46 protein-coding genes (2 of these 46 cut by a window edge) are annotated in these 57,671 nt (G+C 66.6%); 29 read left to right on the forward strand and 17 right to left on the reverse strand.

Annotated features, from left to right (window positions below; genetic code table 11):
* Together ABIC78_RS10605 and glgX are read left to right on the forward strand one after the other, a co-directional pair.
* Window positions 1–1,157, forward strand: partial view of an alpha-D-glucose phosphate-specific phosphoglucomutase gene (locus ABIC78_RS10605; RefSeq protein ID WP_354489555.1) — the 3' portion only. The gene continues 475 nt to the left of window position 1, outside the view; 1,157 of the gene's 1,632 nt are visible here — the last part of the coding sequence; its start codon lies beyond the left edge, outside the window; it ends in the stop codon at window positions 1,155–1,157.
* Window positions 1,157–2,941 (forward strand): glycogen debranching protein GlgX, encoded by a 1,785-nt coding sequence (gene glgX, locus ABIC78_RS10610; RefSeq protein WP_354489805.1) that lies wholly within the window; start codon window positions 1,157–1,159, stop codon window positions 2,939–2,941. The genes ABIC78_RS10605 and glgX overlap by 1 nt, the downstream gene beginning before the upstream one ends.
* 155 nt (window positions 2,942–3,096) lie before the next feature.
* On the opposite strand, the gene ABIC78_RS10615 is transcribed toward glgX, so the two are convergent.
* Window positions 3,097–3,777 carry an RBBP9/YdeN family alpha/beta hydrolase gene (locus tag ABIC78_RS10615; protein ID WP_354489557.1) on the reverse strand — a complete coding sequence of 227 codons (681 nt, stop codon included), beginning with the start codon at window positions 3,775–3,777 and terminating at the stop codon, window positions 3,097–3,099.
* A gap of 234 nt (window positions 3,778–4,011) precedes the next feature.
* Between ABIC78_RS10615 and ABIC78_RS10620 the strand changes: the two genes are divergently transcribed.
* From ABIC78_RS10620 to ABIC78_RS10640, 5 genes are all read left to right on the forward strand, one after another.
* Window positions 4,012–4,791 (forward strand): DUF2334 domain-containing protein, encoded by a 780-nt coding sequence (locus ABIC78_RS10620; protein ID WP_354489559.1) that lies wholly within the window; start codon window positions 4,012–4,014, stop codon window positions 4,789–4,791.
* Window positions 4,792–4,811: 20 nt separating this feature from the next.
* On the forward strand, window positions 4,812–5,924 hold the full coding sequence (locus tag ABIC78_RS10625; RefSeq protein ID WP_354489561.1) for a glycosyltransferase: 1,113 nt from the start codon (window positions 4,812–4,814) through the stop codon (window positions 5,922–5,924).
* Between the two features lie 111 nt (window positions 5,925–6,035).
* Window positions 6,036–6,935 carry a hypothetical protein gene (locus tag ABIC78_RS10630; protein ID WP_062781859.1) on the forward strand — a complete coding sequence of 300 codons (900 nt, stop codon included), beginning with the start codon at window positions 6,036–6,038 and terminating at the stop codon, window positions 6,933–6,935.
* On the forward strand, window positions 6,932–7,480 hold the full coding sequence (locus ABIC78_RS10635) for a DUF2141 domain-containing protein (protein ID WP_022677370.1): 549 nt from the start codon (window positions 6,932–6,934) through the stop codon (window positions 7,478–7,480). Before ABIC78_RS10630 ends, ABIC78_RS10635 begins: the two co-directional genes overlap by 4 nt.
* Entirely contained in the window at window positions 7,480–8,652 is a 1,173-nt protein-coding gene (locus ABIC78_RS10640; RefSeq protein ID WP_168351367.1) for a glycosyltransferase, read from the forward strand. The genes ABIC78_RS10635 and ABIC78_RS10640 overlap by 1 nt, the downstream gene beginning before the upstream one ends.
* A 199-nt stretch (window positions 8,653–8,851) precedes the next feature.
* On the opposite strand, the gene ABIC78_RS10645 is transcribed toward ABIC78_RS10640, so the two are convergent.
* The 3 genes from ABIC78_RS10645 to ABIC78_RS10655 all read right to left on the reverse strand — a co-directional run bounded on the left by ABIC78_RS10645 (window position 8,852) and on the right by ABIC78_RS10655 (window position 14,892).
* The gene (locus tag ABIC78_RS10645) at window positions 8,852–11,266 is read right to left on the reverse strand and encodes a TonB-dependent receptor (protein WP_022677368.1); all 2,415 of its coding nucleotides are present in this window, start codon (window positions 11,264–11,266) and stop codon (window positions 8,852–8,854) included.
* 268 nt (window positions 11,267–11,534) lie between these two features.
* Window positions 11,535–13,838 carry a TonB-dependent receptor gene (locus ABIC78_RS10650; protein ID WP_022677367.1) on the reverse strand — a complete coding sequence of 768 codons (2,304 nt, stop codon included), beginning with the start codon at window positions 13,836–13,838 and terminating at the stop codon, window positions 11,535–11,537.
* Between the two features lie 109 nt (window positions 13,839–13,947).
* Window positions 13,948–14,892 (reverse strand): LysR family transcriptional regulator, encoded by a 945-nt coding sequence (locus ABIC78_RS10655; RefSeq protein ID WP_107715686.1) that lies wholly within the window; start codon window positions 14,890–14,892, stop codon window positions 13,948–13,950.
* Window positions 14,893–15,022: 130 nt separating this feature from the next.
* Between ABIC78_RS10655 and ABIC78_RS10660 the strand changes: the two genes are divergently transcribed.
* The 11 genes from ABIC78_RS10660 to ABIC78_RS10710 all read left to right on the forward strand — a co-directional run bounded on the left by ABIC78_RS10660 (window position 15,023) and on the right by ABIC78_RS10710 (window position 31,255).
* Window positions 15,023–15,616, forward strand: a complete 594-nt coding sequence (locus ABIC78_RS10660) for a nitroreductase family protein (protein ID WP_354489565.1) — start codon at window positions 15,023–15,025, stop codon at window positions 15,614–15,616.
* Between the two features lie 158 nt (window positions 15,617–15,774).
* Window positions 15,775–16,452: a murein L,D-transpeptidase catalytic domain-containing protein gene (locus ABIC78_RS10665; protein ID WP_171796284.1), complete on the forward strand. Its 678-nt coding sequence runs from the start codon at window positions 15,775–15,777 to the stop codon at window positions 16,450–16,452.
* A gap of 280 nt (window positions 16,453–16,732) precedes the next feature.
* Complete coding sequence (locus ABIC78_RS10670) at window positions 16,733–17,980, forward strand: efflux RND transporter periplasmic adaptor subunit (RefSeq protein ID WP_354489568.1); 1,248 nt, start codon at window positions 16,733–16,735, stop codon at window positions 17,978–17,980.
* A gap of 6 nt (window positions 17,981–17,986) precedes the next feature.
* A complete protein-coding gene (locus ABIC78_RS10675; RefSeq protein ID WP_354489570.1) occupies window positions 17,987–21,142 on the forward strand; it encodes an efflux RND transporter permease subunit in 3,156 nt (1,051 codons plus the stop codon).
* Entirely contained in the window at window positions 21,139–22,542 is a 1,404-nt protein-coding gene (locus ABIC78_RS10680; RefSeq protein ID WP_354489572.1) for an efflux transporter outer membrane subunit, read from the forward strand. Before ABIC78_RS10675 ends, ABIC78_RS10680 begins: the two co-directional genes overlap by 4 nt.
* Before the next feature lie 152 nt (window positions 22,543–22,694).
* The gene (locus ABIC78_RS10685; protein WP_354489574.1) at window positions 22,695–24,128 is read left to right on the forward strand and encodes a polysaccharide pyruvyl transferase family protein; all 1,434 of its coding nucleotides are present in this window, start codon (window positions 22,695–22,697) and stop codon (window positions 24,126–24,128) included.
* The gene (locus ABIC78_RS10690) at window positions 24,128–25,549 is read left to right on the forward strand and encodes a glycosyltransferase family 4 protein (protein WP_354489576.1); all 1,422 of its coding nucleotides are present in this window, start codon (window positions 24,128–24,130) and stop codon (window positions 25,547–25,549) included. The genes ABIC78_RS10685 and ABIC78_RS10690 overlap by 1 nt, the downstream gene beginning before the upstream one ends.
* Window positions 25,550–26,180: 631 nt before the next feature.
* Window positions 26,181–27,539 (forward strand): outer membrane beta-barrel protein, encoded by a 1,359-nt coding sequence (locus ABIC78_RS10695; RefSeq protein ID WP_354489578.1) that lies wholly within the window; start codon window positions 26,181–26,183, stop codon window positions 27,537–27,539.
* A gap of 15 nt (window positions 27,540–27,554) precedes the next feature.
* Entirely contained in the window at window positions 27,555–28,898 is a 1,344-nt protein-coding gene (locus ABIC78_RS10700; RefSeq protein ID WP_354489580.1) for a cell wall hydrolase, read from the forward strand.
* A gap of 93 nt (window positions 28,899–28,991) precedes the next feature.
* Window positions 28,992–30,608: a SulP family inorganic anion transporter gene (locus ABIC78_RS10705; protein WP_354489582.1), complete on the forward strand. Its 1,617-nt coding sequence runs from the start codon at window positions 28,992–28,994 to the stop codon at window positions 30,606–30,608.
* 17 nt (window positions 30,609–30,625) lie between these two features.
* A complete protein-coding gene (locus tag ABIC78_RS10710; RefSeq protein WP_168351375.1) occupies window positions 30,626–31,255 on the forward strand; it encodes a ParB-like protein in 630 nt (209 codons plus the stop codon).
* Window positions 31,256–31,273: 18 nt separating this feature from the next.
* Here the strand turns inward: ABIC78_RS10710 and ABIC78_RS10715 are convergent, their stop codons facing one another.
* The 3 genes from ABIC78_RS10715 to ABIC78_RS10725 form a co-directional block, all read right to left on the reverse strand.
* On the reverse strand, window positions 31,274–32,140 hold the full coding sequence (locus ABIC78_RS10715; RefSeq protein WP_354489584.1) for an SMP-30/gluconolactonase/LRE family protein: 867 nt from the start codon (window positions 32,138–32,140) through the stop codon (window positions 31,274–31,276).
* A gap of 100 nt (window positions 32,141–32,240) precedes the next feature.
* Entirely contained in the window at window positions 32,241–34,037 is a 1,797-nt protein-coding gene (locus ABIC78_RS10720) for an IlvD/Edd family dehydratase (protein ID WP_354489586.1), read from the reverse strand.
* A gap of 9 nt (window positions 34,038–34,046) precedes the next feature.
* Entirely contained in the window at window positions 34,047–35,183 is a 1,137-nt protein-coding gene (locus ABIC78_RS10725; protein WP_412103042.1) for an aldose epimerase family protein, read from the reverse strand.
* 192 nt (window positions 35,184–35,375) lie between these two features.
* On the opposite strand from ABIC78_RS10725, the gene ABIC78_RS10730 reads away from it, so the two are divergent.
* A complete protein-coding gene (locus ABIC78_RS10730; protein WP_354489588.1) occupies window positions 35,376–36,671 on the forward strand; it encodes a sugar MFS transporter in 1,296 nt (431 codons plus the stop codon).
* Window positions 36,672–36,805: 134 nt separating this feature from the next.
* Here ABIC78_RS10730 and ABIC78_RS10735 read toward each other — a convergent pair whose 3' ends face one another.
* A complete protein-coding gene (locus ABIC78_RS10735) occupies window positions 36,806–37,582 on the reverse strand; it encodes a FadR/GntR family transcriptional regulator (protein WP_354489590.1) in 777 nt (258 codons plus the stop codon).
* Window positions 37,583–37,740: 158 nt separating this feature from the next.
* On the opposite strand from ABIC78_RS10735, the gene ABIC78_RS10740 reads away from it, so the two are divergent.
* From ABIC78_RS10740 to ABIC78_RS10755, 4 genes are read left to right on the forward strand one after another with little or no spacing between them, the layout of a single operon-like run.
* Entirely contained in the window at window positions 37,741–39,267 is a 1,527-nt protein-coding gene (locus ABIC78_RS10740) for an aldehyde dehydrogenase (NADP(+)) (RefSeq protein WP_354489592.1), read from the forward strand.
* 29 nt (window positions 39,268–39,296) lie between these two features.
* Complete coding sequence (gene araD1, locus ABIC78_RS10745) at window positions 39,297–40,295, forward strand: AraD1 family protein (protein WP_354489594.1); 999 nt, start codon at window positions 39,297–39,299, stop codon at window positions 40,293–40,295.
* Between the two features lie 3 nt (window positions 40,296–40,298).
* Window positions 40,299–41,225, forward strand: coding sequence for a Gfo/Idh/MocA family protein (locus ABIC78_RS10750; RefSeq protein ID WP_354489596.1), 927 nt, complete (start codon window positions 40,299–40,301; stop codon window positions 41,223–41,225).
* 35 nt (window positions 41,226–41,260) lie between these two features.
* Window positions 41,261–42,826 (forward strand): alpha-N-arabinofuranosidase, encoded by a 1,566-nt coding sequence (locus ABIC78_RS10755; RefSeq protein ID WP_354489598.1) that lies wholly within the window; start codon window positions 41,261–41,263, stop codon window positions 42,824–42,826.
* A gap of 108 nt (window positions 42,827–42,934) precedes the next feature.
* On the opposite strand, the gene ABIC78_RS10760 is transcribed toward ABIC78_RS10755, so the two are convergent.
* The gene (locus tag ABIC78_RS10760; RefSeq protein WP_158271859.1) at window positions 42,935–45,169 is read right to left on the reverse strand and encodes a TonB-dependent receptor; all 2,235 of its coding nucleotides are present in this window, start codon (window positions 45,167–45,169) and stop codon (window positions 42,935–42,937) included.
* Between the two features lie 438 nt (window positions 45,170–45,607).
* Here ABIC78_RS10760 and ABIC78_RS10765 point away from each other — a divergent pair, with 438 nt between their 5' ends.
* The 6 genes from ABIC78_RS10765 to ABIC78_RS10790 all read left to right on the forward strand — a co-directional run bounded on the left by ABIC78_RS10765 (window position 45,608) and on the right by ABIC78_RS10790 (window position 51,694).
* Window positions 45,608–46,621 carry a sugar phosphate isomerase/epimerase family protein gene (locus tag ABIC78_RS10765; RefSeq protein ID WP_107715702.1) on the forward strand — a complete coding sequence of 338 codons (1,014 nt, stop codon included), beginning with the start codon at window positions 45,608–45,610 and terminating at the stop codon, window positions 46,619–46,621.
* Window positions 46,621–47,010: a C-glycoside deglycosidase beta subunit domain-containing protein gene (locus ABIC78_RS10770; protein WP_022677871.1), complete on the forward strand. Its 390-nt coding sequence runs from the start codon at window positions 46,621–46,623 to the stop codon at window positions 47,008–47,010. Before ABIC78_RS10765 ends, ABIC78_RS10770 begins: the two co-directional genes overlap by 1 nt.
* A gap of 15 nt (window positions 47,011–47,025) precedes the next feature.
* Window positions 47,026–47,526, forward strand: a complete 501-nt coding sequence (locus ABIC78_RS10775) for a nuclear transport factor 2 family protein (protein ID WP_354489602.1) — start codon at window positions 47,026–47,028, stop codon at window positions 47,524–47,526.
* A 171-nt stretch (window positions 47,527–47,697) separates the two neighbouring features.
* Window positions 47,698–48,801 carry an LLM class flavin-dependent oxidoreductase gene (locus ABIC78_RS10780; RefSeq protein ID WP_354489605.1) on the forward strand — a complete coding sequence of 368 codons (1,104 nt, stop codon included), beginning with the start codon at window positions 47,698–47,700 and terminating at the stop codon, window positions 48,799–48,801.
* Window positions 48,802–48,806: 5 nt separating this feature from the next.
* A complete protein-coding gene (locus tag ABIC78_RS10785; RefSeq protein WP_354489607.1) occupies window positions 48,807–49,364 on the forward strand; it encodes an NADPH-dependent FMN reductase in 558 nt (185 codons plus the stop codon).
* A complete protein-coding gene (locus tag ABIC78_RS10790; protein ID WP_354489609.1) occupies window positions 49,361–51,694 on the forward strand; it encodes a glycoside hydrolase family 3 C-terminal domain-containing protein in 2,334 nt (777 codons plus the stop codon). The genes ABIC78_RS10785 and ABIC78_RS10790 overlap by 4 nt, the downstream gene beginning before the upstream one ends.
* Window positions 51,695–51,857: 163 nt before the next feature.
* Here ABIC78_RS10790 and ABIC78_RS10795 read toward each other — a convergent pair whose 3' ends face one another.
* The 8 genes from ABIC78_RS10795 to ABIC78_RS10830 form a co-directional block, all read right to left on the reverse strand.
* The gene (locus ABIC78_RS10795) at window positions 51,858–52,409 is read right to left on the reverse strand and encodes a F0F1 ATP synthase subunit B family protein (RefSeq protein WP_309804096.1); all 552 of its coding nucleotides are present in this window, start codon (window positions 52,407–52,409) and stop codon (window positions 51,858–51,860) included.
* A complete protein-coding gene (locus tag ABIC78_RS10800) occupies window positions 52,402–52,896 on the reverse strand; it encodes a F0F1 ATP synthase subunit B family protein (RefSeq protein ID WP_022677865.1) in 495 nt (164 codons plus the stop codon). Before ABIC78_RS10800 ends, ABIC78_RS10795 begins: the two co-directional genes overlap by 8 nt.
* An 86-nt stretch (window positions 52,897–52,982) precedes the next feature.
* The gene (locus ABIC78_RS10805) at window positions 52,983–53,210 is read right to left on the reverse strand and encodes a F0F1 ATP synthase subunit C (RefSeq protein ID WP_022677864.1); all 228 of its coding nucleotides are present in this window, start codon (window positions 53,208–53,210) and stop codon (window positions 52,983–52,985) included.
* Window positions 53,211–53,269: 59 nt separating this feature from the next.
* A complete protein-coding gene (locus ABIC78_RS10810; RefSeq protein ID WP_022677863.1) occupies window positions 53,270–54,052 on the reverse strand; it encodes a F0F1 ATP synthase subunit A in 783 nt (260 codons plus the stop codon).
* Between the two features lie 91 nt (window positions 54,053–54,143).
* Window positions 54,144–54,461 (reverse strand): AtpZ/AtpI family protein, encoded by a 318-nt coding sequence (locus ABIC78_RS10815; RefSeq protein ID WP_022677862.1) that lies wholly within the window; start codon window positions 54,459–54,461, stop codon window positions 54,144–54,146.
* A gap of 209 nt (window positions 54,462–54,670) precedes the next feature.
* Window positions 54,671–55,063: a YdbL family probable chaperone protein gene (locus tag ABIC78_RS10820; protein WP_022677861.1), complete on the reverse strand. Its 393-nt coding sequence runs from the start codon at window positions 55,061–55,063 to the stop codon at window positions 54,671–54,673.
* 1 nt (window position 55,064) lies between these two features.
* Window positions 55,065–55,253: a YnbE family lipoprotein gene (locus ABIC78_RS10825; protein ID WP_309804093.1), complete on the reverse strand. Its 189-nt coding sequence runs from the start codon at window positions 55,251–55,253 to the stop codon at window positions 55,065–55,067.
* An 86-nt stretch (window positions 55,254–55,339) separates the two neighbouring features.
* Window positions 55,340–57,671 carry the 3' portion of an intermembrane phospholipid transport YdbH family protein gene (locus ABIC78_RS10830; RefSeq protein WP_354489613.1) on the reverse strand. It continues 881 nt past the right edge of the window, so the window shows 2,332 of its 3,213 coding nt (coding positions 882–3,213); the start codon falls outside the window, past its right edge; the stop codon is at window positions 55,340–55,342.

Raw genomic sequence — 57,671 nt, forward strand, 5'->3', positions numbered from 1 at the left:
CTGACATCGACCTTGATACCTGCGGCAGCGTGGACGTGGGCGGGTGCCAGGTTTCAGTGATCGATCCGGTGGCAGACTATGCCGACCTGATGGAAACGCTGTTCGATTTTGCCGCGATCCGCGCTGCCGTGGCCGATGGCCTGACCATGGCGTTCGATGCCATGCATGCCGTGACCGGCCCCTATGCCACGGAAATCCTGGAAAAGCGGCTGGGCTTTGCGCCCGGCACGGTGCGCCACGGCGTGCCGCTGGAGGATTTCGGCGGGCATCACCCTGATCCCAACATGGTCCATGCCAAGGGGCTGTTCGATACCATGTTCGGCCCCGATGCGCCCGATTTCGGCGCGGCATCGGATGGCGATGGCGATCGCAACCTGATCGTCGGCAAGGGCCGTTTCATCACCCCGTCCGACAGCCTGGCCATGCTGGCCGCCAATGCCCACCTCGCGCCTGGCTATGCCCGGGGCCTGGCCGGGATCGCCCGCTCGATGCCGACCAGCGCGGCGGCCGATCGCGTGGCCGAGGCGCTGGGCATCCCCTATTACGAGACGCCTACCGGCTGGAAGTTCTTCGGCAACCTACTCGACGCGGGCATGGCGACGATCTGCGGCGAGGAAAGCGCCGGCACCGGATCGGACCATGTGCGCGAGAAGGACGGCCTGTGGGCCGTGCTGCTGTGGCTCAATATCCTCGCCGTGCGCAAGATCAGCGTGGACGAACTGGCGCGCGAACACTGGGCAAAGTTTGGCCGCAACTATTACGCGCGGCACGATTATGAAGGGCTGCCCACCGAGCAGGCCGATGCCCTGATGGCCGCGCTGAACGGCAAGCTCGCCAGCCTGCCGGGGCAGAGCTTTGGCCCGCTGACTGTCGCCACGGCAGACAGCTTTTCCTATCTCGATCCCGTCGATGGCAGCACCAGCGCCAACCAGGGCCTGCGCGTGCTGTTCGAAGGCGGATCGCGCATCGTCTTCCGCCTGTCTGGCACCGGCACCGAAGGGGCAACGCTGCGCGTCTATCTCGAACGCTATGAGCCGGCAGACGGCTATCTCGACCGTGACACCGGCGAGATGCTGGCCGACCTGATTGCCGCGGCCGATGCCGTGGCCGGCATCGTGGCCCACACCGGCCGCACCGCACCCGACGTGATCACCTGATCGTGGCCCATGGCGCGCATACCGGCCCCGGTGGCACCACCTGGCAGGTACGCGCGCCGCTGGCCGATGCGGTGTGGCTGTGCCTGTTTGATGCACGCGACGCCGAAACGCGCCACGCCATGGTGCGCGAGGGCGACGATTGGGCGCTGCCCCTGCCGGGCGACCACGCCGGCGCGCGCTATGGCTATCGCGCGGATGGGGCGTGGGCGCCTGAACGCGGGCTGTGGTTCGATCCGGCCAAGCTGCTGGTCGATCCCCATGCCGTCGAACTGGACCAGCGCTTTGTCTATGATCCTGCGCTTTCCGCGCTGGGTATTGATACGGCTGCACTGGTGCCCAAGGCCATCGTGCCGGGCGATCTGCCTACCGTGCCCCCTGCCCCGCCGCTGTTTGCGCCGGGCGGGCTGGTTTATGAACTGAACGTGCGCGCCTTTACCATGCTGCATCCCGAAGTGCCCCAGCATCTGCGCGGCACAGTGGCAGCGCTGGCCCATCCCGCCGTGCTGGCGCATCTGACCAAGCTGGGCGTCAATGCAGTGGAACTGATGCCGATCGTGGCATGGATCGGCGAGCGCCATCTGCCCCCGCTCGGCTTGCGCAATGCCTGGGGTTATAATCCGGTGGCGTTCATGGCGCTCGATCCGGGGCTGTGCCCGGGCGGGATCGCCGAACTGCGCCAGACCGTCGCCGCCCTGCGCGGGGCGGGGATCGGCACGATCCTTGACCTGGTGTTCAACCACACCGGCGAAAGCGATGTGGCCGGGCCGATCGTCAGCCTGCGCGGGCTGGACAACGCCGCCTATGGCCATGCTACGGATGGTAGCCTGATCAACGACACTGGCTGTGGCAACACGCTCGATTTCGCGCAGCCTCACGTCCGCCAGTTGACGATCGATGCGCTGCGCCATTTCGTGGCCCATGCCGGGGTCGATGGCTTCCGCTTCGATCTGGCGCCGGTTATGGCGCGCGGGCCAGGCTTTGCCGCCGATGCCCCGATCTTTGCCGAGATCGCGGCCGATCCGCTGTTGGCAGACCGCGTGTTGATTGCCGAACCGTGGGATATTGGGCCGGGCGGCTATCAACTCGGCCAGTTTCCGGCCAACTGGCTGGAATGGAACGACCGCTTTCGCGATGACATGCGACGGTTCTGGCGCGGCGATGGAGCATTGGGCGCACTCGCCACGCGCCTGGCCGGCTCGGCCGACATATTCGGGCCGTGTGACAGCTCACCGTGCCGCAGCGTCAATTTCCTGGCGGCGCACGATGGCTTTACCCTGGCCGATTGCGTGGCCTTTGCCCACAAGCACAACGAGGCCAATGGCGAAGACAACCGCGACGGGCACGACGAGAACTATTCATGGAACAACGGCGCCGAAGGACCGAGCGACGATCCTGCCGTGCTGGCGCGACGCCAGGCAGCCCAGCGCGCGCTGCTGGGCACGCTGTTTGCGTCAACCGGCACGATCATGCTGACCGCCGGTGACGAGTTTGGCCGCAGCCAGCAGGGCAACAACAATGCCTATTCGCAGGACAATCCGCTGTCATGGATCGACTGGCAGGCACGCGATCGGGATCTTGAGGATTTCGTGGCGCGGCTTTCTGCCGCTCGAACGGGTGACCTGGCGCGTTTTCCCGAGAATGGCCAATGGCTGGCGCTCGACGGCGCCGCGATGGACGGCGGGCGATGGGAAGATCCGGCGACGCCAGGGGTGCAATGGCGTGCGCCCGATCATGCGCGGCCCGGTTTTCGGGTGAGCCGGAACGATGGGGTAGCGCTGGGCTGAGGGGCCCTTCGACAAGCTCAGGGCGAACGGATCATAGAAATTTGTCCTCCCCATCCTCTTTAGAGGAGGGGGTCGGGGGGTGGTGGACACCTTGCACAAGGCTTCGCACCACCCCCAACCCCTCCTCTGAAGAGGAGGGGAGATTCAACGCCTTGTCACGCCCCCAGGCGGCGCAGGGCCGGATCGACGAAGCGGCGCGGCGTGGGCACATAAGTGGCCTGACCGTCATCGAGCGACAGCGCGCGGGGCAGCAGCCGGTTGAGCAGCAGGCGGCCGAACGCCCACTCACCCAGGCCCGATTGCGCATTGATGTGCCCGGCAGCACCGGCATCGGCAAAGCGCGCGCCCCAGCGTTGGGCCAGGCGGCGCGTGGCCCCGGGCGTGGCATAGCGATCATCGCGGCTGCCCACCACGATCGCCGGGAACGGCAGTTCGGTTTCGGGCACCGGGGCAAAGCGCGTCAGGCGGCGGTCTTTCACCCCGTCTTCCACATCGGGCGGCGCCACCAGCAGGGCGCCGATCACCGGCATATGGCGTGGGCCATTGGCCAGGCGTTCATATTCCGCCCACCAGGCCACCGCCAGGCAGCCCAGGCTATGCGCCACCAGCACGACGGGGCGCCCGGCCCCTTCGTTGGCACGCTGGATCGCCAGGGCCAGCTTGTTGACCCAGGTGTTGCGATGCGGATCGTTCCACAGCCCGAGGTCAACCCGGTGGCAATCGGGAAGTGTCTGTTCCCAAATGGTTTGCCAGTGGTCAGGGCCGGAATTGTCCAGCCCCGGCACGGTCAGGATGATCGGATCGGCAGTGCGGCTAAAGGCATGTTCATGGGCCATACAAGTTCTCCCACCAAGGAAGCGGCCGGTCGACTCGGTTTACGTCCCGACATGAACAAGAGATAACTCAATCTTCGAGATAGACAATCATCTGGCGATGAAGCGACAGCGGTTTGCGCCCGGTGGCAAATGGCGGGAAGCCGGTTGCATTTTCCCGCCGTTTGCGACAGGCCCATGGGCCGGTGCAAGGGGGGCCTTGGCGCCGCCACGAAAGGGATCACGAGCGTTTCCGGCATGACAGCACCAGCGATTCCCGATGCGCCGCGCAAGCGCCTGCTGGCCTCGATCCACGATGTCAGCCCGCGTTTCGAAGCGCAGGTCGATGCCCTGGCAGAGCGCCTGTCCGGCCATCTCGGCATGGGCAAGTTTGCCATGCTGGTGATCCCGGATCACTGGCGCGGTGCGCCGCTGGCGGGCAATGCCGCGTTCCAGGCGCGGCTGCGGCAATGGGCTGACATGGGCATCGAGATGTTCCTGCACGGCTGGTGCCACAAGGACGAAACCCCCGCGGAGCAAGGCCTGGCCGGCTTCAAGGGCAAGCACATGACCGCCGGCGAGGGCGAATTCCTCAACCTGCCCCATGCCGAGGCGCTGGCCCGCATGGCGCAGGGCAAGGCGCTGGTCGAAGATATCCTGGGGCGCCCGGTCACCGGCTTCATCGCCCCGGCCTGGCTCTATGGCCCCGGCGCGCACCAGGCCATGGCCGACCTGGGCTTTGCCCTGGCCGAAGACCACATGAAAGTGTGGCGCCCGCAAAGCGGCGAAGTGCTGGCCAAGGGGCCGGTGATCACCTGGGCCAGCCGCAGCAAGGCGCGCATCCGCTCTTCGCTGTGGTTTTCCGCCCTGGCGCGCCAGGCGCTGCCGCTGACGCGGACGGTGCGCGTGGCGGTGCATCCCGGCGATACCACGGTGCCTGCCCTGCTGCGCTCGATCGATGCCACGCTGGCACGCTTTGCCAAGAGCCACGTGCCGGCGCGCTATGCCAGCCTGAGCGGCCCGACGAGCCTGTTTTGACCGCGACCACGCATCGACCTTTGCGCGTTCTGACCTTCCTGCACAGCTTCGAGCCGGGCGGGGTGGAGCGCGTGGCGCTGCGCCTGCACCGCGCCTGGCTGGCGCAGGGCGTCGATGCGCGCCTGGTGCTGGGCCGCGTGGCTGGCGCCATGCGCGCCGAGTGGCCGGGGCTGGAGGCCGATGTGTTCGATAGCCATGGCGTGCCCACCGCAGCGTGGGAAACGCTGTGGATGATGCTGCGCCTGCCGGGCGCGATCCGCCGCCACCGCCCCGACGTGCTGTTTTGCGCGGGCAATTCCTATACCGTGGTGGCCGTGACCATGCGGCTGCTGCTGGGCAAGCGCTGCCCGCCGATCCTGGCCAAGATCAGCAACGATCTGGCGCGGGCCGATCTGCCCGCCCCGGCGCGGCCGTTCTATCGCCTGTGGCTCAAGATCCAGGGCCGCATGCTCGATCGGCTGGTGGGCATGGCCGCGCCGATGCGGGCCGAACTGGAAACGCTGATGCGCGTGCCGCCCGAACGCGTCGCGATCATCGATGACCCCGCGCTGGACGAGGCGCAGATCGCCCACCTCGAAGCCCTGCCCCGCCCGCCGCGCGATGCGGCCGGCGGGCGCCGCTTCCTGGCGATCGGCCGGCTGGCAGCGCAAAAGAACTTTCCGCTGCTGCTGCGCGCCTTTGCCCGGATTGCGCGGGGCGATGACCGGTTGACCATCCTGGGCGAAGGATCGGCACGCAAGAGCCTGGAAGCCCTCGCGCGCAGCCTGGGCATTGCCGATCGGGTCGATCTGCCCGGCCATGTCAATCCGGTGTCCGCCGCGCTGCTTGGCGCCGATGCGCTGGTCATGTCATCCGATTATGAAGGTGTGCCCGCCGTGGTGCCCGAGGCGCTGGCCGCCGGGCTGCCGGTGGTCGCCACGACATGCAGCGTGAGCATGGGCGATCTGCTCGGCCAGGGCCGCTTTGGCCTGCTCGTGCCGGTGCGCGACGCGCCGGCGCTGGCCGCGGCGATGGATCGCATCACCAGCCTGCCGTTCGATTCGGCCGCCGCCCGCGCCCAGGCGCGCCGTTTTACTGTGGAAATTGCCGCCCAAAGCTATGTCGTTGAAATGCAGCGACTGGCCCATGGCTGATCACCCGCTGCCCGGCACGGGCGAACCCGTCGCGCACGCCAACCCGCAGAAAGCGGATAGCGCGGCGACCATGTTCGCTGTAACGCCGCGCCCGGGCCTGAACGAGAAACGATGACGACACCCGCGATTCCCGAGACCGCTCCTCAAGCCAGCGGCCTGCGCAAATGGAGCGCCTATCTGGGCCCCGCCGTTTCGGTGGCGATCCTGTGCGCCGTGCTGTGGCAGCTGCGCCAGCTCAACTGGCTGATGGTCGTATCGATCATCCCGCGCTCCCCGCTGATCTGGCTGGTGCTGGCCGCCAGCTATTTCGCCGGGCCGGTGGCCGACTGGGTGATCTTCCGCAAGCTGTGGGGCATCCCGTTTTCGGGCCTGGCGCCCCTGCTCAAGAAGCTGGTCGGCAACGAACTGCTGCTGGGCTATGTCGGGGAAGTCTATTTCTACGACTGGGCGCGCCGCCATGTGAAGATGGAGGGCTCGCCCTTTGGCGCGGTGAAGGACGTGGCGATCCTTTCGGCGCTGGCCGGCAACATCATCACGATCCTGATGATGGGCATTACCTGGTATGTCAGCGGGCGGGTCGATTTCGGCCAGAACACCTGGCTGATCGTTTCGGCCATCGCCTTTGCCCTGGCGACGTCACTGGTCATCACGTTCCTGCGCAAGGGCATTTTCAGCCTTTCGGGCCGCGCGCTGTGGTTCGTCTTCATGGTCCACTGCCTGCGCATCGCCGCCGGCATGGGCTTTACCGCCTTGTCCTGGCACCTGATCCTGCCCGAGGTGTCGATCGGCACCTGGATCCTCTTTTCCACGATCCGCCTGCTGGTGGCACGCCTCCCCTTCATCCCCAACAAGGATATCGCGTTTGCCGGCATCACGCCGCTGATCGTGGGCAAGGGAGTTCAGACTGATGTCATGATCGCGATGATATCGATGCTGATCGTTGCCACACACGTGATCCTGTTCATCGGTCTGATGCTGCTGGATCTCGTGCAGAAGGAGAAGAACGCGTGAAGAAGCTGGCCCTGCTGGCACCTGTCGCAGTCATTCCCGCCGCCCTGCTGCTGGGGGGCGCCGGCCCGCTGCCGCCGTCCACCCCCGATCTCGGCAAGGCCGAAGGGCAGTGCCGCCCCGGCGAGCATGGCCCCTCGTTCATGGTCGATATCCTGGGCCTCAAGGACCACACCGGCAAGCTCAAGCTGGAAGTCTATCCGGCCAACGACAGCGATTTCCTGGCCGACGACAACGTGCTGGTCGGCGCGGGCAAGACGTTTCGCCGCGTGGAGGTGAACACCCCGGCCGAACCCACGCCACGCCTGTGCGTGCGCCTGCCCGGCCCTGGCCAATACACCGTTTCGGTGCTGCATGACCGCGACGGCAACCGCAAGTTCAACTGGCAGCGCGATGGTATCGGCTTTTCCGGCAACCCCCGCCTGGGCTGGTCCAAGCCAAAGGCTGCCAGCGCCACCGTTTCGGCTGGAAACGGGCCGACCACGTTGCGGATCGTGATGAACTACCGTAACGGTCTGATGTCGGTGGGACCACTCAAGGGCGCGTGATGAAGCTTGTCGATGTTAGCGCATTCTACGCCCCCAAGGGCGGCGGGGTGCGCACCTATGTCGATCGCAAGCTCAAGGCAGCGGCGGCGCTGGGGCATGACATTACCGTCATCGCCCCCGGCCAGCGCGACCATGTCGAGGAGCGCGGCCCCAATGGCCGCATCCGCTGGCTGAAGAGCCAGCTGTTCCCGCTCGATTTCAACTATCGCTGGTTTTCCGACATCCCCGCGCTCTATGCCGCGCTGGACGAGGAAAAGCCCGATTTCGTCGAAGCATCGTCGCCCTGGCGCAGCGCCAGCGTGATTGCCGATTGGCCCGGCCACGCGCCGCGTGCGCTGATCATGCATGCCGATCCGCTCTCGGCCTATGCCTATCGCTGGTTCGATCCGGTGGCTACGCGGCCCACGATCGACAAGGCTTTCGAGCGCTATTGGCGGCACCTGCGCCGCCTTGACGAGCGCTATGACATGATCGTCAGCGCCAGCGCCAGCCTGTCTGACCGGCTCACTGCCGGTGGCCTGGCGCGGGTGGTGACCAACCCGATGGGCGTCGATCCCGGCATTTTCTCGCCGGAATTCCGCGATCTGGCGCTGCGCAAGGGCATGCTCGAGCTGTGCGAACTGCCAGAGGACGCCACGCTGCTGCTGGGCGTCGGGCGCTTTGCCCCGGAAAAGCGCTGGCCCATGCTGGTTGACGCCGTCACCGCCGCGGGAAACCGCCGCCCCGTGGGCATGGTGCTGGCCGGCCAGGGACGCGAGCGCAAGGCGATCGAGCGGCGCATTGGCGGCAACCCGCATATCCGCGTGCTGGCCCCGATCACCAAGCGCCACGAACTGGCCCGCGTGATGGCCAGCACCGATGCCCTGCTGCATGGCTGCGAGGCCGAGACATTCTGCATGGTCGCCGCCGAAGCCCGGGCCAGCGGCCTGCCGCTGATCGCGCCCGACCAGGGTGGCGCCAGCGACCAGGCGCGCGCGTCGAACGGGTGGATCTATGAATCCGCCAACGCCGCTGCCGCGACCGAAGCCGTGGCGCAATATGCGCTTGCGCGCGAAAGCGGGCTGGATGGCCCCCGCGCCGACCTGCCGCCGCCGCGCACGATGGACGATCATTTCCGCGAGTTGTTCGCCAGCTATGAAGCGGTGCTGGCAGGCGCGCGCCAGGCGGCTTGATCTGGCGCTTGCGCTTGGTTTGCGCAAGGTTTCCACCACCCCCAACCCCCTCCTCTGAAGAGGAGGGGGCTTTTGTTTTGGCGCTTTAACTCCCCCTCCTCTTCAGAGGAGGGGGTCGGGGGGTGGTGGAAACCTTGCACCGTAACGAAAAGGGGCGGCAGGTTTCCCCGCCGCCCCTTTGTTTCGTGCGCTGGCGCGATCAGAAGTTGATCGTGGCATCCAAGCCATAGGTGCGCGGCGCGTTGAAGTTGCCGTAGTCACCCAGCACGCCGCCGATCTTGCCCGTGGTGCCAACCGCGAAGGCAGGCAGCGAGTTCGACGGATCGCGGCGATAGACATAGGCGGTGTTGAACAGGTTGCGACCCCACAGACCCACCGTCAGCTTCTGGCCAGTGCTCGACACCGGAATGTCGGCCAGGGCCAGGCGGCCGTTGAATACCACCGAAGCGTCGTTCTTGGTGGCATACTGGTCAAACGTCTGGGTGGCCTGCGAATAGTTGCCATCCAAGTGCAGGCGCACTTCGGCGCCGTTGGTGCCGATCGGGTGGGCATAGTCGATCGAGCCCGACGCCGCGTTGCGCGGGGTGAACACCACATAGACGTTCTGGGTGATGCCGGTGAACGGGTTCGTCACCTGCGGCAGCTTGGTGTAGGTATAGGCGTAGGAGGCGTTCAGCGTCAGGCCTTCCACCGGCTTGACCGTCAGATCGGCTTCGATGCCGCGGATCTTGGTCACACCGGGGACATTGACCGTTTCCAGCACGTTAACGTTGGACGAACCCGACACGTAGATCGCGTTGAAGTCCACCTGGCTGTTCTTGCGGTCCATGATGTAGCCGGCGATGTTGAACCGGGCGCGGTGATCCCAGAAGTCGCTCTTGAGGCCGACTTCATAGGACTTCACGTTTTCCGGATCGAACCCGCGATACGTGGGCGAGCGCGAGGATGCACCGCCAGCGCGATAGCCGGTGGCATACTTGGCATAGACATGCAGGCCATCGTTCACGTCATAGGCGATGGTCGCCATCGGATTGAACTTGTTCCAGGTCTTGTCCAGCGTGTTGCCATTGGCAGCATTGCGGAACGTGACCAGCGTGCCCTTCTTTTCGTCGTGGGTGTAGCGGCCGCCCACGGTGATGTGCAGTGCCTCGGTCGGGTTGACGGTCGCCTGGGCGTAGCCGGCCAGGCTCTTGGAATTGGCCACCGATGCACGGTCGATCGAGGCGAACGGATTTTGCAACGCGGCGGTGTTGATGGTGTAGCCGGTGCCGTCAGCGTTCCAGATGTTGGAGTTGGGCGTGGCGGCGTTATCCGACACGTGCTCGTTGAAGTAGAACACGCCCGCAACGTAATCGACGATGCCGACCGAGCCGACAGCCTGCAGTTCCTGGCTGAACTGGTGCTGCCACAGGTTGGCCAGCGAATAGCGGCTGAATGGCGCATTGGCGGCATAGACCGGCACGCGGTGCGCGCCGCCCGAGTTATCCCACTGTTCGCTGGTCACGCCGCGCCATGCGGTGATCGAGCGCAGTTCGAGTTCGGGCGATACCTTCCACTTCAGGGTGTTGGTAAAGCCGTGGGTGCGGTCGATGCTGGGCTGCTGCGGCACGCCGATATCGGCCACCTTCATGCGCGTCTGGCCGTTGACCACGACAATGCTGGGCGGCTGCACGACGGTGCCCGTCAGCGTGGTGAACGCCGTGCCGGGCGCCACGCACTTGCTGTTGGCGGCAACCGGGCCGGCAACGCAGCCGTTGGGGTTCTTGTTGAGCAGCTGGCTGTAGAATGGCGAGTTGCTGTCCCAGCCGTTGTCATAGCTGAAATCGTTGGTGATATCGCTCGTGGGCTTCCAGCGCACGGCGATGCGGCCACCGCGACGGTCGAAGTAGTTCCAGCCGGTCTGGCCTGCGAGCGGGTTCTTAACCGTGGCGCCCTGGTACTGGGCGACGCCATCGAGCTTGACCGAGAAGTTGTGGTATTCGGGCAGGTCGAGGTGGATTTCGCCGTTGTACGAACCATAGTTGCCAAAGCCACCGCTGATGCGGCCGCCGAACTGGCCCGAGGGCGCCTTGGACACGAGGCTGAGCGCGCCACCTTCGGTGTTGCGGCCAAACAGGGTGCCCTGCGGGCCCTTGAGCACTTCGACGCGTTCCATGTCGAACAGCGCGGCGTTGAGGCCATGCTGGCGGCCCATGTAGACGCCATCGATATAGACGCCCACGCCCTGCTCGCGCGCCGGCTGGTTGGCGTCGAGCGGCACGATGCCGCGAATACCGATAGTCAGCGCGGTCTGGCGCGCTTCGAACGTGGCGACGCGCAGCGACGGCACCGCGCCATCGGCCAGGTCGAGCAGGCTCTGGACGTGGCGGTCCTTGATCGTTTCAGCCGAAACGACGTTGATCGAGATCGGCGTCTTCTGAAGGTTGGTTTCGCGCTTGGTGGCGGTGACCACGATTTCGGTCAGGCCCTTTTCACCCGCAGAAGCATCGCTTGCCGGTGCTTCTGCCGCAGCATCGGCAGCCGGTGCAGTGTCGGCCGCGAAAGCCGGCATGGCGTTCAGCGCAAGCGCGCCCGCCCCGGCCAGAAGGCCGGCACGAACAGTGTTCTTCAACATCGGATTTCCCTCACTGGTGAGGCTCAAACGCCCCTTCGCGCCACCCCCTAGGTGGGCATGGCTGCACTTTTGTGACGCGCGCATGTCAGGAATTGTCACATTTGACCGAAACCTGACATTTTCCGCAGCAAAATCGGCGGATTACCGCACTTTTCTGCGCTTCATGGCAAAATGTGTCCGCACAAAAAAAGCCCCGCTCCGGGCGAACCGAAGCGGGGCCGATCAGGCGAATCGCCCGGGGGCACATGGCCCCCGCGCGCAGGGTGGATCAGAATCCGGCCTTGAGCGTCACGAAGACCTGGCGCGGCGCACCGGCCAGCAGGGTCTGGTTGTCGCCCGAGAAGCCGAAGCCGTTGGAGCCAATCGTGGCGATGTAGCTCTTGTCGAACAGGTTGGTGCCATTGACCTGGATTTCCAGCGGCGTGCGCTGGCCCACGTCGATGCGATAGCCCAGCGTGGCATCGACCAGGGCACGGCCCGGCACCGACTGGTCGTTGAGGTAGGTGAAATAGCGCTTGGACATATAGTTGACCGCAACGCGCCCGAAGAACGAATTGCTGTCATACGAGATTTCGCCGCGCGCCAGGTGCTTGGGCGTGTCGACCACGGTCTTGCCGGCGGTGAGCGCCGTACCGTTCGCGGTGACCACGTTGTCGCGATAGGTGTTGTTGTTGTAGCTGTAGGAAGCGAACAGCGCGAAGCCGTAGGGCAGCTTGTAGTTGACCACCGCTTCCAGGCCATAGGCGCGCACGTTGCCCACGTTCTGCACCAGGTTGGCCGCCCCGACGATGCCGACCGAGGTGGGGATCGTCAGCAGGCGATTGCGGAAGTTGACGAGGTAACCGCCGAGCACGGCGTTGAGCGGCCCGTTGTTGACGCGCAGGCCGCCTTCATAGGTATCGGACTGTTCGGGCTTGAGACCATTGGCGGCGATCTGGTTGAAGCCGGCCTGGGTGGTGGAGAACGGGCTGGATGTGGCGTCAGCCGTGAAGGCGCGCGTCACCTGGGTGAAGCCGGCAAAGACTTCGGCGCCGCCGCCCAGCTTGTAGGTGAGGCCAGCGTGCGGCTGGAACCAGTCGCGCGCTTCGAGGCGGCCCACCGCCAGGTTGCTCTGCGCCGCCAGCTTGGACGCACGATTGATCACGTCAAAGCCCTTCCAGCCGAGATTGATCTTGAGCGCGCCCAGATCGATATCGTCCATCACGTAGTACTGCACCGTGGTGGTGTTGTACGCCATGTACCACTGCGTGGCGAACGGATCGGTCAGGAAGTGGTGGAAGTCGATGCCGGGAACGGTGCGGCTGGTCAGCCCATAAAACCGGCGTGCCTGGTTGAAATCGTTGTTTTCGGCCCAGCCACCCACGGTGAGCTTGTTCTTGTTCAGATCGACCACGAAATCGCCGAACACGCCTTCGCGCTTGATGTCGTATTCGGTGGTGCGCACCGACATCGGCACGCCGCTCGGGCTGGCGAGATAGGGCGTGCCCCACAGGCCCTGGCCGCGGTTGTGGTGATAGTAGGACTTGATGTTGAACGAGATCGTATCGTTCAGCGGGCCACTGGCGCCAAAGGCATAGACCCAGTCACGGCGCAGGCCGGCCGCGTCGTAATAGGCATCATCGGCGTTGATCATGTTGTCGGGATAGGTGGTGCCGGCGGCCGGGTTGGTCGGCTTGACGCCGGTATAGCCGGTGTTGGCACCCACATCGGCGGCGAGCACGGCCGTGGCATACTGGTGCGGGCCGAAGTTGTCCCAGTTGTAGCCATGGCGCGCGATCAGCGCGAGCGAGAGATCCTGATAGTCTTGCTCGACGCGGTCGGAATAGCTGTACCAGCCTTCCAGGTTGATGCGGCCGGCAGGCGCAATGAACTTGAAGTTGGTCATCAGCGTGCGCTGCTGGCCATCACCCTTCCACTTGTTGCCGTTCTGGTACTGCAGCGACCCGAACGCGCGCACGCCATCGGGGGTGCCCACGGCCAGACGGCCGAAGCCGCGCCAGGTTTCCGACGAACCATAGGAACCGCTGGCATCGATGGCGACGTGGTGATCGCGCAGCAGTTCGGCCGGATCGATCGACTTGAATTCCAGCGTGCCGCCCAGGTTGCTGGTCGACTGCGTGTCGATCGCACCCGAACCCTGGCTGACGGCGGTGACGCCGATGTTTTCCGGGCTGATCGCGCGGCTGACATGCAGGCCGTTGTTGTTACCATAGCTCATGTTGCCGAGCGGGATGCCGTCGAGCGTGAAGCCCAGCTGATTCTGGTTGAAACCGCGAATGGTGACGCGGGTGGACCATTCATAGTTGCCGAAGGCGTCAGCCGACTGGAAGTTGACGCTGGGCAGCTTTTCAATGGCCTTGAGCGGGCTGGTGCCCGAGGCCAGGATCGCCAGGTCGGCGGCCTTGATTTCCTGCGTCTGGCGGGTTTGCCCGGTGCCCAGCACGACGATTTCCGGGCCATTGGCGGCGGCATCGGGCGCGGATTCAGGCGCCGGCGCGGCAGCGTCGGCGGCAAAGGCGGGGCAGGAGAAAAGCACGGCGCAGCCGGCAAGCAGGGCAGAAACGCGACGCATGGTAATCCCTCATGGATTTTGCCCCCGTGCAAAAGGGGGAATGGTGCGACGCGCCGGCTAGCCCCGTGCGGTTTCAGATTGATGCCGTTTCGATGACAGTTTGGCGGCACTACCCCAGATTATGCGTCATCAAACCGTCATGGATGGCGCCGGCCTGCCGGGCGCAGTCGAGCGCCAGCAGCCGTTCCAGCAACCAGCTGCGCGCCGGCCCGGCCGGGCTGTCGCGCCGCCATTGCGCGTGGATCGGATAGGTGATGCTGTCGCCTTCCGGCATGGCGAGGTGGACCAGACGGCCACTGGCCAGGTCATCGGCCACGACATGGCGGGGCATGTTGCCCCAGCCGATGCCCTGACGCAGCAGGGCATGCTTGGCGCCCAGATCGCCCAGCCGCCAGGTGCGCGCTGCCAGGACCGAGAAATCGCGTCCCTGGGTCAGCGCGGAACGATCGGTGAGGACGAGCTGGAGATATTGCCGGCCCGTGCCTGGCGCCACCGCGCTCATCCTTGCCAGCGCGTGGCCGGGGGCGGCCACCGGCACCAGCTCGACCGCGCCAATGGCGATGCGATCGAGTGCGGGATCATCGACCAGCACCGCGCCGGTGATCGCCAGGTCTGCCTGGCCATCGAGCAGTTGCCCGGGCACGGCCCCGAGTGCCTCGACGTGCAGGCGCAGATCGACGGTGGGGAACGCCACCAGGAATTCCTGCAACAGATGGGCCAAGGCCTCGGTCGGGAACATGACGTCCACCGCCAGGGTCAATTCGGCCTCGAGCCCCTGGTTATGCCCGCGCACGCGGGCCATCAGCGCATCGACATCGTCGGCCACGGCACGCGCGCTGGCCAGCACGGCGCGGCCGGCATCGGTCAGCTGCGGCTTGCGCGATCCCTCGCGGTCGAACAACACGACGCCCAGCTGCGCCTCGAGATTGGCAATGCCATAGCTGACCACCGAGATCGCCCGGCCCAGCCGGCGCGCGGCGCCGTTGAAGGTCCCCTCATCGACAACCGCCAGAAAGATGCGGATCTGGTCAATGCTGGGCTGGCCCACATCCATGCCGCGCTACTCCATTCAACGAAACTGAACATTCTTATCCGAAATATGGGGATTTTAGAAAAGGACAAAAGCCGCCAGACAGCACGCGACGCATTCCCCCACCGCTTTTGCCCCAGAAGGATTCGATCCCATGACCACCCGCACTGCCGATCCCCGCGTACTGCCCCTGATCGTGGACCGCTGGTCGCCGCGCGCGTTTGACGGCGCCGCCGTTCCGGCTGAAGACCTTGCGGTGATCTTCGAGGCAGCGGGCCTGGCGCCTTCGGCATTCAACTATCAGCCCTGGCGGTTTCTCTATGCCGTGCCCGGCGATGCCAACTGGGCCGCGTTCCTCGACATCCTGATCCCGTTCAACCAGGGCTGGGCCAAGGATGCCGGCGCGCTGGTGTTCATCGTGTCGGACGAATCGATGCGCAAGGACGATGGTACCGCCAATCCCAATCACAGCCACAGCTTTGACGCTGGCGCGGCCTGGGCCATGCTGGCGTTGCAGGCCACTGCGCTGGGCTATCACACCCATGGCATGACCGGGATCGATTTTGCCAAGGCACGCGACGTGCTGGGCGTGCCCGAAGGCTGGCGCGTGGAAGCGGCCGTGGCCATCGGCCGCCAGGATAGCCCGGAAAAGCTGCCCGATTTCCTCAAGGACCGTGAAGCGCCAAGCGGCCGCAAGCCGGTGGCCGAAGTGGCCGTGGCCGGAACCTTCGCCAGCCTGCCCGCCTGATACGCCAAGGCGAAACGGTTCCCGCTGCCGCAACGGCCAGTGGGATGTAGAGCACATTTCGTCGCATTGGCCGGGGCGCGCCCTTGGCAGCGGCGGGAACCGACGCCACGTTGGATCCCATAGCATAACGCAATTGTTTGTTTCGGGGTCTCGCAATCATGACATTTGGCAGGCGCCAGTTCCTTGGCGCACTTGCCGGATCGGCGGCCTCGGCGCTGTTTCCGCGCGCGGCGGCAGAAGCGATTGCGCCTATCCAGGGTTCGAACGGTGCCTGGGCACCCGGCCTTGGCCCCGGCGCAGCCACGCTTCCTCCCCCCTCGCCCGCGGCAGACAGCCCGGCTCTGCTGACCCGCGCTCTTGGTGCACTGCGCGAACATGGCAACCATGTTGCCGCGCAAGACGTGATCGGCATCGTCGATTTTTCCGCCCCCTCGCGGGAGGCGCGCTTGCAACTGGTCGATGTGGCCAGCGGCCGGGTCTTGTCCTCCCACCTCGTGGCGCATGGCCGGGGTTCCGATCCTGCCAACAAAGGCTGGGTGGAACGGCTTTCGAACGAATACGGTTCGGAAGCATCGTGCAGCGGCAGCTTCCTGACCGGCGACACCTATTACGGGCGGCATGGTCGTTCGCGCCGGCTGATCGGCCTCGATCCGGAAAACAATCTGGCGCAGATGCGCGGTATCGTGATCCACGCCGCCAGCTATGTTGGCCCCGACATTGCCAACATGCAGGGCCGCGTTGGCCGCAGCCAGGGCTGCTTTGCCGTGTCGAACACCGATATCGATCGTGTGCTGGGGCTGCTCGGCCCTGGCCGGCTGCTCTACGCCGCGCGCTGAGCCAGCGCGTGGCGGTGCCGCGAATTGCCGCCTGCGCCACGACCAGAACAACCCACCAAAACGCAGCACGCGCGCATCGGTTCCCATGATCACCCGAAAGGGTGCTAACGTGGGTTAAAGCTTGCCTCACAAGCCTTTCTGTGATCCCGACAGACATTCTCCCGCGGGTTGCTGCTACTTGTCACAAAGTGTCGCAGGGCGTTGCCAAATCGGCTTTCGTCCACTTTGGCCGACAAGGCTGTGCTACGCGGCCCTGCGAATCATACATGTCGGTGAAATAATGTTGCACAGTCTTCCGGTTGCTCCCTCCTTCCGGTTCCCGGCCCTTCGCCTGGCGGCCACCCGCGCGCTTACGCCCCTGGCCCTGGCCGCCCTGCCCCTGGGCGCCACGCTGATGCTGGCCGGTTGCGGCAAGGGCCAGGAAGGCCCGCCCAAGCAAGACGCGCAGGTTGGCTATATCGTGGCCACGCCCACGGCCGTGCCGGTGTCCACCGAGCTTTCCGGCCGCACCGTGGCCAGCCAGATCGCCGAGGTGCGCCCGCAGGTGACCGGCATCATCATGGACCGCCTGTTCACCGAAGGCAGCATGGTGCGCGCCGGCCAGCCGCTCTACCAGATCGACTCCCGCAGCTATGCCGCCACGGCAAGCCAGGCCGCCGGCAATCTGGCCGCCACCCGCGCCACGGTGGAATCGCTGCGCCTCAAGGCCGAACGCTACAAGGTGCTGGCTGACCAGGGCGGCATTTCCCGCCAGGACGCCGCCGATGCCCTGGCTGCCTACAACCAGGCGCGCGGGCAGGTCATGGCCTATCAGGGCGCGTTGCAGGCCGCCAAGGTCAACCTGGGCTTTACCCGCATCCTCGCGCCGATCAGCGGCCGCATCGGTGTGTCCAGCGTGACCAAGGGCGCGCTCGTCACCTCCAGCCAGACCGATGCGCTGGCCAAGATTCAAAAGCTTGATCCGATGTGGGTCAACATCCAGCAATCGAGCAACGACTACATGGCGCTGCGCCGCGCGCTGCAGTCGGGCAAGCTCTCTGCCGATGGATCGGCCCCGGTCAAGGTGATCCTGGCCGATGGAACCGAGTGGCCGGTGGAAGGCCGCCTCAACTTTGCCGATGTGGACGTGAACAGCCAGACCGGCACGGTGATCCTGCGCGTGACGGTGCCCAACCCCAAGGGTGACCTGCTGCCCGGTCTGTTTGTCAAGGCGCGGCTGGTCCAGGGCATCGTGCCCAACGGCATCCTGGTGCCGCAGGGCGCGGTCAGCCGCACCCCGCGTGGCACGGCCACGGTTCTGGTGATCAATGCCAAGGGCCAGGCTGAAACCCGCGACGTGACCGCCGAAACGCCGGTGGGTAACAACTGGCTGGTGACCAGCGGCCTGGCTGCCGGAGACAAGGTGATCACCGAAGGGCTGATCAAGGCCAAGCCGGGCGCCAAGGTCAAGGGCACGCCGGCGGCGGCTCCTGCCGCTGCGCCTGCTGCTGATGCCACCCCTGCCCCGGCCAGCGCGGGGGCAAAGTAACGCCCCATGCTGTCGCGCTTCTTTGCCAATCGCCCGATCTTTGCCTGGGTCATCGCCATCGTGGTGATGTCTGCGGGCGCGTTTTCCATCACCACCATGGGGGTGGAACAATACCCCGACATCGCCCCACCAACCGTTTCGATCAGCGCCACCTACAACGGGGCTGATGCGCAGGCGGTGGAAAACAGCGTGACGCAGGTGCTTGAGCAGCAGCTCAAGGGCATCGACGGCATGCTCTATTTCACCTCGACCAGCAGCAACGGCTCGGCCAATATCACCACCACGTTCGAGAAGGGCACCAACCCCGATACGGCGCAGGTGCAGGTGCAGAACGCCATCTCGCGCGCCACCAGCCGCCTGCCCACCGTGGTGCAGCAGCAGGGCGTTACGGTGACCAAAGCGCAGAATGACCAGCTCTTGGTCATGGCGCTTTATGACACCACCGGCCGCAGCACCAATGCCGACATCGCCGACTATCTGACCACGCGCATCCAGGACCCGCTGTCGCGCGTCGAAGGCGTGGGTTCGGCCGACGTCTATGGTTCGTCCTATGCCATGCGCATCTGGCTCGATCCGGCCAAGCTTGCTGCGGTCAACCTGATGCCATCCGACGTGAACGCCGCGCTGACCGCGCAGAACACCCAGGTCGCCGCCGGCGAAGTGGGCGCCCTGCCCGCGCCGCAAGGCCAGCGCCTCGATGCCACGGTCACCGCCCGTTCGCGCCTGCAGACGGTGGATGATTTCAAGAAGGTCATTCTCAAGACCAGCGCCGACGGCGGCGAAGTGCGCCTGTCCGATGTGGCGCGCGTGGAGATGGGCCAGGAAAGCTATTCCTCGATCAACACGCTCAACGGCAGTGCGGCCACCGGGATCGCGGTCAGCCTTGCCTCGGGCGCCAACGCGATGAAGACGGCGCAGCTGGTCAAGGCCAAGATCGACGAGCTGGCCAAGTCCATGCCCGAAGGCTACCAGATCTCGTATCCGCGCGATTCCAGCACCTTCGTCAAGATCTCGATCGAGGAAGTGGTCAAGGCCCTGCTCGAGGCGATCGCGCTGGTCGTGGTGGTGATGTTCCTGTTCCTGCAGAACTGGCGCGCCACGCTGATCCCGGCGATCGCGGTTCCGGTGGTGCTGCTCGGCACGTTCGGCATCCTGGCGCTGTTGGGCTATACCATCAACACGCTGACCATGTTCGGCCTGGTGCTGGCGATCGGCCTGCTGGTCGACGATGCCATCGTCGTGGTCGAAAACGTCGAGCGCGTGATGCACGAGGAGCATCTTTCGCCGCTCGATGCCACGGTCAAGTCGATGGGCGAGATCACCTCGGCGCTGATCGGCATCACCCTGGTGCTGACCGCCGTGTTCATCCCCATGGCGTTCTTTGGCGGATCGACTGGTGCGATCTATCGCCAGTTCTCGATCACCATCGTTTCGGCGATGGGGCTTTCCGTGCTGGTCGCTTTGATCCTGACCCCGGCACTGTGCGCTACGCTGCTCAAGGCGGAGGAAAAGCCGCACGGCCGCTTCTTCACCGGGTTCAACCGTCGCTATGACCGGTTGCAGGAAGGCTATCAGAACCGTCTGGGCGGGATCGTGGGCCGCCCCTTGCCGTGGATGCTCGCCTTCGTGGCGATCATCGGCGCGATGGTGTTCCTCTATACCCGCCTGCCCACCAGCTTCCTGCCCGACGAGGACCAGGGCCAGCTGATGATGAGCTACACCCTGCCGGTCGGCTCCACCATGGAGCAGACCCAGGCCGTGGCCAAGCAGGCGCAGGACATTATCCAGCAGACCGAAGGCAACAATATCCGCGCGGTATTCATCATCGCCGGGCGCGGCCAAGGCGGTTCGGGCCAGAATACCGGCCAGGGCTTCATCCTGCTCAAGGATTGGGACGAGCGCGCCGGCAGCGACAACAGCGCCGCAAGTATTTCCGCCCGCCTCAACAAGCTGTTTGCCCAGAAGTTGGGCAGCAAGGCGCAGATCTTCGTGCTGTCGCCGCCGGCTATTCGCGGCTTGGGCAACTCGGCCGGGTTCGACATGTATCTCCAGGACAGCGCCGGCCAAGGCCGCACCGCGCTGACCGCAGCGCGCAAGCAGCTGGTCGATGATGCCAACGGCAGTGGCCGCGTGGCGCAGGCCCGCCTGCAGGGCCTGGAAGATACGCCGCAGCTCAATGTAGCGCTCAACGACGAGGCGATCACCGCTTTCCAGATCGCGCCGTCCGACGTGAACTCCACGCTGTCGACTGCCTGGGGCGGCACCTATGTCAACGACTTCGTCGACCGTGGCCGCGTGAAGAAGGTATTCGTCCAGGGCGATGCGCCATATCGCAGCAAGCCGCAGGATCTGGGCCAGTGGTATGTGCGCGGGTCTGATGGGCAGATGGCGCCGTTTGCCGCCTTTGCCCAGACCAACTGGACGGTTGGTGCCCCGGTGCTGCCGCGCTTCAACGGCATCGCGGCGCAGGAAGTGGTGGGTAACCCGGCGGGCGGCATCAGTTCGGGCCAGGCGATGCAGACCATGGAAGACCTCGCCGGCAAGCTCAATGGCGGCTATAGCGTGGCGTGGGCGGGCCTGTCGTATCAGGAACGCGCCGCCAGCAGCCAGACCGGCCTGCTCTATGGCGCGTCGATCTTCTTCATCTTCCTGTGCCTGGCGGCGCTCTATGAAAGCTGGTCGGTGCCGGTGTCGGTGCTGCTGGTCATTCCGCTCGGCGTGATCGGCGCCGTGCTGGCCGTGACGCTGCGCGGGTTCAACAACGACATCTATTTCCAGGTGGCGCTGCTCACCACGATCGGGCTTTCGGCCAAGAACGCGATCCTGATCGTGGAATTTGCCGAGGCAGCGCTGCATCGCGGTGTTGCCCCGATGGAAGCCGCACTGGAAGCGGCGCGGCTGCGTTTCCGCCCGATCATCATGACCTCGGTGGCGTTCATCGCCGGCGTCATTCCGCTGGCGGTGGCGAGCGGGGCCGGCGCCAACGGCCGCCGCGCGATCGGCACCGGCGTGCTGGGCGGCATGCTCTCGGCCACGCTGCTGGCGATCTTCCTGGTGCCGCTGTTCTTCGTGCTGGTGAAGCGCGTCTTTGCTCGCGGCAAGACCGGCAAGGACACGCCCCCGGCAGATAGCCACGCCATGGACAAGGAGCCGCAGGCATGACCGCGCCCATCGTGAAAACCGCCCGGGCCGCGCTGTGCGGCGTGGCCGTGATGGCGCTTGGCGCCTGCAACCTGGCGCCCAAGTACGTGCGCCCCGATCTGCCGGTGGCGCCCAGCCTGCCCCAGGGCGCCAGCTATCCGACGCTGGCCGATGGCGCCGGCGGGGTGGATGCGATCGGCTGGCAGGCGTTCTTTACCGATCAACAGCTGCGCGACACGATTGCCCTGGCGCTGTCGAGCAACCGCGACCTGCGCAGCGCGGTAGCTGCCGTGGCGCAGGCGCGCGCGACCTATCGCGTGGACCGTGCCGCGCTGGTGCCCACGGTCACTGCCGGCCCCAGCGCCTCGATCTCGCGCAACAGCACGATCCGCAGCGAAACCTACGAGGTGAGCGGCAACGTTTCGGCCTATCAGGTCGATCTGTTCGGCAAGCTGCGCAACACCAGCAAGGCCGCGTTCGAGGCCTATCTGGCCAGCGACGAAGGGCGCAAGGCCACCCAGATCACCGTGGTTTCGGAAACCGCCACGGCCTGGCTGACCCTGGCCGCCGATCGCGACGCGCTCGCCGTGGCCCAGGCCACGTTCGCCTCGCGCAGCAAGACCCTGCAGTTGACCCAGCAACTGGAAGCCAATGGCGTGGGCACCAAGCTGGCCATAGCCCAGGCGCAGACCGCGCTGGACACCGCGCGCGCCGATGTGGCGGACTATACCACCTATGTGGCGCAGGATCGCAACGCACTGGAACTGCTGGTGGGCGCGCCGGTGCCCGAAACGCTGTTGCCCAAGACCCTGGGTGACGGGCGCCAGACCCTGGCGAGCCTGCCAGTGGGCCTGGGTTCTGACGTGCTGCTGCGCCGGCCAGACGTGCTTCAGGCAGAGCATACCCTGAAAGCCGCCAACGCGCGCATCGGCGCCGCCCGGGCGGCGTTCTTCCCGTCGATCTCGCTGACCGGCCTGCTTGGCCTGGCCAGTTCGAGCCTGTCGGGGCTGTTCAACGGGGGCACCTTTGCCTGGTCGGCCAGCGGCAGCGCCACGCAGACGCTGTTCGATGGCGGCGCCAATGCCGGCAACCTTGCCTATGCCAAGGCCAGCCGCGATGCGGCGGTGGCGGCCTATGAAAAGTCGATCCAGACCGCGTTTCGCGAAGTGGCCGATGCCCTGGCCCGGCGCGGCACGATCGACGACAAGGTGGCCGCGCAGGAAAGCAATCTTGCCAACGCCGAAAAGGCGGCACGCATCACCCAGTCGCTCTATCAGAACGGCATCAACACGTTCCTGGAACCGCTCGATGCCGAACGTACCGCCTACACGGCGCGGCAGGCGCTGGTCACCGCGCGGCTGGCGCGAGCGACCAACATGGTCACGCTGTATGAAGTGCTCGGCGGCGGGCTGACGCCCTGATCGGGGTGCCGATCGGTCCGTAACGGTCGGGTTGTGGCTGCATCGATCCTTGCCGCAGCGCAGCAGGACAGGAACACTAAGGGCATCGGGACAAGGCCGCGCGCGGCCGTTCCGGTGCCCTGCTGTTTTCCGGCCCAAGGACGCTACCCGCGATGCCGCTCTCATCCGCTTCCCCTGCCCCGCTTGCCGCAGACTCACCGGCCGGCATGTCGGCAGCGCGGCGGCCGTTGCGCGTGGCGCTACTCAACGTGAAGTACAGCCCCAACCTGGGCGATGGGCTGCTGGCCGAATGCCTTGAGCGCGAACTGGCCCATGCGCTGGGCGGCGCCGATGTCTACTCGATCGACATTGCCGGGCGCCATGGCTGGTCGACCGCATCGGCGGGGCGGCGGCGGCGCATGCTGGCCGTGCTGGAAGCGGTGCCGCCGGCGCTGCGCCGCGTGATGGCTGGCGTTGCACTGATGGCGTTGAGCCGGCTGGCGCTGCGCCGGCATGTCGCCCGCGCTCTGCACGGGGCCGATGCCGTGGTGATCGGCGGGGGCAACCTGTTGACCGATGCCGATCTCAATTTCCCGATCAAACTACGCAGCGCCGCCTCAGAGGTTGCCCGGCGTGGACTGCCCATGGCGGTGCATGCCGTGGGCGCCAGTGCGCACTGGTCGCCGCGCGGGCGGGCGCTGTTTGCCCGTGCGCTGGCCCGCCGCCCGCTGGCCCATGCCGCCGTGCGCGATGAAGCCAGCCGCCTGGCCTGGGCCGGCCAGTTGGAAACCCGCGGCGCCGTGGCGGCAGAGGTGGTGGGTGATCCCGGCCTGCTTGCCAGCCTGCACTATCCGCGCGGGTCTTCCCCCGCTGCGGAGGCAGTCCTGGCCACCGGCGCCCCGCGCGAACGCCGCGTGGGGCTGTGCATCACCGACCCCTTGGCGCTGCGCTATCACGTGGGGCAGCATCACGGCGCAGCGGCGCAGGCTGCTGGCGCCTTGCAGGATGCGGCGGTGATCGACTGGTACGGCGCGCTCGCCACCGCCCTGGTGCAGCAGGGCCTGCACGTGATCCTGTTCACCAACGGCAGCCCGGAAGACCGCGCTTGCCTTGCCCGCAACGCGCCGCGCTGGACGGCAGAACGCGCCGCCGCAGATTGGCGCGGCGGTGTGGCGCACCAGGGCCAGGGGCGTGTCAGCATGGCCGCGCCTTTTGCCACGCCGGCCGATCTGGCGGGGTTCGTTGCCGGATGTGATCTGGTCATCGCCCACCGCATGCATGCCTGCATCGCCGCCCATTCGTTTGCCGTGCCCACCATCGGGCTGACCTGGGATGACAAGCTCGCCAGCTTCTTTGCCCTGGCCGGGCGTGCCGCCTATGCCGTCGATGGCCCGGCGATGACGGCGGCCGCGATGGTCAACCTCGTGCACGCAGCCCTGGCCGAAGGGGTGGACCGCGCGGCGCTCGCCAGCCTGATCAGCCGCACCCGCGCCGATGTGGCACGGCTGGCCCGGCGCCTGGCCCATGCAGCGCAGCCTCGCCTTGCCAAGGGCCCAGCGCCGCACCCGCGCGCAACGGCAAGTGCCAGTGCAGTGGTGCCAGCCTGATGCGCGGGACGACGATCGATCGTATCGTGGTGATCAACGATCTGGCGCGGCCGATGGGCGGCGCCAGTGCGCTGGCGCTGTCCTCTGCCCACGCGTTCCGCGCGCTGGGGCATGACGTGACGCTACTGGTTGGCGATGCCGGCGACGATGGCTGCCTGGCGGCAGCGGGCATCGCATGTGTTGCGCTGTGCCAGGGACGGCTGCTTGCCCGCCCCCGGATGGAAGCGGCACTGGCCGCCTTGTGGAACCGCCGCGCGGCGCAGATGGTCGCGCGCTGGATCGCGCAGCATGATACGCCGCGCACGGTCTATCACCTGCACGGCTGGCTGCAGATCCTGTCCCCGGCCGTGTTCCATGCGCTCGCCCCGGTGCGCGATCGACTGGTCATTTCCGCGCATGATTTCTTCCTCGCCTGCCCCAACGGGGCCTTCGCCGATCTGCGCACCGGGCAGCCCTGCCCGCTGGTGCCGCTGTCGCGCGCCTGCATCACCGCCAATTGCGACCGCCACAGCCGCAGCCACAAGCTGTTGCGGGTGCTGCGCCATGCGATCCAGACGCGGGTGTTTGATCCAGCGCATGCGCCGCCGGTGCTGGCGATCCATGCCGCCATGGCGCCGCTGCTGATGCGCGCCGGCATTCCCGCGCAGGCGATCCACGCGCTGCCCAACCCGGTGCTGCCATGGTCGGCCACGCGCATCGCTGCCGAGGATAATCGCGAGGTGCTGTTCGTCGGCCGGCTGGAGGAAACCAAGGGGCCAGACCTGGCCGCCGCCGCCGCCCGCGCCGCCGGGGTGCCGTTGCGCCTGGTGGGCAGTGGCGCGCTGGAAGCAACGCTGCGCGCCCGCCATCCCGAGGCGCGGTTCAGCGGGCGCCTTTCCCCGGCGGAGATCGCCCGCGTGGCGCAGCGCGCCCGGTTGCTGGTTATGCCCAGCCGCTATCCCGAACCCTATGGCCTGGTGGCGATGGAAGCGGCGCGCTCGGGCATTCCGGTGATCCTGCCGCCCACCGCGCTGCTGGCGGGCGATCTGGTGCGCCATGGCGCGGGCTTGGCCATCGATCCGCGCGATACACCAAGCTTTGCCGCGCAACTGGCGGCATTGGCGCAAGACCACGCCCGCATCCGCGCGATGAGCGAGGCGGCCTTTGCCCTGCCCGATGATCTGGCGCTATCGCCCGATGCGTGGGTGGGCCGGCTGCTCGATTTCTATGCCGCGCGGCTGGCCGCCCGGTCCGTGGCAGAACACGCCCAGACGCAGGGTCAGCCGTGCGACGAGCGGCGCCAGCGTGCCGTCGACGGGCCAGACGTATCGCCACCATCAGCCGGTTGGCCCGGCCTTGGCCGCACTGGCCGCACCCGGCCATTGAGCACGGCCGAACTGGCCAGCGGCGCGCGCCGTTCGAGATCGCGCAACAGCGAATAGGGATGGCTGCGCGCGAGGCTGCGCCAGTGCTGGATCTTGACGGACAGCAGCACCACCGCCAGCGCCGCGACCGATACCGCCCAGCGCCACACCTGCATCTGCCCCGATTGCGCGGCGGCCAGGAATTCGGCCACGCTCATCCACACCGCCTGCGCGCCGAGCAATTCCGAACTCGGCTGGTCCGGCACGGCCAGAAGGATCAGCAGCCCTAAAACATAGGCCATGATCGCCGTACTCTCGGCCGATGCCCAGCCGGTGACATAGCCGGCGGTCATCAGCGTGGCCATGGCGAGCGCCAAGGCGCGGCCAAGGCGGACGAGTTGCACAGGAGCAAGGCGGGCAAGCAGGTGGTTCACCCTGCCATGGGTGGCACAGCAGCCCTCAACGAATGCTTGCGCGCGATCGTTAATGGCCAGGCATATGCGCTACGCACAACGCCTGAGGGAGACTATCCCGGCTTTGGCAGCAATCTGCCCCACGCCTTCGGCATACCAGACCGCTGAATCGCTTGGATTTGACCTGATCGCTTGATCCCCAACATGCCGTGACCGCCAGGATGCCGCGCCAAGTGCCTCGGCAATGGGGGCGATTGCTGCCGCGAGGGATGCGCTCCGGTGATACCAGAAAGCCCATGGCGATGGTGGCAGGAGGCATGGTGCAGCAGCAGCGACAGGGGGTTGGCGCGCTGGCGCATAGGGCGGCAACGGGGTGGAAGCACCGGGCGCGCTGGGCACGAATGGCGGCGCGCTGGGGTTCGCTTGCCGGGGCGCTATCGTGGCCGATGCTCGCCGCCGGGCAAAGCGCGCCAGAGCGCCGCGCCGGGCCCGAAACCGTGGAGAACCGCATTCGACCGGGCATGGAGGGCACCGGGCTCGTGGCCGGATCGTTGCGCATCCTGCCCACGGTGGCGTTCGGCGTGGTGGCGACGGACGATCTCTATGCCCGCCGCGTGCCGCGCGTAGCCGATGTGGGTGCCAATCTGGCGCCGGCCGTCACCGTGCAATCGCAATGGAACCGCCATTCCCTCACGCTGCGGGCCGATGGCCTGTTCGAACGCTATGCCCGCCATGGCGCCGAAGGCAGCGATCGCTATGGCGCGGGGGCGGCCGGGCGGATCGATATCGGGCGCGATACGCGGGTGAACCTCGACGCCGCGATCGATCGCCGGATCGAGGCACGCGGCACCACCGGCGATACGCTGTTCGGCGTCAAGCCGATCGCCTACCGCCAGGTCAGCCTGGGCGGCAGCGTGGAGCAAGCCGTGGGCGCCACCCGCCTGGCGTTCGACCTGCGGTTCGATCGCTTCCACTATTTCAACCGGCACGATGGCAACACCACCATCGTGCTTGCCCCGCGCGACTATCAGGCGCTGGCTGGTGGAGCCAAGGTGGTCCGCCCGATCTCCTCGGCGGTGGCGGTGTCGGTCGCCCTGCGCCTCAACAGCACGCGCTATCCCCATGAAGACCGCACGCAGCCCAGCCGGCGCGGCCATGGCTATGCCGTGATGGCCGGCATTGCCTTTGGCCAGGATCGCCTGCTCGAAGGGCAAGTGGCGCTGGGCTATCTGCACCAGCGCTTTGCCAGCCGGGCCTATCCCACCATCGCCGGGCTGGCTTACGATGCCAATGTCCAATGGCACGTCACGCCGCTGACCACCGTGTCGCTCGCGGCCGACAAGACTATCCAGCGCTCCCCAATCATCGATGTCGCCGGGATCGAGCAACAGCAGTTCAGCCTGGGCGCCGCGCACGAATTGCTGCGCACGCTGATCCTGCGCCCGAGCGTGAGCTATACCATCAACCGCTTTCGCGGCGGGGCGCGGGTCGATCGCTATGCCAGTGCCGGGCTTGCGGCGACGTGGCAGGCCGCGCCGCATGTCATGGTGGAAGGGGCGCTGCGCCATGCCCTGGGCCGCACCAGCGCGCCCGTGGCCAAGCCGCGCGAATATGACCAGAACCGCGCCACGATCACCTTGAAATACGTGTTCTGAAAGAGTCGCGCCGCGATGGCCAGCCTGCCGCTTGATCCATCCCTGCCGCTGGCCGATCCAGCGCCTGACACCACCATCGACCGGGCTGCACGGCGCGCCGAACTCGCGCTGCGGGCGGCCATCGCCTTGCTGTTTCTGGTGGCGCTGGCGGCGGCGTTGCGCCTCTTCGCGCCGGGGCCGGATCATGCCGCGCTGCGCCTCGATCTGGCTGGTGCGCCGGCCGCGCTGCATGGCGCACCGCCCCCTGCCCTGCCCGATCCGGCTGCGCTGCTAGACGTGAGCGCCCGGGATGCTCGCGCGTCCAATGCGGCGGTGCCGATTGCGGTAGCGCCAGTGGCCGCCGCGCCCTTTGCAGTGGGCGCGGCAGCGCCCGCAGCACTGGAACGGGCACGCGATTGCCTGGCCGCCGCCGCCTGGTACGAAGCAGGTGATGATCCTTCGGGAGAGCGGGCCGTGGTGCAGGTCGTGCTCAACCGCGCGCGCCATCCCGCCTTTGCCGGCCCCGGCGGCAAGGCCAGCGTGTGCGGCGTGGTGTTCCAGGGATCGCAGCGCCAGACCGGTTGCCAGTTCTCCTTCACCTGCGATGGCAGCCTGGCGCGCCGCCATCCCGGTCTTGCCGCCTGGGCGCGCGCACGCGCCATTGCCGGGGCGGCGCTTGCTGGTGCGGTGGACCCGCGCGTGGGCTGGGCAACGCATTACCATGCCGATTACGTCGTGCCGAAATGGCGCGACGGGCTGGCCAAGCTGGCGCAAGTGGGCGCGCACCTGTTCTATCGCTGGCCGGGTTGGTGGGGCACAGGCCCGGCGTTTCGGCTAAGCGGCACCAATCTCGCGGGAGAGCCGGTGGAGCCAAGCCTCGCCGCCCTGTCTCCAGCGCATGAGAGCACGCTCGCTGCGGCTGACCCCACCCTCCTCGCCGGCCTGACAGACAGTGACGAGGCCGTGACGGTCGACACCCGCCTGGCTGCTATAAACCAGTTGCCGCCTACCGCTCTGCGCGATGCCGGCCCCTCGGCAGCGCTCGCACCGGGCCGGGCCGCACTCATGGCGCTGCATGGCGGCGGCGATGACACGCCGCTCGACAGCAGGCCGATCCGCATCACCTTTGACGCCGCGCTGTTTCCCGGCCGCTATGCCATCCAGGCGCTGGAGGCCTGTGGGCACCGGCCGCGGTGCACCGTGCTGGGCTGGCGCGGCGCGCCGGGCAGCCTCGATACGCTGGCCTTTGCCTATCGTCGCAATCGCGACAGCGGCGGCGAAGGCGCCTGGTGGGATTGCACCCTCACCCCGCGCACCGATCGCGCGCAGTGCCTGCCGCCCGTTGGACAGCGCCAAGCCCTGCTCTCCGGCGGCGGCTGAGCATACTGGGCGTCGTCTCCCCTTGCCCGCCGCGCGGCCCCGCTTCACAAGGCGTTGGGGGCTGCAGCGGCGCAGCTGGCAGGAGAGTGGGCAATGGCGGGACTGGCGCGCAACGCCTTGGCAGGGCTGGCGATGGCCGGGCTCATGCTGCCCGAGGCGGTCGCCTATGCCGGGATTGCCGGGCTGGCACCGGGCCGCGCGCTGATTGCGGCGGTGGTCGGCGGGCTGGCCTATGCCCTGGTCGGGCGCAGCCGCTTTGCCGTGGTTTCGCCCACGTCGTCTTCCGCCGCGATTCTGGCGGCGAGCCTGGCCAGCCTGGCGACGGGCCAGGCCGGAGCAGCGATGCTGGCGGCCAATGCCACGGCGCTGACGCTGCTGGCCGGCGCCCTGTTCCTGGCCCTGGCCGCCGCGCGCCTGGGCAGCTTGGCCGGGTTTGTCGCGCGGCCGGTGCTGCGCGGCTTTGCCCTTGGGCTGGCGCTGACGATCATCATCCGCCAGTTGCCGGCATTGACCGGGCTGCCCGCGCCGCAAGGCAGCGTGGGCGTGGTCGGCTGGACCATCCTGCGCCAGGCAGGGCAGTGGCATGGTGCCACGCTGGCCTGCGGCGTGGGCGCGCTGGCGTTGCTGTTGCTGCTGCGCCGCTGGCCCGGGGTGCCTGGCGCGCTGATCGTGCTGGTCCTGGGCATTGCAGCGGCCAGCCTGCCGGGCTTTGCCGGGCTGGGCGTGGCCCAGGCTGGCCCGGCACCGCTGGTGCTGAGCGCGCCGGTGCTGCCCGGTGATCCGGCGCAATGGCTGCGCCTGGTGCCGCTGTCCGCGCCGCTGGTGCTGATCCTGTTTGCCGAAAGCTGGGGCACGATGCGCAGCCTGGCCCTGGCGCGCGGCGATACGCTGGATGCCAATCGCGAGCTGGCCGGGCTGGGCCTGGCCAATGCCGCCGCCGCGCTGGCGCAGGGCATGCCGGTGGGTGCGGGCTTTTCCGCCGGATCGGCTAATGCCGCCAGCGGCGCCACCAGCCGCGTGGCCGGCGTGTTTGCTGCGCTGGCGCTGCTTGCCCTGGCACTATGGGCTGGGCCGCTGACCGCGCGCCTGCCGCAGCCGGTGCTGGCCGCTGTGGTCGTCGCGGCGCTGACCCACGCCCTGTCGCCCGCGCCGCTGCTGCGCCCGTGGAAAGTGGGGCGCGACCGCTGGACCGCGCCCGTAGCTGCGCTCGGCGTGCTCACGCTGGGGGTGCTCGATGGGCTGCTGGTGGCGGTGGGCCTCAGCCTGGCGCAATTGCTCTATCGCCTGGCCCATCCCTCGCTCAGCCAGTTGGGGCAGTTGGGCACCAGCCACGATTATGTCGACATGGCCGCCCACGATACCGCGCGCGCAGTGGGCGGGCTGGCGATCTTTCGGCCCAATGCCCCCCTGTTTTTTGCCAATGCCGAAACCGTGCTGGGCCTGGTGGCGCGCCGCGCGCAAGGGCTGGGCGTGCCGGTGGTGGTCTTGAGCCTGGAAGAGAGTGACGATCTCGATACCACGGCCGCCGAGGCGATCGGCGAATTGCACGCCACGCTGGCACGGCGCGGCGGGCGCCTGATCCTGGCCCGCACGCATGATCGCGCGCGCGCGGTGCTGGCGGCATCGGGCCTGGGTGATCTGGCACGCGATGCCACCTTCAGCGTTGCCGATGCCGTGGCATTGGCGCAGACTGCGCCGCGGCAGGCGTGAAGCATGGAGCGTGAGTCATGGGGCTGGCCGGTCCGATCCAACCGATTCTCAAGACCGTGGCCATTGCCGATCTGCGCCCCACGCAGATGACCGTTGGCCTGCGCGAAGTGGAGCGCAAGCGCCGCGACTGGGAGCGCCGCAACGAAGCCAGCGCCGCCGGCGAATTCCTGGGCGCGCACATGATTCCGGCCGTGATCGGTCCCGATGACCAGCTGTGGATGCTCGATCACCATCACCTCGCCCTGGCGCTGCATCTGGAAGGGGTGGAAGAAGTGCTGGTCTCGGTGGTGGCGCGGCTGGCGCACTTGCCGCGCAAGCGGTTCCTGGCGTTTCTCGACGCCAACAACTGGCTGCACCCCTATGACGCGCGCGGCCGCCGCCGCGAATGGAAGGCGCTGCCCCATCACGTGGGCAAGCTGGAGGATGATCCCTGGCGCTCGCTGGCCGGTGACGTGCGCCGCGCTGGCGGCTATGCCAAGACGACGCGGCCCTATGCCGAATTCCTGTGGGCCGATTTCTTTCGCGATCACATCGGCCCGCGCAAGCTGGCCAACAAGTTTGACCAGGCCCTGCGCGAGGCGATCGACCTGGCCCGTGGCCACGGCGCGCGACACCTGCCCGGCTATGCCGGCGTGGAAAGCGATTAAGCGGGCGCCTGACGTGCGTTAGCCGTAAACGCCCGGCGCAAACCCGGTAGCGCCGCTTTCCACCTCGAACAGGGCGCCATCATATTCGCCCGGATCGGCAAGGCCAACGCGCGCGCTGGTCACGAACATGCGATCAAGCCCTTCGCCGGCAAACGTGATGTTGGTAATCCGCCGCGCCGGCAGGGCGATCGTGCGGTCGAGCCGGCCATCGGGGGCAAAGCGGCTGATCCGCCCGCCATCCCAATGCGCCTGCCACAGAAAACCCTGCGCGTCGCAGGTCATGCCATCGGGATAGCCATCATCCTCGGCCAGGCGAACGAACACCTCGCGCGGGCCAACGCCCTCGTCGGTCAGCGCAAAGCGATAGATCACCCGGCGCGCGCTGTCAGCATGATAGAGCCAGATGCCGCATGGCGAGAACGCCGGCCCGTTGGGCACGCCATAACCGGTGTCCATCGCCTGGAACGCGCCATCGCTGCCCAGGCGATAGAGCGTTCCGTTGTCCTGCTCTTCGGCCATGTCCATCGTGCCGCACCAGATGGCGCCATGGGCATCGGCCTTGCCATCGTTCATGCGATTGCCGGGCAGATGCGGCTCTGGCCCACTGCGCGGCCCGATCACAGGCGTGGCTGACGCGGGATCAAAGGTGATCGAGCCGACACCGCCGCGAAAGCCGCCGATCAGGCCGCCCGTCTTGGCCGCCGCCACCCAGCCCAGTGGCTCGGGCATGGTCCAGCGATCGATGGCGCCGCTTGCCAGATCCATGCGGTTGAGCGCGGGGGCGAGGATGTCGGTCCAGTAGAGCGCGCCATCGCGCGGGCACCATAGCGTGCCCTCGCCCAGGATATCGGCCACGTCGCGGTCGATCTTGCGCCACAAAGCCATCGCGCTCCCGTCCTCTCGCCTTTGGTGGCGGGGTAGCGCGGATCGTGCCGCCCTGCCCCGCCCCGGTTTCCAACCGCTTGGTATCAGTGCCCGTGTGGTATCAATGATTGTCGCGCGGCAGGCCCATGGTCTGGGCGATCCGCTGATACTTTTCCGCGCCTTCCAGGATGGCGCCCGTGTTGAGCTGGCCGACCACGGCGCGCTGGATTTCCTGCCACGGCGTCTGGCTGGCGGGATAGGGATAGCCACCCTTGGCCACCAGCGCGGCACGGCGCGCTTCCAGCACGTCGTCGGCCACCAGCACGTTGACCGTGCCGGCCCTCAGATCGATGCGCACGCGATCGCCGGTTTCGAGCAGGGCCAGGCCGCCCATCGCCGCCGCTTCCGGGCTGGCGTTGAGGATCGACGGGCTGCCCGAAGTGCCCGACTGGCGCCCGTCACCAATGCATGGCAGCGCGCTGACGCCCTCGGTGATGAGGTAGGACGGCGGCCGCATGTTGACCACTTCGGCCGCGCCGGGATAGCCGATCGGCCCGGCGCCGCGCATGAACAGCAGGGTTTCGGGCGTGATCCCGACGGCAGGATCATCGATGCGGTGGTGATAGTCTTCCGGCCCGTCGAACACCACGCAGGGGCCTTCGAATGCTTCGGGATCGGCCGGGTTGGACAGATAACGTGCGCGGAATTCCTCGCTGATCACGCTGGTCTTCATGATCGCCGCGTCGAACAGGTTGCCCTTGAGCACCAGGAAACCGGCTTCTTCCACCAGCGGCTGGGCGAACGGGCGGATCACGCGTTCGTCCTCGATTTCCACGCCACGGCAGTTTTCGCCCATGGTGCGGCCGTTGACGGTCATCGCCCCTTCGCGGATCAGGCCCTGGCCGATCAACTGGCCAACCACGGCCGGAACGCCACCGGCGCGATAATAATCCTCGCCCAGGTATTCGCCCGCCGGTTGCAGATTGACCAGCAGCGGCACCTTGTGTCCCAGGCGCTGCCAATCATCGAGCGGCAGGTCCACGCCGACATGGCGGGCGATGGCGGCAAGGTGGATCGGCGCGTTGGTCGATCCGCCAATCGCGGAATTGACGACGATTGCGTTGTGGAATGCATCGAGTGTCAGAATGTCTGACGGCTTGAGGTCTTCGCGGACCATATCGACGATGCGCTTGCCGGTGCGATAGGCGCATTCCTGGCGATCGCGATAGGGCGCGGGGATCGCCGCCGAACCGGGCAGCATCATGCCCAGCGCCTCGGCCAGCGAGTTCATCGTGGTGGCCGTGCCCATCGTGTTGCAATAGCCGGTGGACGGCGCCGAGGAGGCGACGAGCTTGATGAAGCCATCGGCATCGAGTTCACCGGCGGCCATCATCTGGCGGCCCTTCCACACGATGGTGCCCGAACCGGTGCGCTCGCCCTTGTGCCAGCCGTTGAGCATCGGTCCCACCGAAAGGGCGATGGCCGGGATGTTGACCGTGGCCGCCGCCATCAGCAGCGCGGGCGTGGTCTTGTCGCAACCAGTGGTCAGCACCACGCCATCGATGGGATAGCCATAGAGCGCCTCGACCAGGCCAAGATAGGCCAGATTGCGATCGAGCCCGGCGGTGGGCCGCTTGCCGGTTTCCTGGATCGGGTGGACCGGGAATTCCAGCACGATGCCGCCCGCTTCGCGCACGCCTTCGCGGATGCGCTCGGCCAGCACGAGGTGGTGGCGGTTGCATGGGGAAAGGTCGCTGCCGGTCTGGGCGATGCCGATGATCGGCTTGCCGCTGCGCAGTTCTTCCAGGCTCAACCCGAAGTTCAGATACCGCTCGAGATAGAGCGAGGTCATGTCGATGTTATCGGGATTGTCGAACCAGGCGCGGCTGCGCAGCTTCGGGGTCTGGTGCTCGGTCATAAGGGCCTATCAGCGCGAGGTGGAAACGCGATAGACCATGACATGCCGATACGGCTTGCCAGGATCGACGCGCGCGGAAACGAACGACGGGTGGTTGGGCGCATCGGGGAACTTCTGCGGTTCCAGCGCGATGCCATCGCCCATGCGATAGAGGTGGCCCTGCTTGCCGACCAGAGTGCCATCGAGGAAATTGCCGGCATAGAACTGCACGCCCGGCTCGGTGGTCAAGACTTCGAGCACGCGGCCCGAGGCAGGATCTTCCAGCCGCGCGGCAAGGCCCGGCTGCGCCGTCACGCCCTTGTCGAGCGCGAAATTGTGGTCATAGCCACGGCCATAAACGATCTGCTGGTCGCGCCCATCGCGCAGGCCATCGGCGACGCGGCGCCCTTGCGTGAAATCGAACACGGTGCCGGCCACCGGGCGCAATTCACCGGTGGGGATCAGCGTGGCGTCGATCGGCGTAAACGCTTTGGCCGGAATGGTCAGCACATGATCCATCGCGCCCTGCGACGATCCTTCGCCAGCGAGGTTGAAGATGGCGTGGTTGGTCATGTTGATGATCGTGGGCTTGTCGGTGGTCGCTTCGAACGCGATCGTCAGATTGCCCGCCTCGTCCAGCGAATAGGTCACCGTGGCCTTGACCGTGCCGGGATAGCCGGCGTCGCCATCGGGGCTGACATGGCTGAGCACGACGCTGGCCACTGCGCCGGATTTCACCGACACCACTTGCCACACCTGCTTGTCAAAGCCCTTGCCGCCGCCATGCAGGCTGGCTGCCTTTTCATTGAGCGGCAGTTGATAGGCCTTGCCATCGAGCGTGAACTTGCCGCCGGCAATGCGGTTGGCATAGCGGCCCACGGTGACCCCGAAATAGTTGGGGTGATCGACATAGCCAGCGAGGTCGTCATAGCCGAGCAGCACGTCGGCCGGCTTGCCCGCACGATCGGGCACGACCAGCGCCTGCAGCGTGGCGCCATAGCTGAGGATGCGGGCCGAAACGCCATTGGCGGCCTTGAGCGTGACGGCGACGACTTTCTGACCATCGGCCAGCGAACCTGCCGCCTCCTGGCTTGCCTGGGCAGCGTGGGCACCAGAAAACGGCGCAAGCGCCAGCAGCGCGGCAAGGGAAGCGGCCTTGGTGTTCATCCTGGTCTCCATGGTCGGCCTTTCTTGCCCGCTGGGCGGCACGTGAAAACACGTGCGCAGCCATTGACGTGGCCGTACCCGAGCATATAGTCCGACAAATAGAAAGAGCGCAAGCCGGTTCGCAAGCATCATGACGGGATGGCGAGGCCGCGCATTGCCGTTGCACACACACCCCTTCGAGAGAGGATGGACATGCCCCCAGTTGCTTCTTCGGCTGCGGCTTCCGCTGCCCCTGGCGAGGGCTTGCCGCCCGGCGCCAGCTATGGCCGCGCGCTGGCGCTCCTGGCCACGCTGTTCTTCATGTGGGGCTTCATCACGGTCATCAACAACACCCTGCTGCCGCATCTGCGCGCGGTGTTCGACCTCAACTATACCCAGACCACGCTGATCGAATCCGTGTGGTTCATTGCCTATTTCGTCGCCTCGATCCCCTCGGCCAAACTGATCGAGAAGATCGGCTACAAGATGGCGATGGTCACCGGACTGCTGATCATGGCCGCTGGCGCGCTGGGCATGATGGTGGCGGCCTCGATCCCGTCCTATGGCGTCACGCTGGTCATGCTGTTTGTCATCGCCAGTGGCATCACCCTGCTGCAAGTCGCGGCCAATCCCTATGTCGCGGTGGTCGGTCCGGCCGAAACCGCATCTTCGCGGCTCACCCTGGTGCAGGCGCTCAACTCGGCCGGCACGATGCTGGCCCCGCTGTTCGGCGCCTATCTGATCCTCGGCCGCTCCAAAAGCGGGACAGCCACCGCCGCCACCGTGCTGACCCCGGCCGAGCGCCTAGCCGATGCGCATTCGGTGATCCTGCCCTATGGCCTGGTCGCCGCCGTGCTGGTGGTGCTGGCCGTGGTTATCGCGCGCTATCCCTTGCCTGCGATGGGCAGCGCGACCAGCCGCATGGCCGCTGCAGAACGCAAGCATCACTCGCTGTGGGCCCACCGCAACCTGGTGTTCGGCATCCCGGCGATCTTCATCTACCTGATCGCCGAAATCGGCGTGGCCAACCTGTTCGTCAACTTCGTCAGCCAGGGCGACATCGCCAACCTGACGCACGAGCAGGCTGGGCGCTATCTCACCTTTCTGTGGGGCGGGATGATGGTGGGCCGCTTTGCCGGCGGCGCGATCATGCAGAGGGTTCGCGCCGAAACCGTGCTGGCCCTGGCTGCCGTGGGCGCATTCGTGGTGATGATGATTACCGTGTTTACCCACGGGCCCGTGGCGATGTGGGCGCTGATCAGCGTGGGGCTGTTCCACTCGATCATGTTCCCCACGATCTTTACCCTGGGGATCAAGGGCCTTGGCCCGCTGACCGAGGAAGCATCGGGCCTGCTGATCATGGCGATTGCCGGCGGCGCGCTGGTGGTGGTGCAGGGGAAGCTGGCTGATGCCTTTGGCCTGCAGACCTCGTTCCTGCTGACCGCCGCGTGCGAGCTTTACATCATCTTCTACGCACTGTGGGGTGCGAAGACCAAGAAGACAGACTGAGAACTTCCTCCCCGGCACGGGGAGGGGGACCGCGCGAAGCGTGGTGGAGGGGATTGGCCGCATGAAACGGCGTGCAAGGCGTAAGCTCCCCTCCACCAGCCTGCGGCTGGTCCCCCTCCCCGTGCCGGGGAGGATCAGCGGTTTACGGCAGCTTCGATCGCGCTGGCGGTGTCTTCCAGGGCGAGTTGCACCAGAACGCCCATGGCCTGGGCGGCTGCCTCGCCATCGCCTTCGGCAATCGCGTCATAGACGCGCGCATGATCGGGAATGGGGTTGCGTGGCAGTTCGCGGCTGCGCTGCTTGAACCGCGTGGTCCAGTGCACCGCCGCGCCGATGCTGGCTGAGAGCACCATGAGCGCGGCATTGTGGCTGGCGCGCAGCACCGCATCGTGGAAATCACGGTCAGCCGCGCGGCCGGCATCGTTGGTCAGCGTATGCCGCCGCATCGCCGAAAGCGCATCACGGATCGCCTTGAGATCGGCCTTGTCGCGGCGCTGGGCCGCCAGGCGCGCGGCGGCCGGTTCCACCACGGCGCGCAGTTCGAACAGATCGCGCACGAATTGCAGATCGGGTTCGCCGGCAAAGGCCCAGGCGAGCACTTCAGGATCGAGCAGATTCCAGCGGTCGCGCTCCAGCACGCGGGTGCCGGCCTTGGGGCGGCTTGCCACCAGGCCCTTGGCGGTCAGTACCTGGATCGCCTCGCGATAGGCGCTGCGCGACACTTTGAGTTCTTCGGCAAAGGCCACCTCGCCCGACAGGATATCGCCTGGCTGGTATTGGCCCGACAGGATCGCCGTGCCCAGCTTGTGGGCGATGGCCCCATGCAGGCGCCGGCCAGGGCCGCGCGCCGGGCTATCGCGCTCCTCGGCCGCGACACTGTCCGGCGCCGCGCTGTCGGCGGCGCTTCCCATTGCCTTGCCCTTGCGCGATTTGTCCGGGAACTGCCGTTGCGTCACTGTCTCGATCGCCTCCTGTTAAACGTGGGTAGCAGGGAGCGACACGGGGTGAAACGACTATTATTGCGTTTGTCATGCTGGCGGAATATGTCGGAGTAAATAGGGAGAATCCGATGACCGAATTCCGCTCGACCGACGCCCACACCGGGCAGCCCCATGGGCCCGCCCTGGCGGTGCACGGCCTTGACGATGTGGCCCGGCTGTGTACCGCGGCCGAGGCGGCGTTCGACATCTATCGCGCCACGAGCCGCGAAGAGCGCGCCCGCTTCCTGGAAACCATCGCCGAGGAAATCCTTGCCATCGGCGATCCGCTGATCGTGGCCGCCATGCGCGAAAGCGGGTTGCCGCGCGCGCGGCTGGAGGGCGAGCGCGGCCGCACCGTGGGCCAGTTGCGCCTGTTTGCCGGCGTGGTGCGTGCAGGCGCATGGCAGCAGTTGCGCATCGACCCGGCCCTGCCCGATCGCCAGCCCCTGCCCCGCCCCGATCTGCGCCTGCGGATGATCCCGCTTGGCCCGGTGGCGGTGTTCGGCGCGTCCAACTTCCCCTTGGCGTTCTCTACGGCCGGGGGTGATACCGCCTCGGCGCTGGCGGCGGGGTGCCCGGTGGTGGTCAAGGGCCACCCGGCCCATCCCGACACCGGCGCGCAGGTCGCGGGTGCGATTGCCCGCGCGGTGGCCGCATGCGGCCTGCCCGAAGGCGTGTTCGGCCATCTCGTTGGCCCCGGCAACGAACTGGGCGCAGCGCTGGTGGCCGATCCGCGCATGGCCGCTGTCGGCTTTACCGGATCGCGCGGGGGCGGCCTGGCGCTGGCCCGCATTGCGCAACAGCGGGAGGTGCCGATCCCGGTCTATGCCGAAATGTCGAGCATCAACCCGGTCGTGCTGATGCCGGCAGCGCTCGCTGCACGCGGCGCGGCGCTCGGCCAGGCGTTCGTCGCCTCGCTCACCATGGGCGCCGGGCAGTTCTGCACCAACCCCGGCCTGGTACTGGCCATCGCCGGCGAAGGCCTCGACGCCTTCCTGGCCGCCGCGCGCGAGGGCGTGGGCCAGACCCAGCCGCAGACCATGCTGACCAGCGGCATCCACGCCGCCTATGAAGCCGGGGTCAAGGCGCTGGCCACGGCCCCCGGCGTGGAAACCGTGGCGACCGGCCCGATGGGCGAAGGCCCCTGTGGCCAGGCCGCGCTGTTCGTAACCACGGCCCAGGCCTTCCTGGCCGACAAGGCGCTCGGCCACGAAGTGTTCGGCGCCAGTTCAATCGTGGTGACCTGCGCCGATGCGGCCGAGCTGGCCATGGTGCTCAAGGGCCTGGAGGGCCAGCTGACCGCCACCCTGCACATGGACGCTGCCGACGAAGGGCTGGCAGGCGAACTGCTGCCGATCCTGGAGCGCAAGGTCGGCCGCATCCTCGCCAATGGCTGGCCCACCGGCGTCGAAGTGTGCCATGCCATGGTGCACGGCGGGCCGTTCCCGGCCACGTCCGATCCGCGCACCACCTCGGTCGGCAGCCTGGCGATCGATCGCTTCCTGCGCCCGGTCAGCTACCAGAACCTGAGCCAGGCGGTGTTGCCAGCCGAACTGACCGATGCCGCACGCGGCGATGGCGCGCCGCGCCTGATCGACGGCACGCTCACACTCTGATCCCCTTCTCTCGCGAAAGATCCTCTTCCATGGCAACCCGCCTTCTTCAGCATCGCAGCGCCGATGGCACGCGTCGCGTGATCCTGGCCACCGGTGACAGCGCCGTGTTCCTCGACAGCCCCGCGACGGTGCGCGAGCTGGCCCAGGCGGCGATCGCCGCCGGGCACAGCCTGGCCGATGCCGCTGCCGCCCGCGCCGGCAGCCAGGCGGTGGACATCGCCGCCGAGCTCGCCGCCGGCACGCTGCTGCCCGCCATCGATCATGACGACACCGCGCGCGTCTGGTTGACCGGCACCGGGCTTACCCATCTTGGTTCGGCGGAAGGGCGCGACAAGATGCACCGCAATGCCGCGCAGGCCGAAAAACAGACGGATTCGATGCGGATGTTCCTGGAAGGGCTGGAGGGTGGCAAGCCCGCCGCTGGCACCGAAGGGCGACAACCGGAATGGTTCTACAAGGGCGATGGCACGCAACTGGTCGGCCCGGGCCAGCCGCTGACGATGCCGGCCTTTGCCAAGGATGGCGGCGAGGAACCGGAACTGGCCGGGATCTATCTCATCGGCGCAGACGGCACGCCCTGGCGCCTGGGGCTGGCACTGGCCAACGAGTTTTCCGACCATGTGACCGAGCGCCACAACTATCTGTGGCTGGCCCATTCCAAGCTGCGCCAGGCCGCGCTGGGCGCCGAACTGCTGCTGGGCAACCCGCCCGCCGATATTCGCGGCACCAGCTGCGTGCTGCGCGATGGCGCCACGCTGTGGGAAAAGCCGTTCCTTTCGGGCGAAGACAATATGTCGCACAGCCTGGCCAACCTGGAACACCATCACTTCAAATACGGGCTGTTCCGCCGGCCCGGAGACATTCACGTGCATTTCTTCGGCACGGCCACGCTTTCGTTCAGCGACGGGATCAAGACGCAGGAAGGCGACGCCTTCGAAATCGCGGCTGCGCCCTTTGCCCTGCCGCTGCACAATCCACTGGCGCGCGCAGCGCCCGGCCCCGTGCCTTTCGCAGTCAAGGTGCTCTAAACCATGGGCCCGATCCGCATTGCCGTGGTCGGCATGGGCAAGATCGCCCATGACCAGCACCTGCCAGCGATTGCCGGCAACCCGGCCTTTACGCTCGCGGCTACCGTCAGCCGCAGCGACAGCGGCGTAGACGCCGTGCCACATTTCCACACGCTTCAGGCTTTGGTCGATAGCGATGTGGCGATCGATGCCGTGGCGCTCTGCACCCCGCCGCAGGTGCGTTATGATCTGGCGGCGCTGGCGCTGGACAGGGGCCTGCACGTGTTCCTGGAAAAGCCGCCGGGCGCCACCCTGGCCGAAGTCGATGCGCTTGTGGCCCATGCCGCCAAGGCCAGCACCACGCTGTTTGCCTCGTGGCATTCACGCCATGCCGCCGGCGTTGCCCCGGCGCGCGCCTGGCTGGCCGACCGGCAGATCACCGGCGTCAAGGTGATCTGGCGCGAGGATGTGCGCGTGTGGCATCCGGGCCAGGCGTGGATCTGGGAGCCAGGCGGCCTGGGCGTGTTCGATCCGGGGATCAATGCGCTCTCGATCATCACCCATATCCTGCCCGCACCGTTCTTCCTGGCCGAAGCCACGCTGGAAGTACCGGAAAACCGCGCTGCCCCGATTGCGGCAGACCTGCATTTCCGCGATTCTCGCGGCACGGCCATCCACATGGATCTCGATTGGCGCCAGACCGGCCCGCAGAGCTGGGACATCGTGGTGGAGACCGCCGATGGCACGCTGCGCCTTGCCAACGGCGGTGCGGTCCTGACCCTGCCGGGCGAAACCCTGCGCCACGACGACCACGAATATCCTGGCCTCTATGCCCGCTTTGCCGATCTCGTCGCGCAGGGGCAAAGCGATGTCGACACCCGCCCCCTTACCCTGGTGGCCGATGCATTCTTGCGCGGCAAACGGCTGGTGACAGACGCCTTTTTCGATTGATCCCGCCCCCTTCGCAAACAAGGACGCGCCCTCGCATGATCAAGATGCTTCGTTCCGCCGCCGCCGCGCTGCTCGCCGCCACTGCCCTGGCCGCGCCGGCGCTGGCCGATACCGGGGGCACGCCCACCACCGCCACGCTGCACGCCGACAAGCCCGGCCCGACCTATGACCGGCATATCTTCACCCAGTTTGCCGAGCATCTCGGCAACGGCATCTATGGCGGGCTGTGGGTGGGCAACGACAAGTCCATCCCCAACACCAACGGCTTTCGCAACGACGTGGTCGGCGCGCTGCGTGATCTCAAGGTGCCGATGGTGCGCTGGCCTGGCGGCTGCTTTGCCGATGAATACCACTGGCGCGAGGGAATCGGGCCGCAGGCCAAGCGCCCGGTCAAGGTCAATACCAACTGGGGCGGCGTGACCGAGCCCAACAGCGTGGGCACGCACGAATACTTCGAACTGCTCCGCCAGATCGGCGCGGAGGCCTATATCTCGGGCAACGTGGGCAACGGCACCCCGCGCGAAATGGCCGAATGGATCGAATATGTCACCGCGCCGGCCGGCAGCCTGGCTGACGAGCGCGCCCGCAATGGCCACAAGCAGCCCTGGGCCCTGCCCTATTTCGGCATCGGCAACGAGCTGTGGGGCTGTGGCGGCAACATGCGCGCCGAATACGCGGTTGACGAAACACGCCGCTATTCCGCGTTCATCAAGCCCGTGGCCGGCACGCAGATCCTGCGCGTGGCCTCTGGCGCCAATGCGGATGACACCAACTGGACCGAAACGATGATGCGGTCGGCCCGCGACCAGGTCGATGGCCTGTCACTGCATTATTATACCGTGCCTGGCCGTGGCACCTGGCCGCCCAAGGCGCAGCCGGTTGGTTTTGACGAGCACGACTGGGCCGATGCCCTCGCAGGGGCGCGCCGGATCGACGATCTGCTGGCCCGGCACACGGCGATCATGGACAAGTACGATCCGCAAAAGCGCGTGTTCCTGGCAGTGGACGAATGGGGCGCCTGGTATGCCCAGGATGCCGGCACGCACCCCGGCTTCCTGCGTCAGCAGAACAGCCTGCGCGATGCGCTGATCGCCTCGACCACGCTGGACATCTTTGCCCACTATGCCGATCGCGTGCGGCTTTCGGCGATCGCGCAGATGGTCAACGTGCTGCAGGCCATGATCCTCACCGACGGCAAGAAGATGGTGCTGACGCCCACCTATCATGTCTTCATGATGTATCGCCCATGGCAGGATGCCACCGTGCTGCCGATCGACATCGTCACACCGTGGTATGCCAAGGACCAGTTCACGATGCCGGCGGTGAGCGGCTCTGCCGTGCGCGACAAGGCTGGCGTGGTGCACGTGGCCCTGTCCAACCGCGATCCATCCCAGACCAATACGGTGACGATCAAGCTGGATGGCATCGCCGCCGCCAGCGCGAGCGGCCAGGTGCTGACCGGCGCTGCGATCGATGCGCACAATACCTTTGCTGCGCCCGATACCGTGCACCCGATGCCGTTCAGCGCGGCAACGATCCAGAACGGCGTGCTCAGCGTCACGCTGCCCGCCAAGTCGGTCGTGGTGCTCGACCTGCGCTGATCTCGAGCGCGCCTGCTTAAACAAATGGTGCCGGGCCGCTGTCCCGGCCCGGCACCTGGAAGGCCAGCCCGGCATGCGCCGGGCTGGCCTTTTTCCGTTGTGTGGCGATCAGATCTTGAAGCCGAAGCGCACGCCATAGGTGCGCGGCGGCTGGAACTGATAGGTATTGAGGCGCGAGTTGAAGTTCTGCGCCGCGTAGGCGAGCACGACCTTGTCACCCACGTTGCGCACGAAGGCCTGGAGCGTCCAGCGCGCCCCCTCGGGGGCATACTGCAGCGACAGGTTGCCGGTCACATAGGGACGCGACTGCGTGTCATAGGTGTTGAACACCGAGTAGTAGAACGAGGAGCTGTACTTGGCATCGGCGCGCGGGGTCAGCGTGCCACCGAAAGCCGGGATGGCATATTCGATGCCGCCCGAGACAGACAGCTTGGGCGCGTTGGGCAGCTGGTGGCCACCGATGCTCTGCGGCGTGCCACCACCATCGTTGACGGTGATGTTGTCGCCAAACCGGGTGTGCAGCCACGCGGCGTTGAGGTCGATCCGCCCGCCTTGGCCGAACAGGGCCACGGCCTGCGCTTCGGCGCCATAGATCTTGGCCGTACCGACGTTGAACGTGCCGGCCGCGCCATTGAGCGAGTCTGCCGTCTGCGAAGCCTGGTAACCGCGATAGTTGAAGTAGAACGCCGAGGCGTTGAGCTGCAGGCGGTTGCCCATGAAGCGGTTCTTGGTGCCCACTTCAAACGCGTCGAGGGTTTCGGGACCATAGGGGATCGAGGCTGCCGAACCGTTGGAGTTGAACCCGCCCGACTTGTAGCCGCGATCATACTTGGCATAGACCAGCGAATTGCTGGCCGGGGTATAGTCCAGGCCCACGTGCCAGGTCGGCTGCGACTTGGTCATGCGGCCCGCACCATCGGTGAAACCCGTGGTGAAGGGGAAGACAAAGCCCCATTCCGGGAAAGCCAGCGCCGGATAATTGAGCGTGGCGCCGCCGGTGCGCACCTTTTCATCGCGGGTATAGCGCCCGCCGACGGTGAGCTTCCACTGATCACCCAGCTTGTAGGCGATCTGGCCGAACACCGCGTCAGACTTGGTCTTGACGTTGTAATCGAAGTGGATGCCGTAGGTGTTGGAAAAATCCAGGAACGACAGCGGCCCGCCCGGCGCATAAGGGCCGGTCATCGCCAGGTTGTAGATCCCGGAATTGATCGTGTTGGTTTCCTGGAAGTGGAACAGGCCAACCTGGAAGAACAGCGGGTTGTTCGACCCGTTGGACAGGCGCACTTCGTGGTTCCAGGTGGTCGGCGCCTCATTCTGGATGAAATTGCGGATCGCCGGATAGGCGGGGCCGGTGGCATCGAGCTTGTGCGCCCAGGTCTGCTTGTCCCAGCCGCCAGCATAGGTCAGCGTCAGGTCGCCGGCAAAGTTGGCCACGGTGCCTTCCCAGCGGATGCGATCGCCCTTTACCCGGTTAGACGTGAGCGCCTGGTTGGGAAAGCTGCGCGCGTCGCCGAAATCGGGGCGTGTGCCCAGCGCCGCAACCATCGCCACGTCGCCCACGTTGCGGATGTCGTCATGCTGGTACGACGCCCAGAGCTTGACGTTGTCGGTCGGCTTCCACTGCAGCTGTACGCGGCCGGACGAGGTGTTTTCATCATCCCCGTCTAGGTTGATGCCGGTGAGGTGGCGATAGCCGTCGTGCTGGCGATGGATGCCCGAGAAGCGCACCGCGAGGGTGTCGGTCAGCGGCACGTTGCCGCCGGCTTCCACGTTGAGCGCGCGATAGTTGCCCACTTCGAACGAGCCATAGGCGCCCGCCGTGTCGCTGGGGCGGTTGGTGATCAGCGAGATCAGGCCGCCGGTGGAATTGCGGCCGTTGAGGGTGCCCTGCGGGCCTTTGAGCACTTCGATGCGGGCGATGTCGTACATCGAGGTGCCGATGGAGAACGAGCGGTTGGTATAGAACCCGTCGCGCGCGATCGGCACGGAAGGATCGCCGATTTCGGTCACGTCGGTCGACGCGATGCCGCGCACGGCGACATAGGCCGAACCCGAGCTGGTGCTGAGATTGACGCTGGGATCGACCGTCGCGAGCGACTGGACGTTGCTGATGCCCTTCTGGGCCAGATCCGCACCGGTATAGACGGTCAAGGCCACAGCAGTCTTCTGCGCCGAGCTTTCGGTGCGGTTGGCCGTGACGACGATTTCAGCAAGGCCGTCACTGTTGCCGCCCGTGCTGCTGGCAGCGTCTTGCGGCGCGGCGCCATCCTGCGCGTGCGCAACCGTGGCAATCGTAGGCATGCTGGCACCGATCAACAGTGCCGCGATCAGGCGGTTCATCCGACGTCCTCCCCTTTTGAGCATGGCGAGATCGTGACTCGCCATTTATAAAATCAAAATGCTGGTTCTTATTATGGCGGATGGAATTTCCGGTCAAGATGGTTTGACGCAGATCAACCGCTCGGCATTTTATCGTTCTTTTTCAGTATTTTGATCCATAAAAAACCACATCTTGACACAGCGGCCCGGGAAAGCGATACGAAGATCAATAAGAACTAAAGTTCTAATTACGGCGTGGCGCCTGCCCGCCGCTGGGGAGAGCCATGATCACCACCGCCTTCGTTCCGCGCCACGCCACCGGGCCGGCCACAACGGCGCCGGCAGTGTCCCGCAGCCGCCAGCGCGCGGGCCTCGCGCCGGCCGCGCCAGTTCCATCCCGTTCCCTTTCCCAGCGCGCAGCCCTTCGCTGCCGCCCCTCCTGACGGAGCCATGAAAGCCATGTCCAAGATCCAACGGGGCGTCAGCCTCTACTCGTTTCAGGAAGAGCTCTTCCTGGGCACCATGAGCGTGGAGGACTGCATCGCGTTTGGCAGTTCGATCGGCGCCAAGGGCATCGAAATCCTGCCCGAGCAGAACATGCCCGAATTCCCCAACCTGAGCGATGCCGATGTGGCGCGCTGGCAGGACATGCTGGCCCGCCATGGCGCGCATTTCACCTGCTATGACATGTTCCTCGATACCAAGCTGCGCAAGGATCGCCCGATGAGCGATGCCGAGCAGGTGGAAAGCATCGTGCGCGACATCAAGCTGGCCAGCCGACTGGGCATTCGCAACATGCGCGTGCTGGTGTTCGTGCGGCCCGATATCCTGGCGGCCTGCGTGCCCTATGCCGAGCAGTATGACGTGCACCTGGGCGTGGAAGTGCATGCACCCTGGCATCTCGAACATGCCTGGATCCTGCGCACGATCGACGAGGCAGACCGCCTGGGCACCCGTCACCTGGGCATCCTGCCCGATATGGGCATCTTCATGAAGCATTATCCGCCGGCCTTCCGCGCGCGCTTTGAACGCCAAGGCGCGCGGCCCGAAGTGACGCAGTTCATCGTGGACAGCCACGAGGCCAAGATCATGGCCGAATACACGATCTACGAAGTGGCCGTGAAGATGGGCGGCAACAAGGCCGAGGTGGCCATGGCCGAGACCCTGCGCCATGCCCCCTATGCCAACCCCAAGCGGATCGGCAATTACGCCCCCTATTTCCGGCACATCCAGGCCAAGTTCTATGAAATGGACGAGGACTGCACCGACCCGTCGATCGCCTATGACGAGGTCATCCCCGAACTCGTCAAGTGCGGCTGGGAAGGAACCCTGTCGAGCGAATACGAAGGCAACCGCTGGATCCAGGACGTGCACCCGGTGGACAGCCGCGAGCAGGTGCGCCGCCAGCATGTGATGTTCGAGCGCCTGATCGACCAGGCAGAAGCCGCATTCGGCGCCAAGGAGACCGTGTGATGTTCGACAAGTACCTGATCGATGCCGCCACGGTGCGCAACATCGGCCCGGCGGAGGCGCCGACCGGCTTCGCGTTCGAGGCCAAGCTGGGCTATTACCGCGGCCTGACCCTGTCGATGATCGAAGAACTGGCGATCACGCTCGATGGCGTGGAACTGCCGCGTGAAGCGGTGCAGTTCGATGAGGGCCAAGGCCCGATCACGCTGGATGCCATGGAAACCGCCTATGACCGGCGCTGGGCGTTCGGTACGCCCGCCACGATCATCGTCAACCATCCCGGCGGCTTGCCGGCGGGCGAACACACCCTCGCGCTGCGTCAAAAGCTGCGCGTGTCCTACCTGCCCTTCCCCGCCTTCAACACCGACGAAAAGACGGTGCAAACGGCCTGAAAGGATAACGACGCCATGCATGCTGCCATCAAACCTGCGCTGGCCCTGGCCCTGTTCACCGGTGCGATGGCAGCATCGCATGCCGTTGACGCCAAGCCCACAGCGCCGCACCACGTCACCGCGGCCACCGCTGCTGCGCGCGAAACCGCCCGCAACCGGGCGATCATCACTGACTTTGCCCGCCGCTTCTATACCCTGCGGCAAGTACGCAGCGCGTTCGAAGCCTATGTCGCGCCGGATTATATCCAGCACAATCCCGGGCTTGGCGATGGGCGCGAGGCGGCCATCGCGGCGCTCACACCGATGTTTTCCGACCCCGGGCACAGCTTTTCGATCCGCCACATCGTGGTCGATAGCGATCTGGCGGCGATCCACATCTTCGTAAAGCCCGACCCGGCAGCGCGCGGCGCGGCCGTTGCCGATTTCTATCGCCTGAAAGATGGAAAGATCGTCGAGCACTGGGACGTGATCCAGCCCATCCCCGAAAAGGCCGCCAACCCTCATCCGATGTTTTGATCGCCAGGCAGGCAAACGCGGAGCCGGCGAACCCCGCGCCGCCCGGAAATGCGTCTAGACAAACAATAATAATAGTTCTAATTCTAAATAGCATCAGCCGCAGCGCGATCGGGGGGCACAGGCGTGTTCCGAAAGTCCACGCCGGCTGCGCCGACTTTTTGGGGAGAGATCATGCGTTTTTCCGTGTTCCTGAATGCCCGTTCGATGAGCCCGGCCGAGGATGGCCGGTTGATCACCGACCTGATCGGCCACGCCGAACAGGCCGCCGCCAACGGGTTCGAGGCGATCTTCATGCCCGACCACCACTTCAACGGCTATATGCCGGTGGCGAGCGACAGCTTCATCCTGGCCGGCTATCTCGCCGCGCGCCTGCCGCAGATGCATTTCGGCTTTTCGGTGGTGTCGGTGCCGCTGCACCATCCCGTGCGCTTTACCGAGCGCGTCAACGTGCTCGATCATCTGACCAAGGGCAAGCTGCTGGTCGGCGTCGGTTCGGGCACCACGCCTGAGGAAATGATCGGCTTCAACGTCAACTACAAGGACGCCGGCCCGCTCGCCGAAGCCAATCTTGCCGTGGCCGAGGAGCTGTGGGCCAAGCGCATGGATGATCCTGCGGTGCGGATCGACAACGGGCCCTACCAGGGCCGCGTGCTGCAACGCATCACCCCCTCGCCCTATGGCGAACAGCATGCCCGGCTGATGCCGGTGGCGATGAAGGAAAGCAGTGCCCGCCGCGCCGCCCGCCATGGCTGGCCGGCCTTCATCCCCGCGTTCACCCCGCCCAAGATCGGCGGCACCGAACCGTTCACGCATGTGAAAAAGTACTTCGACATCTACAAGGGCCTGCTGCTGGAAGCCGGGCACAGCGATGACGTCGTCAAGGATGCGCTGTCGTGGACGACGCATACCTATCAGGCGGTGCACGTGGCCGAGACCGACGAGCAGGCGCGCGAGGAACTCATGGTGATCCTGCGTTCCTACCAGGACGCGATCGAACGCGAGGCCGAATTCAACGCCCGCGCCGAAAACGATGAAGCCAACACCAAGACCGACCGCACCCCCAACGCACTGACCGACGACTGGATCGGCACCTGGTGCCTCTATGGCTCGCCCGAAACGGTGATCGAGCATCTGCGCCCTTATGCCGAACTGGGCATCGGCAACGTGCTGTGCGGCACCACCACCGGGCCGCTGACCGCCGAGCGTCTGCGTCTGGGCCAGCAGACGCTTGACCTGATGGGCAGCAAGGTCATCCCGGCCCTCAAGGGAGTGTGAAGGCCATGAAGATCGTGGGGATCGGCGGAACCCTGCGCGATGGCTCCAGCACCGAACGCCTGGTGGCGGCGGTGCTGGACGCGTGCGCAAGCATGGGCGCCCAGACGCAGATGTTCGGTGGCAGCGCCTTGAAGGCCCTGCCCCATTTCAACCCGGAAAGCACCGAACGCACCACGGGCGAGCGCGCCATGGTCGATGCCGTGCGTGATGCCGATGCCGTGGTGATCGGTTCACCCGGCTATCACGGTGGGGTTTCGGGCCTGGTCAAGAATGCCATCGACCTGCTCGAAGACTTGGCGCGCGACGCACGCCCCTATTTCGACGGGCGCCCGGTCGGGCTGGTGGTGAGCGCCGCCGGCTGGCAGGCCACTGGCGTGACCCTGGCCGCGTTGCGCGGCATTACCCATGCCATGCGCGGCTGGCCCACCCCGCTGGGCATTGCCGTCAACACCGTGGCGCAAAAACCATTCGCCGCCGATGGCAGCCTGGCCGATCCCGAAATCGCCGCAGCCGTTGCCATGCAGGCCCGCCAGATCATGCAATTTGCCAAAGGTGCCGCATGACGCTTTCCCTTGCCGACGCCGCCCGCCTCACGGCCGGCGCCACGATGTGGACCACGGGCGCCGTTCCCGAACGCAATGCCCGCAGCCTGATGCTGGCCGATGGCCCGATGGGCGTGGCCAGCGGCCGGGTGGACGAACGCGACGTTTCCGTGCTCACCCCCGCCCCAGTGGCGCAGGGCGCCAGCTGGGATCTCGATCTCGTGGCGCAGATGGGCGCGCTGGTGGGCAACGATGCCATCACCATGGGTGTCGACGCGCTGCTTGCACCCAACGTCAACATGGCGCGCAGCCCGCTCGCCGGGCGGGCGTTCGAATACTATTCGGAAGATCCGCTGCTTACCGGGCTGTGCGGCGCGGCCTGGGTGCGCGGCATCCAGTCCACCGGCACCGCTGCCGTGGCCAAGCACTTTGTCTGCAACGACAGCGAGACCCAGCGCGACACGATGAACTGCGTGGTGGACGATGCCACGCTGCGCCAGGTCTATCTGCTGCCATTCGAAATGGCCTGCGCCGCCGGCTGCGGCGGGATCATGACGGCCTACAACCACGTCAACGGCGATTGGTGTGCGCAGGCTTCGGGCCCGCTGGCCATCGTGCGCGATGAATGGGCCTATGGCGGCGTGCTGATGAGCGATTTCTTCGCCACGCATTCCACCGCGGCCACGCTCAACGCCGGGCTGGACCTGGAAATGCCCGGCCCCGCCCGCTTCCTGGGTGCCAAGGCGGAAGATGCCGTGGCCCAAGGCCTGGTCAGTGCAGACCGTGTGCAGGACGCCGCCGAACGAGTGATCCGCTTCAACCAGCGTTTTGGCGGCGCCAAGACACCCGCCACGCTCGATAGCGAGGAACTGCTCACCGCCGGCGCTGCGGCAGGCTTCGTGCTGCTGCGCAACGATGGCCTGCTGCCGCTCGCGCCGACGATTCGCACGCTGGCGGTAATCGGCCCCAATGCCACCGCGCCGTGCTATCAGGGCGGCACCTTTGCCCGCATCGCCGTGACCCCGGATGCGCTCACGCCGCTCGAAGCGATTACCGCCACGCTGGGTCAGCACATGGCGATCGTCCATGAACCGGGAGTCGATCCCCAGCCACGCCTTCCCGCCATGCCGGTGACCCCGGCGATGGACCTGGGCGATGGCTGCACGACCGGCCTGACCGTGGAATACTTCGCCGGACACGATCTCACCGCAGAACCACTCTCGCGTGAGACGCGGGCGACCAATTCGCTGGTCTGGTTCCATGGCGTGCACGATCAGGGCCGCTTCAACGAGACCGGCGCCGTGCGTGCCAGCGGCTGGTATGTCGCGTCTGGCGATGGCGCGCATCGCTTCTATGCCGGGGCAACCGGCCCGGTGGTGCTCAAGGTCGATGGGGTCGAAATCGTCCGCCGCGATGTCCAGCCGGCAGCGTCCGACATCATGGGCGTGCTCAAGGCCGGCGATGCCGCTGAAGGCGTGGTGACGCTTCGCGCCGGGCAACGCGTGCTGGTCGAGGTGGAACTGCGTTACGCCCCGGCCCGCGTGCAAGGCCTATGGTATGGTGTGCGGGCGCCCGATACGCCCGATGCCATGCTCGCCCGCGCCATTGCCGCGGCAGCCCAGGCCGATGCCGTGGTGCTGATGCTGGGCGAAACCGCCGATGCCAGCGTGGAAAGCAAGGACCGCAGCGATACCCGGCTCGATCCGGCGCAGTTGCACCTGGCCCAGGCCGTGCGCGCGGCCAATCCGCGCACGGCGATCGTTGTCAACGTCGGCCACGCGTTTGACGCCAGCTTTGCCACGGATGCCGCCGCGTTGCTGGTGGCCTGGTATCCGGGGCAGAACTTCGGCAAGGCCCTGGCCGACGTGCTGATCGGCACGCGCGAACCCGGTGGCCGCCTGCCGATGACCCTGGCGGCGCAAGAGGCCGATTATCCCGCCTATGGCCTGACGCCTGATGACGGGGGTGACCTGCGCTATGATGACGGGTTGCTGGTTGGCTATCGCGGCTTCAAGGCGCAGGGCAAGGCCGCGCTGTTTCCGCTTGGTGCCGGCATGGGCTATACCAGCTTTGCCCTGGGCGAGGCCCGCGTCGCCGATGGCCGGATCGTGGTGGAGGTGACCAACACCGGCACCCGCGCCGGCAGCGAGGTGATCCAGGCCTATCTGGCGCAAAGCCCCTATGCCCTGGTCGGCTTCGCCAAGCTGCACCTGGCGCCGGGCGAAAGCGCGACCGCCACGATCGAGCCCAGCCCCTATATCCTGCGCAGCGTGCCGGGCAGCGATGCCGTGCCGCTGGTGATAGGGCGCAACGCACAGGACGCCGCTGTCACGCTACGCCTGCCGCGCTAGGCACAGCCAGCAGCGGCAGCAGATAGGCCCGGAATGCCCATGTGGCGTTCCGGGCCTTTTGCCGTGGTGCCTATCCGCGCCAAGGCGCTTTCAAAGCTGACGCAAAAAGGCCCCGTCCGGTTTCCCGGCGGGGCCTTGTTTGATGCGCTTGGCGCAGGACTGCTTAGTGGGTCAGCCCGGCAATTGCGCTGTCGACCAGCGCGCGGTCAGCATCGGCGCCGTGGCGGGCAGCGATGATCTGGCCGGCCGCCGAAGCAGCAGCAGCAGCGGCCGTGGCGCGCAGATCGTCAACCGCGGCGCGTTCGGCAGCGGCGATCTTGTCCGAAGCCATCTTCTCGCGGCGGGCAATGACCTCGCGGGTATCGGCTTCGGCCTTGGCCACGATCGCGGCGGATTCGGTGCGCGCATGCTCGAGCATGGCGGCCGCGTCCTTTTCCGCGTTGGCGATGCGCGCGGCGTATTCGGCACGCAGCGCTTCGGCTTCGGCACGCAGCGCCTTGGCATCGGCCAGTTCGCGGCGGATCGCGGCGATCTGGTTGTCGAGGCCCTTGGTGATCGTGCCCGGCACCTTCTTCCACGCCAGGATCAGCAGGAAGACGAACATGGCAGCGGCAACGATCGCGCCGGCACCGATGCCGTGGATGGTGGGTTCGGCTGCTTCATGGCCGCCGGCGTGCTGTTCGACCGTGGCGGTCGTGGCGGTCGCGTTAGCCATGAGCGAGCACTCCCTGCACCGCACCGCGCGCGTCTTCGGCCGAAACCGAAAGGCCCGCCAGGCGGCTGACGATATCCTGCGCGGCCTGCGCGGCCACGTCTTGCACCTCCCCCTGCGCTGCGGCACGGGCGGCGGCAATGCGCGCCTCTGCTGCGGCAGTGGTTTCCTCGATCCGCGCCGATGCGGCATCGAGAGCAGCCTGCGTGTTGCGGGCAGCCTCGGCCTTGGCGGCGGCGATCAGGTCATGCGCCTGGGCGCGCTGTTTGCCTTCGGCAATGCGCCAGGCCTGTTCTTCGGCGTCGGCGGCGGCCCGGGCGGCTTCTGCCGCGCCAAGATCGTCGGCGATCTGCTTGTTGCGCTGGTCGATCGTCGACACCACGCCCGGGAGCATGCCCCGGCCGATGACGAAGAAGACCAGGCCAAAGCACACCAGCAGCCAGAAGATCTGGCTGGCATAGGTAGCGGCGAGTTGGGCTATCTGGGGCATCGCGTTGGTCCGCGCTTCCTGTCTGTCGTTCTGGCCGGCCGGGTTTTACGCCGGCCGGATGTCAATCAATGGTCCGCTTCGCTGCCTCAGGCAACGAAGATCAGGATCATCGCAACGACGAACGAGAGCAGGCCCAGAAGTTCGGCGGCGGCGAAGCCGATGAACAGACGACCCTGCTGGCCATCAGCGGCGCCCGGATTACGCAGCGCGCCTTCGAGGAACTTGGCGAAAACGTTGCCCACGCCCAGCGAGGCCAGACCGGCGCCAATGGCAGCGAGACCAGCGCCGAGAAGCTTTGCGCTCTGTGCGTCCATGATAAAAACTCCCTCTTTGTCGTAAACCGGTGTGAAGCGGTATCAGGTGGTGGTGACGGTCAGTGAAGGTTTTCCGCGTCGTTGAGATAGACGCAGGTAAGCAGGGCAAAAACGTAGGCCTGGATGCCGGCAACCAGCAGTTCCAGCGCGCAGATGCCGATCATCAGCAGGAAGCTGGGCACGCCGGCCAGGAAGAAGGTGCCCACGCCCGCATTGGTGCCCGAGATGACAAAGCCCGAGAGCACTTCGAGGAGCACGTGGCCGGCCATCATCGCGACGAACAGTCGCAGGCCGAGCGAGAACGGACGCACCAGGAACGAGATCAGCTCGATCGGGAAGATCACCGGCACCATCACCGCCGGCGTGCCATGGGGCACGAACAGCGAGAAGAAGTGGAAGCCGTGCTTGGCAAAGCCCACGATCAGCACGATCGCAAAGCTCATGATCGCCAGCACACCGGTCACGGTAAAGTGGCTGGTGGCGGTAAAGGGATGGATGCCGACCAGCGCCAGCGGCAGCAGGCCGAGCAGGTTGGCAAACAGGATGAACGTGAACAGCGAGAACACGTAAGGCAGGTACTTGCGGCCCGCGTCACCGATGTTGGACTGCAGCAGCGTGTCGACAAAGCCGGTCAGACCTTCGACAGCCATCTGCCAGCGGCCCGGAACCTGGGCCTTCTTGGCGCCACCACCCACGAACACGATCAGCACCAGGGTGGTGATGACCATCCACAGCGCCGAGTTGGTGAAAGCAATGTTATGACCGGCAATCGCCCAATGATCGGTGCCAAACAGCGGCTCGATCGTAAATTGGTGTACCGGATCGACCTTTCCTTCGGCCACAGTGCTTGTCCCCGTTACGCGCAAAAACACCAAGGCGCCCCCTGCTCCGGCCAGTGTAATGGCCGGAAACCCATCGGATGCAAAGACCCGATCAGGAACGCCCGTTCGAGATCCTGATGATATTGCGGAAGGCCACGCCCATCCCCACAAACAGCATCACCAGAAGCCCCCATGGTCGCGTTCCGGCAAACTGGTCTATGACCCAGCCAATGAACGCGCCGCCCGCAAGCCCGCCGATCAGGTCGGCCAAGACCCGGTTGCCCATGCGATAGTTCGCGTCGGACTTTGCCTGGTCTGGCGTTGGCCTGCGCACCTGTTCCTTCTGGCGTGCAGCATCAAGCCGCGCGTTCAGGTTGGAAAGGCGTGCATCCTCACCGATGGGCTCTGCGTCGGTCTGTTCGTCACTCATGCCATGCTCCGCCAAAGGATCGGACAGGGTATGTCCGTTCACCCAACAGGGCATATCATGCGCAACGGCATCCCGCCGAGGGCGCCTGCCCCTTAGGCGGGGGGTTTTCCCGAGTCAACCGCCGTGCGCCGAACTTGCCACAGTTGCACGCATACGTTTGCGTCAATCTTGCGACATACCAATCGCAAGGCACTGGAAAGACGACATTTTCACAGACAGCGCGAATCCCGCTGCGGCGGCGCGCTGGTGCGGGTCTGCCAGGTACCATTGGGCGCCTGATACTTCTCGCCCGGCTGGGTCTGGGCAATCAGCAGACAGCCCGAGGTAAAGGCATATTCCTCCACCGTGGCCTTCTGGGCCTGGGCCTTTTCGGAATAGACCGCCCGGCGCTTGAGATTGATATCCTCGACCACCGCCTTGAGCGCGGGGCTCGGCGGGGTGACGTAGCCGAGATAGCCATCCATCTTCTCGCCCACCTGGCCGGCGGAACGCGCGGCGGCATAGGCCGGATCGCGCTGCGCCAGCGCGGCCACGGGGGCGATCGCCAGCGGCAAAGCCACGGCGGCGGCAATGAGGGCGGAAAAAGCAGTGGTGCGTGCCATCTCAGAAGATGTCCTTGTTCTTGTCGATCGTCTGGCTGGCATCCCCGGCCAGGCGATAGACGACTTCCTGCTTGATATTGATATTCAGCTCGATGACGATCGGCTTGTCTGGCGCCTTGACGGAAATGCATCCGCCCAGCGTTGCGGCAAACCCTGCCAGCGCGCCTGCGGCCAGAACCTTGCGCCTCACGTCAGCACCCCCCTTTTGGCCGTTGCACCCGGCAATCGTTGCAGTGCCATGATGCACGGTCAAGAGAGGGCAATGCGATTTGCGGCTCATGGCATGTTTCCACTTGCTGAAGGCTGAATGGCGGGCTGGCCGGCCGGCGAGGCGGCCGATGCTGGCGTGCGTGGCACGACGCGCCCCTTGGCATCGAGCAAGCCCACGGTGCGGGGATCGGCCACGACCGAGGGGTCATACATCGACTTGTAGGTGCCCAGCAGGCTGTAGAACGGCGCCCGGACGTTGAGATTGAACTGGATCGGCAGGCCTTCGATCTGGCGCGTGAAGAAATTTCGGCTCGCCCCTGTCCCCTGGCTCACCCCGCCGAACTGCACCTGCGTAACGAAATCGCCGGCGATGTCGCCGCGCAGGGCGATGGTCATGTGCTTGTAATCCAGGGACCGCAGCGCCTGGAATGCATAGTTGGCCATGAACGAGAGGTCTTTGTAGGTCAGCGCGCCAACATAAGAGACATTGCCGCCCCCGCGCGAGGCCAGCGCCCCGCCGACGATATGCCCGCCCGTGGCATCGAACACCACCGGCAGGCGCCCATCGAACGTGCCGGTGGCCGAAATGTTGGCCATTTCCATATGCGAGACGAACTGCGCCGCATCCAGCCCCTCGATCACCAGGGCAAAGCGGCGTTCCTCGGCCAGGGCAAAGCGCAGCGTGGTCGGCTCGAGCGACAGGCGCCCGCCCATGAACGGCCACTGCGCGCCGTTGAGCTGCACCACCTGGCCCGCCTTGAGCTGCAGATCGACCTTGCCGTCGGTCACTTCCACGCCGGGATTGATCGAGGCAACCTTGAGAATCTGGTGCGGGGCGGTTTCCATCGCCAGCAGGTCGGTAAAGTCCAGCGTGCCGGAAAGGCCCTTCACCGGGCCGAACGCAGCGGCAAAATCCAGCCCCTGGCTGCCGAATCGGCCAGACGAGGCAACCTTGTCGCCCTGCCAGTCGATCCGCCCCTTGCCGGTGATCGCGCCGTTGGCATTGGCGATCAGGCCAAGCGCCAGGGGCGTCAACTGCGCGGGCTGGAGGTCCTTGTCGAACACCAGCTTGTCCACCACCAGATCGGCATGGCCGGTGGCGCGGGCCAGGTCATGGTCGACATTGACGGTGGTGACCGGGCGGCCGCTGCGCGCATCGCGCAGCACGGCTTGCGCGGCGATTCGCCCATCGGCCAACGTCAGCGTGGCGTCGCGCGCGGCCAGCTTGGCAAAGCGGGCCGGGCTGGCGCGATCGGTCAGGTCAAACGCGGTGTTGGCCAGCGCCAGCTTGCCATCGGCAAAGCGCCAGGTTCCGGTGGCGCCCGTGATATCGAGCGGCACGGCGGCCATGCGGGCTTCCACCCCGGCAAAGCTGCCGGTGAAATCCTTGCCCAGCCGCGCGGTAAGGTCGGCCAGGGTCAGGCGGGTGGCAGTGGCCTCTGGTCCCAGCGCCACGTTGACGCCGCGCGCGGTGAGCGTGCCGGGCCAGGCCAGGCCCACGGCCCCGGTTTCCAGGCGCAGCGGGGTTTCGCCCATGCGCCCGGTCATGCGCAATGCCGATGTGCCCAGCGCCACGCGCAGCGGCGTGCTGCCGGCAGAAACGATCGCCTGCCCGCCCACCGGGCACACCGTGAGCGTCTGCCCGTCGATCGCCATCTGCCCCAGTTCCAGCGAATCGAACGCGGGCTGGATGCAGCGCCGCCACAGCGCCAGGGCGCCATGCCGGCCATAGGCGCCGTTGATCGGCAGGCGCAGGTTCTCCACCCGCCCGCCGGGAATGGCGCCCGTCAGGCGCGTCTGCCCCGAAAAGCCCAGCGCGCCGTCGGGCATCTGCACCACGACCAGTTCCGGCACGGCCAGGTGCCCGCCACCCACGGCATAATCCGCCATGGTCAGGTGAAACTGCGCGCCGCTGTTGCCGAGCCGCTCCATCGTGCCCGACAGGCGCGGCAGGCCATTGCCTCCGGTCACGAAATTGCCGGCAAAGCGGGGCGTCGCCGCGCTGCTGCCAAACACGCGCACCTTGTTGAGGCCCAGCAGCGCCTGCCCGCTGCCGCCGCGCAACGCGCCTTGGGCCACGACCACGTCCCAGGCGCCATCATGGCCGTGGCGCAGCGTAAGATCGGCGGCAAAGCGGCTGCCGCGCTCTTCCTCGTGCAGGCGGCGGCGCACCTGTGCCACCATCGGCGCGGCCAGCGTGCCAGCCACCGCGGCCTGGGCCGAGACGAGCGCCTGGTCGAGCATCGGCCCACGGCGCAGCCCGCGCGCATCGATCGTGCCGCGAAATTCGGCATCGGGCACGCCGCCTGCAGCCGCCGCCGGCCGCGCCTTGACCAGGCCATCGAGTTCCAGCAGGCCCACCCCGCCCTGCGCGGTGCGCACGCCGCCGGCCGTCGCC

Origin of the sequence: Novosphingobium sp. 1529, from assembly GCF_040544855.1 — a bacterium.
Taxonomy (GTDB): Bacteria; Pseudomonadota; Alphaproteobacteria; order Sphingomonadales; family Sphingomonadaceae; genus Novosphingobium; species Novosphingobium capsulatum.

Bases quoted from the DNA above. Each gene is read 5' to 3' on its own strand.
- ABIC78_RS10615 (WP_354489557.1), bottom strand. From the start codon at position 3,777: ATGGCCCATGAACATGCCTTTAGCCGCACTGCCGATCCGATCATCCTG.
- ABIC78_RS10620 (WP_354489559.1), top strand. From the start codon at position 4,012: ATGACAGCACCAGCGATTCCCGATGCGCCGCGCAAGCGCCTGCTGGCC.
- ABIC78_RS10630 (WP_062781859.1), top strand. From the start codon at position 6,036: ATGACGACACCCGCGATTCCCGAGACCGCTCCTCAAGCCAGCGGCCTG.
- ABIC78_RS10640 (WP_168351367.1), top strand. From the start codon at position 7,480: ATGAAGCTTGTCGATGTTAGCGCATTCTACGCCCCCAAGGGCGGCGGG.
- ABIC78_RS10645 (WP_022677368.1), bottom strand. From the start codon at position 11,266: ATGTTGAAGAACACTGTTCGTGCCGGCCTTCTGGCCGGGGCGGGCGCG.
- ABIC78_RS10650 (WP_022677367.1), bottom strand. From the start codon at position 13,838: ATGCGTCGCGTTTCTGCCCTGCTTGCCGGCTGCGCCGTGCTTTTCTCC.
- ABIC78_RS10655 (WP_107715686.1), bottom strand. From the start codon at position 14,892: ATGGATGTGGGCCAGCCCAGCATTGACCAGATCCGCATCTTTCTGGCG.
- ABIC78_RS10660 (WP_354489565.1), top strand. From the start codon at position 15,023: ATGACCACCCGCACTGCCGATCCCCGCGTACTGCCCCTGATCGTGGAC.
- ABIC78_RS10665 (WP_171796284.1), top strand. From the start codon at position 15,775: ATGACATTTGGCAGGCGCCAGTTCCTTGGCGCACTTGCCGGATCGGCG.
- ABIC78_RS10670 (WP_354489568.1), top strand. From the start codon at position 16,733: ATGTTGCACAGTCTTCCGGTTGCTCCCTCCTTCCGGTTCCCGGCCCTT.
- ABIC78_RS10675 (WP_354489570.1), top strand. From the start codon at position 17,987: ATGCTGTCGCGCTTCTTTGCCAATCGCCCGATCTTTGCCTGGGTCATC.
- ABIC78_RS10680 (WP_354489572.1), top strand. From the start codon at position 21,139: ATGACCGCGCCCATCGTGAAAACCGCCCGGGCCGCGCTGTGCGGCGTG.
- ABIC78_RS10685 (WP_354489574.1), top strand. From the start codon at position 22,695: ATGCCGCTCTCATCCGCTTCCCCTGCCCCGCTTGCCGCAGACTCACCG.
- ABIC78_RS10690 (WP_354489576.1), top strand. From the start codon at position 24,128: ATGCGCGGGACGACGATCGATCGTATCGTGGTGATCAACGATCTGGCG.
- ABIC78_RS10695 (WP_354489578.1), top strand. From the start codon at position 26,181: ATGGCGATGGTGGCAGGAGGCATGGTGCAGCAGCAGCGACAGGGGGTT.
- ABIC78_RS10700 (WP_354489580.1), top strand. From the start codon at position 27,555: ATGGCCAGCCTGCCGCTTGATCCATCCCTGCCGCTGGCCGATCCAGCG.
- ABIC78_RS10705 (WP_354489582.1), top strand. From the start codon at position 28,992: ATGGCGGGACTGGCGCGCAACGCCTTGGCAGGGCTGGCGATGGCCGGG.
- ABIC78_RS10710 (WP_168351375.1), top strand. From the start codon at position 30,626: ATGGGGCTGGCCGGTCCGATCCAACCGATTCTCAAGACCGTGGCCATT.
- ABIC78_RS10715 (WP_354489584.1), bottom strand. From the start codon at position 32,140: ATGGCTTTGTGGCGCAAGATCGACCGCGACGTGGCCGATATCCTGGGC.
- ABIC78_RS10720 (WP_354489586.1), bottom strand. From the start codon at position 34,037: ATGACCGAGCACCAGACCCCGAAGCTGCGCAGCCGCGCCTGGTTCGAC.
- ABIC78_RS10725 (WP_412103042.1), bottom strand. From the start codon at position 35,183: ATGAACACCAAGGCCGCTTCCCTTGCCGCGCTGCTGGCGCTTGCGCCG.
- ABIC78_RS10730 (WP_354489588.1), top strand. From the start codon at position 35,376: ATGCCCCCAGTTGCTTCTTCGGCTGCGGCTTCCGCTGCCCCTGGCGAG.
- ABIC78_RS10735 (WP_354489590.1), bottom strand. From the start codon at position 37,582: ATGGGAAGCGCCGCCGACAGCGCGGCGCCGGACAGTGTCGCGGCCGAG.
- ABIC78_RS10740 (WP_354489592.1), top strand. From the start codon at position 37,741: ATGACCGAATTCCGCTCGACCGACGCCCACACCGGGCAGCCCCATGGG.
- araD1 (WP_354489594.1), top strand. From the start codon at position 39,297: ATGGCAACCCGCCTTCTTCAGCATCGCAGCGCCGATGGCACGCGTCGC.
- ABIC78_RS10750 (WP_354489596.1), top strand. From the start codon at position 40,299: ATGGGCCCGATCCGCATTGCCGTGGTCGGCATGGGCAAGATCGCCCAT.
- ABIC78_RS10755 (WP_354489598.1), top strand. From the start codon at position 41,261: ATGATCAAGATGCTTCGTTCCGCCGCCGCCGCGCTGCTCGCCGCCACT.
- ABIC78_RS10760 (WP_158271859.1), bottom strand. From the start codon at position 45,169: ATGAACCGCCTGATCGCGGCACTGTTGATCGGTGCCAGCATGCCTACG.
- ABIC78_RS10765 (WP_107715702.1), top strand. From the start codon at position 45,608: ATGTCCAAGATCCAACGGGGCGTCAGCCTCTACTCGTTTCAGGAAGAG.
- ABIC78_RS10770 (WP_022677871.1), top strand. From the start codon at position 46,621: ATGTTCGACAAGTACCTGATCGATGCCGCCACGGTGCGCAACATCGGC.
- ABIC78_RS10775 (WP_354489602.1), top strand. From the start codon at position 47,026: ATGCATGCTGCCATCAAACCTGCGCTGGCCCTGGCCCTGTTCACCGGT.
- ABIC78_RS10780 (WP_354489605.1), top strand. From the start codon at position 47,698: ATGCGTTTTTCCGTGTTCCTGAATGCCCGTTCGATGAGCCCGGCCGAG.
- ABIC78_RS10785 (WP_354489607.1), top strand. From the start codon at position 48,807: ATGAAGATCGTGGGGATCGGCGGAACCCTGCGCGATGGCTCCAGCACC.
- ABIC78_RS10790 (WP_354489609.1), top strand. From the start codon at position 49,361: ATGACGCTTTCCCTTGCCGACGCCGCCCGCCTCACGGCCGGCGCCACG.
- ABIC78_RS10795 (WP_309804096.1), bottom strand. From the start codon at position 52,409: ATGGCTAACGCGACCGCCACGACCGCCACGGTCGAACAGCACGCCGGC.
- ABIC78_RS10800 (WP_022677865.1), bottom strand. From the start codon at position 52,896: ATGCCCCAGATAGCCCAACTCGCCGCTACCTATGCCAGCCAGATCTTC.
- ABIC78_RS10805 (WP_022677864.1), bottom strand. From the start codon at position 53,210: ATGGACGCACAGAGCGCAAAGCTTCTCGGCGCTGGTCTCGCTGCCATT.
- ABIC78_RS10815 (WP_022677862.1), bottom strand. From the start codon at position 54,461: ATGAGTGACGAACAGACCGACGCAGAGCCCATCGGTGAGGATGCACGC.
- ABIC78_RS10820 (WP_022677861.1), bottom strand. From the start codon at position 55,063: ATGGCACGCACCACTGCTTTTTCCGCCCTCATTGCCGCCGCCGTGGCT.